Annotated in this window: 59 protein-coding genes, 1 tRNA gene, 2 pseudogenes and 2 other annotated features (1 of these 64 running past the window's edge); of the genes and pseudogenes, 42 read left to right on the top strand and 20 right to left on the bottom strand. The window is 36.7% G+C overall.

Annotated elements, in window-relative coordinates; translation table 11 throughout:
* Both B5P40_RS07065 and B5P40_RS07060 read right to left on the bottom strand, forming a co-directional pair.
* On the bottom strand, positions 1-441 hold the 5' portion of the coding sequence (locus tag B5P40_RS07065) for a YjcG family protein (RefSeq protein ID WP_002011397.1). It extends 78 nt beyond the left edge of the window; 441 of the gene's 519 nt are visible here — the first part of the coding sequence; it begins with the start codon at positions 439-441; its stop codon lies off the left edge, out of view.
* Positions 442-531: 90 nt separating this feature from the next.
* Entirely contained in the window at positions 532-1,263 is a 732-nt protein-coding gene (locus B5P40_RS07060; RefSeq protein WP_002030493.1) for an alpha/beta hydrolase, read from the bottom strand.
* Positions 1,264-1,466: 203 nt separating this feature from the next.
* Here B5P40_RS07060 and B5P40_RS07055 point away from each other — a divergent pair, with 203 nt between their 5' ends.
* The gene (locus B5P40_RS07055; RefSeq protein ID WP_002030492.1) at positions 1,467-2,378 is read left to right on the top strand and encodes a DMT family transporter; all 912 of its coding nucleotides are present in this window, start codon (positions 1,467-1,469) and stop codon (positions 2,376-2,378) included.
* 146 nt (positions 2,379-2,524) lie between these two features.
* Positions 2,525-3,100, top strand: coding sequence for a Crp/Fnr family transcriptional regulator (locus B5P40_RS07050; protein WP_113709020.1), 576 nt, complete (start codon positions 2,525-2,527; stop codon positions 3,098-3,100).
* Here the strand turns inward: B5P40_RS07050 and B5P40_RS07045 are convergent.
* Entirely contained in the window at positions 3,090-3,761 is a 672-nt protein-coding gene (locus tag B5P40_RS07045) for a DUF4386 domain-containing protein (RefSeq protein ID WP_061674953.1), read from the bottom strand. The genes B5P40_RS07050 and B5P40_RS07045 overlap by 11 nt on opposite strands.
* An 87-nt stretch (positions 3,762-3,848) precedes the next feature.
* Here B5P40_RS07045 and B5P40_RS07040 point away from each other — a divergent pair, with 87 nt between their 5' ends.
* Positions 3,849-4,244 carry a PH domain-containing protein gene (locus B5P40_RS07040; RefSeq protein WP_002186408.1) on the top strand — a complete coding sequence of 132 codons (396 nt, stop codon included), beginning with the start codon at positions 3,849-3,851 and terminating at the stop codon, positions 4,242-4,244.
* Positions 4,245-4,268: 24 nt separating this feature from the next.
* Here B5P40_RS07040 and B5P40_RS07035 read toward each other — a convergent pair whose 3' ends face one another.
* Together B5P40_RS07035 and putP are read right to left on the bottom strand one after the other, a co-directional pair.
* Entirely contained in the window at positions 4,269-4,667 is a 399-nt protein-coding gene (locus B5P40_RS07035) for an Ig-like domain-containing protein (RefSeq protein ID WP_002125992.1), read from the bottom strand.
* 158 nt (positions 4,668-4,825) lie between these two features.
* Positions 4,826-6,304: a sodium/proline symporter PutP gene (gene putP, locus B5P40_RS07030; protein ID WP_002125993.1), complete on the bottom strand. Its 1,479-nt coding sequence runs from the start codon at positions 6,302-6,304 to the stop codon at positions 4,826-4,828.
* 306 nt (positions 6,305-6,610) lie between these two features.
* Positions 6,611-6,848 (top strand) — a binding site (T-box leader).
* A 42-nt stretch (positions 6,849-6,890) separates the two neighbouring features.
* Positions 6,891-7,135: a binding site (T-box leader), on the top strand.
* Between the two features lie 51 nt (positions 7,136-7,186).
* Between putP and trpE the strand changes: the two genes are divergently transcribed.
* From trpE to B5P40_RS06965, 12 genes are all read left to right on the top strand, one after another.
* Complete coding sequence (trpE, locus tag B5P40_RS07020; protein ID WP_002125995.1) at positions 7,187-8,605, top strand: anthranilate synthase component I; 1,419 nt, start codon at positions 7,187-7,189, stop codon at positions 8,603-8,605.
* Positions 8,602-9,189, top strand: a complete 588-nt coding sequence (locus tag B5P40_RS07015; protein ID WP_002086924.1) for an anthranilate synthase component II — start codon at positions 8,602-8,604, stop codon at positions 9,187-9,189. Before trpE ends, B5P40_RS07015 begins: the two co-directional genes overlap by 4 nt.
* Positions 9,186-10,211 (top strand): anthranilate phosphoribosyltransferase, encoded by a 1,026-nt coding sequence (gene trpD / locus B5P40_RS07010; RefSeq protein WP_002125997.1) that lies wholly within the window; start codon positions 9,186-9,188, stop codon positions 10,209-10,211. The genes B5P40_RS07015 and trpD overlap by 4 nt, the downstream gene beginning before the upstream one ends.
* Before the next feature lies 1 nt (position 10,212).
* Entirely contained in the window at positions 10,213-10,974 is a 762-nt protein-coding gene (trpC, locus tag B5P40_RS07005; RefSeq protein WP_002125998.1) for an indole-3-glycerol phosphate synthase TrpC, read from the top strand.
* Positions 10,971-11,585 carry a phosphoribosylanthranilate isomerase gene (locus B5P40_RS07000; RefSeq protein WP_113709019.1) on the top strand — a complete coding sequence of 205 codons (615 nt, stop codon included), beginning with the start codon at positions 10,971-10,973 and terminating at the stop codon, positions 11,583-11,585. The genes trpC and B5P40_RS07000 overlap by 4 nt, the downstream gene beginning before the upstream one ends.
* A complete protein-coding gene (gene trpB / locus B5P40_RS06995) occupies positions 11,582-12,775 on the top strand; it encodes a tryptophan synthase subunit beta (RefSeq protein WP_002086917.1) in 1,194 nt (397 codons plus the stop codon). Before B5P40_RS07000 ends, trpB begins: the two co-directional genes overlap by 4 nt.
* A gap of 3 nt (positions 12,776-12,778) precedes the next feature.
* Positions 12,779-13,555, top strand: coding sequence for a tryptophan synthase subunit alpha (gene trpA, locus B5P40_RS06990; protein ID WP_002011422.1), 777 nt, complete (start codon positions 12,779-12,781; stop codon positions 13,553-13,555).
* A gap of 74 nt (positions 13,556-13,629) precedes the next feature.
* Positions 13,630-13,980 carry a DUF4029 domain-containing protein gene (locus B5P40_RS06985; protein ID WP_113709018.1) on the top strand — a complete coding sequence of 117 codons (351 nt, stop codon included), beginning with the start codon at positions 13,630-13,632 and terminating at the stop codon, positions 13,978-13,980.
* A 127-nt stretch (positions 13,981-14,107) separates the two neighbouring features.
* Positions 14,108-15,607 carry an L-lactate permease gene (locus B5P40_RS06980; RefSeq protein ID WP_113709017.1) on the top strand — a complete coding sequence of 500 codons (1,500 nt, stop codon included), beginning with the start codon at positions 14,108-14,110 and terminating at the stop codon, positions 15,605-15,607.
* 90 nt (positions 15,608-15,697) lie between these two features.
* On the top strand, positions 15,698-16,381 hold the full coding sequence (locus B5P40_RS06975; protein ID WP_113709016.1) for a DUF2278 family protein: 684 nt from the start codon (positions 15,698-15,700) through the stop codon (positions 16,379-16,381).
* Between the two features lie 164 nt (positions 16,382-16,545).
* On the top strand, positions 16,546-17,085 hold the full coding sequence (locus B5P40_RS06970; protein WP_002126008.1) for a sigma-70 family RNA polymerase sigma factor: 540 nt from the start codon (positions 16,546-16,548) through the stop codon (positions 17,083-17,085).
* A gap of 4 nt (positions 17,086-17,089) precedes the next feature.
* Positions 17,090-18,061 carry a DUF4179 domain-containing protein gene (locus tag B5P40_RS06965; protein WP_003188036.1) on the top strand — a complete coding sequence of 324 codons (972 nt, stop codon included), beginning with the start codon at positions 17,090-17,092 and terminating at the stop codon, positions 18,059-18,061.
* A gap of 45 nt (positions 18,062-18,106) precedes the next feature.
* On the opposite strand, the gene B5P40_RS06960 is transcribed toward B5P40_RS06965, so the two are convergent.
* Positions 18,107-18,940 carry a hypothetical protein gene (locus B5P40_RS06960; RefSeq protein ID WP_113709015.1) on the bottom strand — a complete coding sequence of 278 codons (834 nt, stop codon included), beginning with the start codon at positions 18,938-18,940 and terminating at the stop codon, positions 18,107-18,109.
* A gap of 195 nt (positions 18,941-19,135) precedes the next feature.
* Here B5P40_RS06960 and B5P40_RS06955 point away from each other — a divergent pair, with 195 nt between their 5' ends.
* Together B5P40_RS06955 and B5P40_RS06950 are read left to right on the top strand one after the other, a co-directional pair.
* Complete coding sequence (locus tag B5P40_RS06955) at positions 19,136-19,918, top strand: zinc ribbon domain-containing protein (protein WP_113709014.1); 783 nt, start codon at positions 19,136-19,138, stop codon at positions 19,916-19,918.
* A 19-nt stretch (positions 19,919-19,937) separates the two neighbouring features.
* Positions 19,938-21,170 carry a TcaA 3rd/4th domain-containing protein gene (locus tag B5P40_RS06950; RefSeq protein ID WP_113709013.1) on the top strand — a complete coding sequence of 411 codons (1,233 nt, stop codon included), beginning with the start codon at positions 19,938-19,940 and terminating at the stop codon, positions 21,168-21,170.
* Positions 21,171-21,214: 44 nt separating this feature from the next.
* Here B5P40_RS06950 and B5P40_RS06945 read toward each other — a convergent pair whose 3' ends face one another.
* Positions 21,215-21,646, bottom strand: a complete 432-nt coding sequence (locus tag B5P40_RS06945; RefSeq protein ID WP_113709012.1) for a hypothetical protein — start codon at positions 21,644-21,646, stop codon at positions 21,215-21,217.
* Positions 21,647-21,845: 199 nt separating this feature from the next.
* Between B5P40_RS06945 and B5P40_RS06940 the strand changes: the two genes are divergently transcribed.
* Both B5P40_RS06940 and B5P40_RS06935 read left to right on the top strand, forming a co-directional pair.
* The gene (locus tag B5P40_RS06940) at positions 21,846-23,180 is read left to right on the top strand and encodes an FAD-dependent oxidoreductase (RefSeq protein WP_113709011.1); all 1,335 of its coding nucleotides are present in this window, start codon (positions 21,846-21,848) and stop codon (positions 23,178-23,180) included.
* Positions 23,181-23,339: 159 nt separating this feature from the next.
* Positions 23,340-23,750: a DUF3908 family protein gene (locus B5P40_RS06935; protein ID WP_002030461.1), complete on the top strand. Its 411-nt coding sequence runs from the start codon at positions 23,340-23,342 to the stop codon at positions 23,748-23,750.
* 32 nt (positions 23,751-23,782) lie between these two features.
* Here B5P40_RS06935 and B5P40_RS06930 read toward each other — a convergent pair.
* The 6 genes and pseudogenes from B5P40_RS06930 to odhA form a co-directional block, all read right to left on the bottom strand.
* Positions 23,783-23,986 (bottom strand): annotated as a pseudogene (locus B5P40_RS06930) (SAM-dependent methyltransferase); the annotation flags it as partial.
* Positions 23,987-24,060: 74 nt separating this feature from the next.
* Positions 24,061-25,623 carry a SagB family peptide dehydrogenase gene (locus tag B5P40_RS06925; RefSeq protein WP_002126024.1) on the bottom strand — a complete coding sequence of 521 codons (1,563 nt, stop codon included), beginning with the start codon at positions 25,621-25,623 and terminating at the stop codon, positions 24,061-24,063.
* Positions 25,624-25,645: 22 nt separating this feature from the next.
* A complete protein-coding gene (locus tag B5P40_RS06920) occupies positions 25,646-27,595 on the bottom strand; it encodes a TOMM precursor leader peptide-binding protein (protein WP_113709010.1) in 1,950 nt (649 codons plus the stop codon).
* On the bottom strand, positions 27,592-29,511 hold the full coding sequence (locus B5P40_RS06915; protein ID WP_002168868.1) for a putative thiazole-containing bacteriocin maturation protein: 1,920 nt from the start codon (positions 29,509-29,511) through the stop codon (positions 27,592-27,594). The genes B5P40_RS06920 and B5P40_RS06915 overlap by 4 nt, the downstream gene beginning before the upstream one ends.
* A gap of 125 nt (positions 29,512-29,636) precedes the next feature.
* A complete protein-coding gene (gene odhB, locus B5P40_RS06910; RefSeq protein WP_002168867.1) occupies positions 29,637-30,893 on the bottom strand; it encodes a 2-oxoglutarate dehydrogenase complex dihydrolipoyllysine-residue succinyltransferase in 1,257 nt (418 codons plus the stop codon).
* Between the two features lie 129 nt (positions 30,894-31,022).
* Positions 31,023-33,890: a 2-oxoglutarate dehydrogenase E1 component gene (gene odhA / locus B5P40_RS06905; protein ID WP_002126030.1), complete on the bottom strand. Its 2,868-nt coding sequence runs from the start codon at positions 33,888-33,890 to the stop codon at positions 31,023-31,025.
* A gap of 826 nt (positions 33,891-34,716) precedes the next feature.
* Between odhA and B5P40_RS06900 the strand changes: the two genes are divergently transcribed.
* From B5P40_RS06900 to B5P40_RS06825, 16 genes and pseudogenes are all read left to right on the top strand, one after another.
* Complete coding sequence (locus B5P40_RS06900) at positions 34,717-34,926, top strand: helix-turn-helix transcriptional regulator (protein ID WP_000428506.1); 210 nt, start codon at positions 34,717-34,719, stop codon at positions 34,924-34,926.
* Positions 34,927-34,928: 2 nt separating this feature from the next.
* The gene (locus tag B5P40_RS06895) at positions 34,929-35,306 is read left to right on the top strand and encodes a hypothetical protein (RefSeq protein ID WP_060751875.1); all 378 of its coding nucleotides are present in this window, start codon (positions 34,929-34,931) and stop codon (positions 35,304-35,306) included.
* Positions 35,307-35,334: 28 nt separating this feature from the next.
* Positions 35,335-35,517, top strand: coding sequence for a DUF3976 domain-containing protein (locus tag B5P40_RS06890; protein ID WP_002011459.1), 183 nt, complete (start codon positions 35,335-35,337; stop codon positions 35,515-35,517).
* Between the two features lie 126 nt (positions 35,518-35,643).
* Positions 35,644-36,010, top strand: a pseudogene (locus B5P40_RS06885) (hypothetical protein).
* 257 nt (positions 36,011-36,267) lie between these two features.
* A complete protein-coding gene (locus B5P40_RS06880; protein WP_113709009.1) occupies positions 36,268-36,438 on the top strand; it encodes an SDR family oxidoreductase in 171 nt (56 codons plus the stop codon).
* Between the two features lie 18 nt (positions 36,439-36,456).
* Complete coding sequence (locus tag B5P40_RS06875) at positions 36,457-37,356, top strand: ABC transporter ATP-binding protein (RefSeq protein WP_113709008.1); 900 nt, start codon at positions 36,457-36,459, stop codon at positions 37,354-37,356.
* Positions 37,349-38,590, top strand: a complete 1,242-nt coding sequence (locus tag B5P40_RS06870; RefSeq protein ID WP_113709007.1) for an ABC transporter permease — start codon at positions 37,349-37,351, stop codon at positions 38,588-38,590. The genes B5P40_RS06875 and B5P40_RS06870 overlap by 8 nt, the downstream gene beginning before the upstream one ends.
* A gap of 1,085 nt (positions 38,591-39,675) precedes the next feature.
* Positions 39,676-39,924, top strand: a complete 249-nt coding sequence (locus B5P40_RS06865) for a polyprotein (protein WP_113709006.1) — start codon at positions 39,676-39,678, stop codon at positions 39,922-39,924.
* A 2,011-nt stretch (positions 39,925-41,935) separates the two neighbouring features.
* A complete protein-coding gene (locus B5P40_RS06855) occupies positions 41,936-42,766 on the top strand; it encodes a hypothetical protein (protein WP_113709005.1) in 831 nt (276 codons plus the stop codon).
* Positions 42,767-42,827: 61 nt separating this feature from the next.
* Positions 42,828-42,992: a hypothetical protein gene (locus B5P40_RS32690; protein ID WP_181462933.1), complete on the top strand. Its 165-nt coding sequence runs from the start codon at positions 42,828-42,830 to the stop codon at positions 42,990-42,992.
* A gap of 39 nt (positions 42,993-43,031) precedes the next feature.
* Entirely contained in the window at positions 43,032-43,343 is a 312-nt protein-coding gene (locus tag B5P40_RS06850) for a BRO-N domain-containing protein (RefSeq protein ID WP_113709004.1), read from the top strand.
* Positions 43,344-43,813: 470 nt separating this feature from the next.
* The gene (locus B5P40_RS06845; RefSeq protein ID WP_113709003.1) at positions 43,814-44,059 is read left to right on the top strand and encodes a hypothetical protein; all 246 of its coding nucleotides are present in this window, start codon (positions 43,814-43,816) and stop codon (positions 44,057-44,059) included.
* Between the two features lie 242 nt (positions 44,060-44,301).
* Positions 44,302-45,192, top strand: coding sequence for a phage major capsid protein (locus B5P40_RS06840; protein WP_113709002.1), 891 nt, complete (start codon positions 44,302-44,304; stop codon positions 45,190-45,192).
* A gap of 73 nt (positions 45,193-45,265) precedes the next feature.
* Complete coding sequence (locus B5P40_RS06835) at positions 45,266-45,832, top strand: hypothetical protein (RefSeq protein ID WP_113709156.1); 567 nt, start codon at positions 45,266-45,268, stop codon at positions 45,830-45,832.
* A 12-nt stretch (positions 45,833-45,844) separates the two neighbouring features.
* Positions 45,845-46,042: a hypothetical protein gene (locus B5P40_RS06830; protein ID WP_113709001.1), complete on the top strand. Its 198-nt coding sequence runs from the start codon at positions 45,845-45,847 to the stop codon at positions 46,040-46,042.
* Position 46,043: 1 nt separating this feature from the next.
* Positions 46,044-46,463 carry a hypothetical protein gene (locus B5P40_RS06825; protein WP_113709000.1) on the top strand — a complete coding sequence of 140 codons (420 nt, stop codon included), beginning with the start codon at positions 46,044-46,046 and terminating at the stop codon, positions 46,461-46,463.
* Positions 46,464-46,919: 456 nt separating this feature from the next.
* Here the strand turns inward: B5P40_RS06825 and B5P40_RS06815 are convergent, their stop codons facing one another.
* The 5 genes from B5P40_RS06815 to B5P40_RS06795 all read right to left on the bottom strand — a co-directional run bounded on the left by B5P40_RS06815 (position 46,920) and on the right by B5P40_RS06795 (position 49,937).
* Entirely contained in the window at positions 46,920-47,342 is a 423-nt protein-coding gene (locus B5P40_RS06815; RefSeq protein ID WP_113708999.1) for a hypothetical protein, read from the bottom strand.
* A gap of 47 nt (positions 47,343-47,389) precedes the next feature.
* A complete protein-coding gene (locus B5P40_RS06810; protein WP_113708998.1) occupies positions 47,390-47,692 on the bottom strand; it encodes a hypothetical protein in 303 nt (100 codons plus the stop codon).
* 142 nt (positions 47,693-47,834) lie between these two features.
* Positions 47,835-48,617: a helix-turn-helix domain-containing protein gene (locus tag B5P40_RS06805; RefSeq protein WP_113708997.1), complete on the bottom strand. Its 783-nt coding sequence runs from the start codon at positions 48,615-48,617 to the stop codon at positions 47,835-47,837.
* Positions 48,618-48,770: 153 nt separating this feature from the next.
* A complete protein-coding gene (locus tag B5P40_RS06800) occupies positions 48,771-49,691 on the bottom strand; it encodes a tyrosine-type recombinase/integrase (protein ID WP_113708996.1) in 921 nt (306 codons plus the stop codon).
* A gap of 173 nt (positions 49,692-49,864) precedes the next feature.
* A tRNA-Val gene (locus B5P40_RS06795) sits at positions 49,865-49,937 on the bottom strand.
* Positions 49,938-50,345: 408 nt separating this feature from the next.
* Between B5P40_RS06795 and B5P40_RS06790 the strand changes: the two genes are divergently transcribed.
* The 3 genes from B5P40_RS06790 to B5P40_RS32685 all read left to right on the top strand — a co-directional run bounded on the left by B5P40_RS06790 (position 50,346) and on the right by B5P40_RS32685 (position 52,481).
* Positions 50,346-51,254 carry an IS982 family transposase gene (locus tag B5P40_RS06790; protein WP_113708995.1) on the top strand — a complete coding sequence of 303 codons (909 nt, stop codon included), beginning with the start codon at positions 50,346-50,348 and terminating at the stop codon, positions 51,252-51,254.
* Between the two features lie 80 nt (positions 51,255-51,334).
* A complete protein-coding gene (locus B5P40_RS06785; RefSeq protein WP_142936356.1) occupies positions 51,335-52,072 on the top strand; it encodes a hypothetical protein in 738 nt (245 codons plus the stop codon).
* 244 nt (positions 52,073-52,316) lie between these two features.
* A complete protein-coding gene (locus tag B5P40_RS32685; protein ID WP_181462932.1) occupies positions 52,317-52,481 on the top strand; it encodes a hypothetical protein in 165 nt (54 codons plus the stop codon).
* Positions 52,482-52,633: 152 nt separating this feature from the next.
* On the opposite strand, the gene B5P40_RS06780 is transcribed toward B5P40_RS32685, so the two are convergent.
* Complete coding sequence (locus tag B5P40_RS06780; protein WP_113708993.1) at positions 52,634-53,932, bottom strand: YncE family protein; 1,299 nt, start codon at positions 53,930-53,932, stop codon at positions 52,634-52,636.
* Between the two features lie 162 nt (positions 53,933-54,094).
* Positions 54,095-54,250 carry a hypothetical protein gene (locus B5P40_RS32680; protein WP_181462931.1) on the bottom strand — a complete coding sequence of 52 codons (156 nt, stop codon included), beginning with the start codon at positions 54,248-54,250 and terminating at the stop codon, positions 54,095-54,097.
* A gap of 283 nt (positions 54,251-54,533) precedes the next feature.
* Between B5P40_RS32680 and B5P40_RS06775 the strand changes: the two genes are divergently transcribed.
* From B5P40_RS06775 to B5P40_RS06760, 4 genes are all read left to right on the top strand, one after another.
* Positions 54,534-54,761, top strand: coding sequence for a hypothetical protein (locus B5P40_RS06775; RefSeq protein WP_000251865.1), 228 nt, complete (start codon positions 54,534-54,536; stop codon positions 54,759-54,761).
* A 154-nt stretch (positions 54,762-54,915) separates the two neighbouring features.
* Positions 54,916-56,202, top strand: coding sequence for a D-alanyl-D-alanine carboxypeptidase family protein (locus B5P40_RS06770; RefSeq protein ID WP_002126097.1), 1,287 nt, complete (start codon positions 54,916-54,918; stop codon positions 56,200-56,202).
* A 196-nt stretch (positions 56,203-56,398) separates the two neighbouring features.
* Positions 56,399-56,968 (top strand): signal peptidase I SipW, encoded by a 570-nt coding sequence (gene sipW, locus B5P40_RS06765; RefSeq protein WP_113708992.1) that lies wholly within the window; start codon positions 56,399-56,401, stop codon positions 56,966-56,968.
* A gap of 66 nt (positions 56,969-57,034) precedes the next feature.
* A complete protein-coding gene (locus B5P40_RS06760) occupies positions 57,035-57,622 on the top strand; it encodes a CalY family protein (protein ID WP_000172837.1) in 588 nt (195 codons plus the stop codon).
* Positions 57,623-57,671 lie beyond the last annotated feature (49 nt).

The following is a 57,671-nucleotide window of genomic DNA, read 5'->3' as shown; positions in this document are numbered from 1 at the left end:
ACGATCGATTGGTTGCTCATAATAGAAATCTTTCATACGTAATCGACCTAATACATCAGCGTGCTCTGCGTCTGATAAGTCTTGACCGATTGTTAAATGAGGTACGAAAGAGTACTCGCGCTCTTGTGTAAAGAAACCATTATGCATTTCTTCATTTAAGAAAGTAAGTTCAGGTGTTTTTTCTACTTTAAAATAAAGAACATTATTAACAGGTGCGAATGAACCGACTTTCCCAACATGAAGGGTGAAAGGGTTCGTTTTATTTGCGATTGTATGTAACTCATTCACAATCGATTCTAATTGTTCATCTTGCGTCTCAAAGGGTGTTTTCAATGTAATATGTGGCGGAACTAATGCGTAATGCGGATCATAACGTTTACGTAATCCGTTCGCTTTATCTTGAATCATTTTTGATGGGAAAATTACAATTCCTAATTTCATGTTCCAATTCCTCCCTTTGCAAGTCTAGTTAGATTTTGAGAATAAATCTCTTTATCTATTATATCAAATTATTCTGAATACCGCTCTCTATTATTTCATTGATAGGATATGAGAAAATGCTTTTGGTAAATCTGCTTGCCAATATTTCCATGTGTGATTCCCTTCAAACTCTTCATAATGCGTGATGAAATTTCTATCTGTAAGTAGTTTATTTAACTCGCGATTCGGTTCTACGAAATCAGATACTTGTCCGTCTGTACGCTTGACAGCTGTTTCTTCGGTCCCAATTACGTGATAAAGATCTAGCGCCCCCGGATTTTTGAAATCTTTTGCTAAGTTCATGACTGTTTCATCAACAAATGGTGATTGCATAACGACCTTACCAAATGTATGCGGATACATAAGTGCGGTCATGAAGGAAACTGTACCGCCGAGAGAATCTCCAATTAAAACGCGTCCTTTACCCATTTGATATGTTGGATAATTTGCATCAATATATGGAGCAAGCTCATGAGCAAGGAAACGAATGTAAGCAGCATTCTTTACATCATTTGGGAAATATTTTTCCTTACGATCGTGTACATTTTTATATGGAATACCGACAATAATTGTGCGGTCGATTTCTTCAGTTTCACGAAGACGCTCAATTACACGGTGCGCTTTACCAAGCTGAAAATAATCTCTACCATCTTGTGCAATAACAACCGTATGCTTATGGAGAGGTGTGTAATTTACTGGTAAATAAACAAGAAGTGTAAGCTCCTCTTGAAGTGATGTACTAAAAAATGAAATTTCTTCAATTCTCCCTATTGTTTGATTCATGTATATCCCCCTAAATAAAAATTTACTGTAATGATTGTAAGAGCAACGCTTGTAGTGAAAAGGAAAGACATAATCACTAATAGGTGCCTTAATTTCTATTTTACCATAATGGTACGAAGAATCTAAAAAATTAGTATTTAAGTTGTGAAAGAAAACGGATATAATGAAGTGGGATTTTTTACAGGTGAGAGGGGAGACAGGATTTGAAACAAGAAAGATCAATCGCACTACCACTAGCAATTTCCATTATAGCAATTTCATTCGCAGCTGTTTTTGCAAAGATGTCCTCAGCACCATCTTCCGTTTTAAGTATGTATCGATTATGGATTATCGTACTTATTATGCTGCCGATCGTTTGGAAAAAACGGGAAGAGTTTAGTAGGATTCAAATAAAAGATTGGGGATTTTTAATTGGATCTGGTTTCTTTTTAGCTCTTCATTTTCTTCTATGGTTTGAATCCTTAAAGCATACGACAGTTGCTAGTTCGACGATTATTTTAGCACTTCAACCGATCGTATCTTTAGTGGGAGGTTTTTTCTTATTTAAAGAAAGAACAACCTATTCAGCAATTGCGACGATGGGAATTGCGATACTAGGCGTAATGTGTATTGGCTGGGGAGATTTAGGGCTAAGTGAGCAAGCAATTTATGGGGATATATTATCCTTTTTAAGTGTAATTGCAGTTGTCGGTTATTTATTTATCGGACAAACGACAGTAAAGAAAGTATCTCATTGGATTTATAGTTTCACTGTATTTGCCTTCGCTGGTATATTTATAGCGATTTATAACGTTATACTTCAAGTGCCATTTACAGGCTATACGAAGTGGGATTGGAGTATTTTTCTTTTACTTGCGATTGTACCGACAGTGTCACACGTCATTAATAATTGGTTATTAAATTACGTAAATGCAACAACGATTTCAATGAGTATTTTAGGAGAACCAGTTGGGGCATCTATACTAGCGTTCTTCTTACTTGGAGAAAAATTAAACGCAATGCAAATTATCGGTAGCATGCTCGTATTGTTTGGTGTATCTGTTTTCTTACTACAGCAACAAAAGCGAACAGCAAAAAATGTGGTGAACGAACCGGCTTATACACAGGAATTATAACGAGCCTATTCTAATATACGAAAAGAGAAGTTATTGGTAACTTCTCTTTTTTTTGTTCCATGCAGAAAATAAAACAGATTAATAGGGGGAATTCCCGCCATGTAGCATGAAAAAAGATAATATATAGTGGGGGAAGGAGAGACCAAATGAAAGAGATTTTAATGAAATACATGACAAATCTTACAACATTAAGTGAAGAGCAGCAGCGCATGATCGTAGAAGAATTACAAATTGAAGAGTATAAAAAAGGAACAGTGCTCTTAAGACAAGGAGATGTTCCGTCTAAATGTTATTTTGTATTAAAAGGATGCGTGAGGCAACATTGTATAGATGAATCTGGAAAAGAAGTTACATCAAATTTTTATACAGAAGAACAAGCAATCGCAAATTTCAATCATCATAAACAAGATAAATTATCCCCACATACGTTAACGTGCCTAGAAGATTGTCTAGTTGTAGTTGGCGATCTGTATAGTGAAAAGGACATGTATAAGAAATATTCACAGTTAGAAGAAATGACGCGCCAAATGATTGAATACAATTTTGGTGAAGTACAAGAAGGACTTACATTATTTATTGCATCGACACCAGAAGAGCGCTACAAATCATTATTACAAAAACGACCTCATTTAATCGATCGTGTTCCTCAATATCAATTGGCAAGTTATCTAGGTATTACGCCAGAATCATTAAGCAGAATTAAGAAACGACTCAAACAGTAGAGTTTTTTCCACCTCTAAGCAATAGCCATATACTAAATCCTAGTTCACCTGCGATCATCGGTAGTTGAAAGACAACGTTAAGAATGGAAATAATCGCATCATATTGTGAAAACATCGTATTCATTACGTTAATGATGATATAGCCGATTGCAGCAATGAGCAGTAATATACTAATAGTTTTCGGTATGTTTTTAGATTGAAAGGTTACGTATCCTAAGGTGAGAAGATGTAAGCCGAAAATGATTAATCCTACAGACCAAATGTATTCAAAAGCTTCTAGAAATAACATTGTATATGCTTCTGAATTAGCAACTGTGTTTTTTGAAAGAAGTAATACAAATATTAAATTGAATATAGCAATCCCAAGTATAGCTGTATACATAAGACGAAGACAGGCAGCTAGTAATGAGAGGCTAGTATGGATAGGTTTTAGAAAGAAATAAAGAGCCCACGAGGCGATAATATCCGTAATGAAAATGATAATCCATCCGAAAATTTCTGCTTTGAAAAGTGAACTTGAAGTTTGAATATTATGGAGTGTCGTGCTCGCATTACTTGGTACAACGAGATTTCCGTGAACAAAACCGTAAGAAAAAAATGCAGTGAATGCCATGATAAGAAGAGAAGTGCCTGCAAATAAGGCAAAATTTCGCTCAGTCATAATACGTCCTCCTATTCTAATGTTGTTTTCATTGTAATAGGGAAGAGGAGGAGATTCATTGACTTAAATCAAGGGAGAGGAAGTTTAGTGGAATTTCCATCAAAAAAAGATGTATGGTTATATCCGATTTTTTTCGTTGTCATTGGAGCGTGTTTTGCTCCCATATTTGCAGGGAGAGAATATTTTCTTTTATTTTTTACAATTCCGTTGGCTATACTGTTTAGTTGGAGTTGGTTTTCAACAAAATATATCGTTAAGGAAGAAATAATTATGATTACATCAGGTCCGGTTAAAAAGCGTATATTTATACGAGACATAAAACGAATTTCCAATACAAAAAATCCAATAGCGGCTTATGCGTTATCATTCGATCGATTAGAAATTGTTTACGGATCATATGAAACAGAGATTATTTCTCCTAAAAATAAAGAACAATTTATTAATCTTGTGAAAAGTAAAAATCCGCACATTGAAATAAAGTAAAAGAGTGGCTACGAAGCCACTCTTTTACTTTGGATTTGTCATATAAGGTTGTACATGAATGACGCATAGGTCACGAAATTTTCCTTCAGCAGTTGTAACAATTACGACTGCTCTTCCCGCACTTTGTCCAGTAATCGTCACAGTTTCACCTTTTGGATATATTGTGATGACATCAGAATTCATATTGGTCCAAATAAGTTCTTTATTCGTCGCTTGCATTGGTAAAACGGAAGCTGATAACTCAGTACTTTGCCCAGTTTTTATTTTTAACTTATTTTTTTCCATATGAACACCGATAACTGAAATAACAGAAGGAGCAATTGAAATTTTGGGTGGATTAGGTTGAATGTTTAAACGAGAAGCAGAAGTATTTGTAATAGGTGAAAATTTTCTTATGTGTTGTTGCTGGAAAGCTGCTAACATGTTGGAGTCCCCTTTCTGTATAAGTGCTAATACTAATACTATAAAGGAGTAGTGTTATGTTAAATTTAACGAAACATAAAGAATTTGTTAAATTTGAGAAGAAGATTGTCGAACTGTAATAAAAAAAGCTCTGCTGTTACGATAACAGCAAAGCTTTTTTATAGACTATGACTATGTTGTTTTTCGAAATCCTCAAATTGCTCTTCAACTTCTTTTGAAGGTTGAGTTAGTAAACTAACGATTATGATTGCTAGTAAACTAATTGTGAAACCAGGAATCATTTCATATAAGAAGTTTGTTAAGAATTTAAATTGAGTCCATATAATAACAGTCGCGGCACCAGAAATCATACCAGCAAGCGCGCCCCATTTCGTCATACGTTTCCAATATAGACTTAATAAAATAGCTGGTCCGAATGAAGAACCAAATCCAGCCCAAGCGTATCCAACAAGAGCTAAAATCGTATCATTTTGTTTAAACGCTAATGCGCACCCAACTAAGGCGATACCAAGAACAGCCATACGACCGACAAATACAAGCTCTTTATCAGAAGCAGAACGTTTAAAGAATGTATGATATAAGTCTTCTGTTACAGCACTTGAAGTAACGAGAAGCTGAGATGAGATTGTACTCATAATTGCAGCTAAAATCGCTGCTAATAAAAATCCAGTAATAAGTGGATGGAATAAAATTTTTCCAAGCTCAAGGAAAATTGTCTCTGGGTTAGATAATGTCAAATCTTGTTGTGAATAGTAGGCAATACCGATAAGACCAGTAAACATAGCTCCGACAACAGAGAAAATCATCCAGCTCATACCAATTCTTCGTGCGCTTTTAAGTTCTTTTACAGAAGAAATTGCCATAAAGCGTACGATAATATGAGGTTGTCCAACATAACCAAGGCCCCATGCGAATAAGGAAACAATTCCTAAAGTGGAGGCACCTTTAAAAATATCTAAACGTGTTGGATCTACAGATCGAATTGTATCAAATGCAGGTCCAAGTCCGTTTGCATTCATAATTGTTACGATAGGAACAAGAATAAGAGCAACTACCATAATGATTCCTTGCACGAAGTCTGTCCAACTTACAGCTAAGAAACCACCAAATAATGTGTAAGCTACAACAACGCCTGCTACAATGAATAATCCAATATGATAGTTCATACCAAATGAATTTTCAAATAATACAGCGCCTGAAACTAGTCCTGAAGCTACATAAAAAGTAAAGAAAATCATAATAACAAGTCCGGATACTAAGCGTAGCATGTGAGATTTGTCGTGGAAACGGTGTTCCAAAAATTCTGGAATAGTAATAGAGTTGTTTGCAATTTCAGAGTAGGTACGTAAGCGAGGAGCGACATAAAGCCAGTTTGCGTATGCGCCTAATGTTAGGCCGATCGCAATCCAACTACTACTTAATCCAACGCTAAACATTGCACCGGGTAATCCCATTAAAAGCCAACCACTCATATCAGATGCTCCAGCACTTAATGCTGTTACTGCGGGGCCTAGTGTACGCCCGCCAAGCATATAATCTGTTAAGTTGGACGTTCGTTTGTAGGCGAAATAGCCGATTACTAACATCCCGAGCATGTAAATAGAGATAGAAGTTAAAGTTAACATCTGCGTACTCATGTAGTTCCCCTTCCTTTTGTCATGTCTTTTGATGCGTTATGCATATTTATAATCTATCATGATTATTCAGAAAAATCCATTCAGAAATATGAATTTTCTGAAATGTAAGCGTTTTTTGACAATGTTTCGCTTTTGTAATATATGATTTTCTGACAAAAAACCTTAATTTTAATAGAGTATTTATTATATTTACATAAAAACAGGTTGTTTTGTCAATATAATATCGAACGAAGAAAAAATATTTTTTTCGAAAAAAGTATTGACTTTTTAGAAACGTGAGGAATATAATGAGTGCAACTTAAAAAAATGCAAGCGTTGATGAAGAAGAGTACACATGATGAACATGTCAGAGAGCTGATGGTTGGTGCGAATCAGTATGGAATTGATGTGGAATGGGCTTCGGAGCTTCCAAACCGAAACGAAAGAAGTAGGCTTTGGCGACATGATCTCATCGATATAAGAGACACGTATTGTTTTTGATACGGTAAAGTGCGTTACGTTTGTAACGAATTAAGGTGGCACCACGGGAGTACCCGTCCTTTCTATAGGATGAGTACTCCCTTTTTGTGTATAAAAAATTAAATATGTTAAATCGTTTAAGTAAGAAGAGTACGTATAATGGAGACGTTACAGAGAGCCGGGAATAGGTGGGAGCCCGGTGCGGTGCCATATACGGAATGGGCTTACGAGAGGTATGCTGAACAATTGTTTTCAGTAGGCAACCCGGGTTCCGCCGTTACAAGGATAAGGTATATATTTTGTACCTGAATAAAGCGGGATGCTTTTGCGTCCAACCTGAGGTGGTACCACGGTAAATTTATCGTCCTCTACATATTTCGATATGTAGGGGACTTTTTTATTTTTCAGAGTGAGGTGAAAGGCATGATGACAAAAGAGGAATTTATGAAGCAAAAAGAACAAAGAAAAACATTTTTAGTAATCGCTGAAGAAGAAGGAGATAGCATTACGCCAATTTCTTTATATAGACGTATGAAGGGAAAGAAAAAGTTTTTATTAGAAAGCTCACAGCTTCATCCAGATAAAGGGCGCTATTCTTACTTAGGGTGTAATCCATATGGAGAAGTGAAAAGCGTCGGTATAGAAGTAGAACGAACGATGTATGGGCAAACAGAAAAGTTGCAAGGTAACGTATTGCAAGTGTTAGAAGAGGTAATCGCACCATCGCTAGTAGAGAGTCCATTCCCATTTTGCGGAGGAGCAGTTGGTTATATTGGTTATGACGTCATTCGGCAGTATGAAAACATTGGAGCAGATTTACACGATCCATTAAATATTCCAGAAGTACACCTTTTACTATATCGTGAGTTTACCGTTTACGATCATTTACGCCAAAAGTTTTCATTTGTATATGTATGCAGGGAAGACGATTCAGCTTCTTATGAAGAAGTATACGAAAGATTGCAAGTATACAAAGAGGAAGTGCTAAAGGGAGAAGAAGCGGAAGTAAATGAAATACAATCAACATTATCATTCACTTCTTCCATAACGGAAAAAGAGTTTTGCGAAATGGTAGAAACGGCGAAAGAACATATACGAGCCGGGGACATATTCCAAGTCGTATTATCTCAGCGTTTGAAAAGTGAGTGTAAAGGCGATCCATTTGCACTATACCGAAAACTTCGAATTGCAAACCCGTCGCCATATATGTTTTATATCGACTTTCAAGATTACGTTGTACTCGGTTCTTCGCCGGAAAGTTTGTTATCAGTTAGAGAGGATAAAGTGATGACGAACCCAATTGCGGGTACGAGACCGAGAGGGAAAACGGAGCAGGAAGATGAGGAAATCGAAAAAGAACTGTTAGGAAATGAGAAAGAGCGGGCGGAGCATATGATGCTTGTGGACCTAGGGCGAAATGATATTGGCAGAGTAAGTGAAATTGGATCTGTGATGATAGATAAATATATGAAAGTAGAAAAATACTCTCACGTTATGCACATTGTATCTGAAGTTTACGGAACATTGAGAAAACGAATAAGTGGATTTGATGCATTAGCGTATTGTTTACCAGCGGGTACAGTATCAGGTGCTCCGAAAATTAGAGCGATGGAAATTATTAATACGTTAGAGCATGAAAAAAGAAATGTATACGCCGGAGCAGTTGGATATATTTCATTCTCAGGAAATCTTGATATGGCGCTAGCAATTCGAACGATGGTTGTAAAAGACGAGAAAGCGTACGTTCAGGCAGGAGCGGGTATCGTCTACGATTCAGACCCGGTTGCTGAATATGAAGAAACATTAAATAAAGCGAGAGCGCTTTTGGAGGTTATGAAATGATTGTACTTATCGATAATTATGATTCGTTCACATATAACTTGTATCAACTATTAGGCGAGTACGAGAAAGAAATTGTTGTCGTAAGAAATGATCAAATAACAATTGAACAATTAGAGGAGATGAAGCCGAAAGGAATTGTGCTCTCGCCAGGACCTGGGAAACCAGAAGATGCTGGAATTTGTATCGATGTTATTCGTCATTTTTATAAGAACGTTCCCATCTTAGGAATTTGCCTTGGCCATCAAGCAATCATATCCGCATTTGGAGGAGAAATTGTTAGAGCAGAGCGCATTAAACACGGAAAAACATCGCGTGTGAAACATAACGGAACGTCAATCTTTTCGTACGTAACGCAGCCGTTAACAGCAATGCGTTACCATTCACTCGTCGCAGTGCAAAATAGTTTGCCGCAGTGTTTTGACATACTTGCGACAGCGATGGATGACGGAGAAATCATGGCAGTTCGTCACAACTATTATCCGCTCTTCGGATTACAGTTTCACCCAGAATCAATTGCAACAGAAGAAGGCGGAAAGTTAATACGTGCCTTTTTAGCAGAAGTGAAAGAGGAGGAGAGAGTATGAACAGTTATCTTCGAAAATTAGTAGAGGGACAACATTTAACAGAAGAAGAAATGTATGAAGCGGGACTTCTTTTATTAAGTGACAACATATTGGAAAGTGAAGTTGCAGCTTTCTTAGTATTGCTGAAAGCGAAAGGCGAAACAGCAGAAGAAATATACGGTCTCGTTCGTGCTCTTCGCGAAAAGGCATTACCGTTTTCAAATCATATAAAAGGCGCGATGGACAATTGTGGAACGGGTGGTGACGGTGCGCAAACATTCAATATTAGTACAACATCGGCATTTGTACTTGCCGGAGCTGGTGTAAAGGTTGCGAAACATGGAAACCGCGCTGTTTCTAGTAAAACAGGAAGTGCTGATTTATTAGAAGAACTCGGTGTAAACATTAGTTGTACGCCAGGTGAAATTGACTACTTATTAGAAATTGTAGGGATTGCCTTCTTATTCGCACCAGCGATGCATCCAGCATTAAGACGCATTATGAAAATAAGAAAAGAATTAAACGTTCCGACGATCTTTAACTTAATTGGACCGTTGACGAATCCGGTTAATTTAGAAACACAATTTGTCGGTATTTATAAGCGAGATATGTTATTGCCGGTAGCGGAAGTATTGCAGAAACTTGGCAGAAAACAAGCGCTCGTCGTAAACGGAAGTGGCTTTTTAGATGAAGCATCATTACAGGGAGAAAATCATGTCGTCGTTTTAAAAGATAATGAAATAGTAGAAATGAGTATTGATCCAGAAAAGTATGGTTTTTCAAGAGTGAAAAATGAAGAAATTAGAGGTGGGAATTCAAAAGAAAATGCAAAGATTACACTCGGAGTATTAAGCGGAGAAAAGAGTGTCTATCGCGATACTGTTTTATTAAATGCAGGTCTAGCCCTTTTCGCAAATGGAAGAGCAGAAACGATTGAAGAAGGAATTACACTAGCGGCACATAGCATTGACTCTGGAAAAGCATTAGCCAAACTAAACTTATTAATTGCAGCAAGCCATGAAAAATTAGAAAGGGTGAATTAAAATGGGGACGATTTTAGACAAAATTGTAGAGCAAAAGAAAGTAGAAGTTGCGGAGTTATATGAAACATATTCACCAGTGAAAGAAAAAAGGAAAACACACTCACTTGTAAAAGCTTTAGAGCAGTTTACTGTAATAGCAGAGGTAAAGCGAGCGTCTCCATCAAAAGGTGATATTAATTTACACGTTGATGTGCCAAAACAAGTGAAAACATATGAAGAATGCGGTGCTGGAGCAGTTTCGGTTTTAACAGACGGTCAATTTTTTAAAGGGTCGTTTCACGACTTAGAAACGGCAAGAGCAGAAAGTAACATTCCGCTTTTATGTAAAGATTTTATAATCGATAAAATCCAAATTGATAGAGCGTATGAAGCAGGAGCAGATCTTATTTTATTAATTGTTGCAGCATTGTCAAAAGAGAAATTAAACGAGCTTTATAACTACGTGCTAGAAAAAGGATTAGAAGCGATTGTTGAAGTTCATGATGAACAGGAATTAGAAATTGCAATCCGATTAAATCCGCACGTTATCGGTATAAACAACCGTAATTTAAAAACATTTGAAGTAGATTTAAGCCAAACTGAAAAGCTCGGAAAACGACTGAATGAGGAAAACCTACTTTGGATTAGTGAAAGCGGCATTCATTCAAAAGAAGATATTATTCGCGTCAAACGAGCTGGTGCAAAAGGTGTATTAGTTGGAGAAGCACTTATGACATCATCTTCTATAAGTAACTTTTTCGAAGACTGTAAGGTGAACATATGAAAGTGAAAATTTGCGGCATCACTGATGTTGAAACAGCAAAACATGCTTGCGAATACGGAGCAGATGCAATTGGATTTGTTTTTGCAGAAAGTAAGCGGAAAATCACCCCAGGGCTAGCGAAAGAAATTATTGGGGAAATTCCAGTCCACGTTTTCAAGGTAGGTGTTTTCGTAAATGAATCATTAGAAGTGATCCAGAAAATTGCAGAGGAGTGCGGGTTAACGCATGTGCAACTACATGGGGATGAAGACAATCATCAAATTAGGAGATTGAATATTCCGTCTATAAAAGCAGTAGGAGTAGCTTTAGAGAAAGATATTGAATGTGCGAAAAAATACGATACAGATTATCTGTTATTTGATAGCCCGAAAGAAAAGTTCCACGGAGGAAACGGAAAGACATTCTCATGGGAGTTACTCGCACATATGCCAAACGAGTTGCGAGAGAAAACGATATTAGCTGGCGGATTAAACATCCTTAATATAGAAGAAGCAATTCGAACCGTTCAGCCATATATGATCGATGTGAGCAGCGGAGTAGAGACAGAAGGAAAGAAAGATCTAAAGAAAATAAAACAATTTATTAAAAAAGCGAAGGAGTGTTCAAAATGAACTACGCATATCCAGATGAAAAAGGTCATTACGGTATATACGGAGGACGATACGTTCCAGAAACGTTAATGCAATCCGTATTAGAATTAGAAGAAGCATATAAAGAAGCGATGCAAGATGAAGCGTTTCAAAAGGAATTAGATCATTATTTACAAACGTATGTTGGAAGAGAAACACCGCTTTATTTCGCTGAAAATATGACGAAGTATTGCGGCGGAGCAAAAATCTATTTGAAACGTGAAGATTTGAACCATACGGGAGCTCATAAAATTAACAATACAATCGGTCAGGCACTTCTTGCGGTAAGAATGGGTAAGAAGAAAGTTGTCGCTGAAACAGGAGCAGGACAACACGGAGTTGCAACAGCTACTGTATGTGCACTTTTCGGTTTAGAATGCGTCATCTTCATGGGAGAAGAAGATGTGAGACGACAAAAATTAAACGTGTTTCGAATGGAATTACTCGGAGCAAAAGTAGAAAGCGTTGCGGCAGGTAGCGGCACGTTAAAAGATGCGGTGAACGAGGCGCTTCGTTACTGGGTTTCACATGTACACGATACGCACTACATTATGGGATCAGTTCTCGGGCCACATCCATTCCCGCAAATTGTTCGTGATTTCCAAAGTGTAATTGGGAAAGAAACGAAAAAGCAATACGAAGCGTTAGAAGGGAAATTACCAGAAGCAGTCGTTGCTTGTATTGGCGGTGGTAGTAATGCAATGGGAATGTTTTATCCGTTCGTACACGATGAAGAAGTTGCTCTTTACGGTGTTGAAGCAGCTGGAAAAGGTGTTCACACAGAAAAGCACGCAGCCACTTTAACGAAAGGAAGTGTCGGTGTTTTACACGGATCGATGATGTACCTTCTGCAAAATGAAGAAGGGCAAATTCAAGAAGCGCACTCTATTTCGGCAGGGCTGGATTACCCAGGTGTTGGGCCAGAACATAGCTTGCTAAAAGATATTGGCCGCGTTTCTTATCATTCCATTACAGATGAAGAAGCGTTAGAAGCATTTCAATTATTAACGAAAAAAGAAGGGATTATCCCGGCATTAGAAAGTTCACATGCTGTTGCATACGCTTTAAAACTAGCGCCGCAAATGAAGAAAGACGAAGGACTTGTCATTTGTTTATCCGGCCGCGGTGATAAAGATGTAGAGAGTATAAAACGTTATATGGAAGAGGTGTAAAAAATGGGAGTAGAAAAAATTATAGCAGCGTTTGAAAATGGCAAGAAAGCATTTATTCCGTATGTAATGGGAGGAGATGGTGGACTTGAAAAGTTAAAAGAAAGAATTCGTTTTCTTGATGAAGCAGGAGCAAGCATCGTTGAAATCGGTATTCCGTTCTCAGATCCAGTCGCAGACGGTCCAACTATTCAAAGGGCAGGAAAAAGAGCATTAGATAGCGGTGTAACATTGAAAGGTATTTTTCAAGCATTAATAGAGGTGAGGCAAGAAGTTCAAATTCCATTTGTACTTATGACATATTTAAATCCAGTACTCGCATTCGGAAAGGAACGTTTCATTGAGAGCTGTCTTGAAGCAGGGGTGGACGGTATTATCGTTCCGGACTTACCGTATGAAGAACAAGACATTATTGCACCGCTCCTTCGCGTGGCGAATATCGCTTTAATTCCACTCGTTACCGTAACGAGCCCTATTGAACGAATTGAAAAAATTACGAGTGAATCACAAGGATTCGTCTACGCCGTTACAGTAGCGGGCGTAACGGGAGTACGTCAAAACTTTAAAGATGAGATTCGTAGTTACTTAGAAAAAGTAAAAGCACACGTCCACTTACCAGTAGTCGCAGGATTCGGTATTTCAACACGAGAGCAAATTGAAGAAATGATTACAATATGTGACGGCGTTGTCGTTGGAAGTAAAGTCATTGAGCTGTTAGAAAATGAAAAGCGAGAAGAAATTTGTGAGTTAATACATGCAGTAAAAGAAACAGAAGAGGCTTAAGTCTCTTCTGTTTCTTTTGTGTAATAAATGTTAAAATATACAGAAAATACTTATAACTTAGAGGGTGAGAAGGCATGCTAAGACGTAAACTATTATATCTTTTTTTAACTGTACCATTATACGCTTGGCTCATTAGCATGACGAAAATAGAGTTGATGGCTCTGTTTTTAGGATATATATTCATCTTTTCCCAATTAAATCGAATACAAGAGCAATCTATTTTAGAAGTATGTATATTTTCGGTTAGTATAGAACTATTTAGTATCGTTTCGATTGTATTATTAAGTGAATTATTCCAATGGATCCATTCATTTGAATTAATAAAACTTGGGAATATTGTATTGCAAGTAATATGTGCTTATATTGTGTTTGTTGTACTAGAAAAAATGATTGGACAGCAGACGGTTTTTCAGGATAAAAGATAAAATATTAGTTATTCAAAAAAGGAGCCAAGCGGCTCCTTTTTTAAATCTGTTATAAAAATAATTGAAAATCATAACATCTGTTATATAATAGTTAAAAATTGCAATTTTTACGAAAAGAGATGATAGCATGGCCATATTGTTGGCACTTATCCCGATTATGATGATTTTTATTTGTTTGTTTTTGTTTAAACAAACGTCATTAAGAGCCTCATTAATCTCTTATGCCGTTTCTGTCGGAATCGTTTTACTCTCGCCAACGTTTCAATTAGGGATAAGTGAAACTGTACACGCAACAATTAAAGGGTGGTTAATTTGTTTTATTGTCGGATACGTTTTATTTTTCGGTATTTTTTTATTTCACCTCATGAACAAAATGGGATACATCGATCAAGTAGCACGATTTCTAGAACAAGTCACGCGCGATCGATTATTGCAAATGCTTCTTATGTGTTTTGGTATTTGTCCACTTATTGAATCAGTGAGTGGATTCGGAATTGGTTTTATGGTCGCAGCACCTATTTTTCTTTCGCTCGGTTATAAACCGTTTCAAGCTGTGCTACTATCGTTTATCGGTTTACTTGCAAGTTCATGGGGCGCAATGGCAACGGGTACGATTATCGGTTCTCAGCTTATTAACATGCCGCTCACAACTCTTGGTACAAATACAGCATTATTAAGCATCCCGATTTTTGCATATTTTATCTTCCTTTCTTTATACGTTGTAGGTGGCTTTCAGGCAGTTATAGAAAAGTGGAAGGAAGGGATAGGATTCTTTCTATTATTTTCTCTTGGAATATATCTTTCTAACGCATACGTAAGTGTTGAACTAGCGGGGATATTAAGTTCTATCGTTACCATTACATTTGGTTTTTTAATCATTAAATTAAAAGGAAAAGATGAACAAAACCTTCTAACAGAGCATGCGGCGGCTACGGAGAGAGAAGTATCTATTATAAAAATTATTAGCCCTTATATATTCTTAACAGTTTGTATTTTACTTTCTCGTCTCGTTCCAGCATTACATGATTTTCTTAGGTCATATGCAGTTCTCGATTTAAAATCATATTCTTACAAACTAGAGCTACTATATTCACCAGGATTTTGGCTCGCTATGACTTGTTTATTTACAATTATTTTCTTCCGCATTCCATCTAATGTTATTAAACAATCACTCTCGCAAACGATAAGACAATGGATTCCTTTCGCTATTACAACGACGATGTTCATCGCCATTTCAGAACTAATGGGCGCATCTGGTATGCATTCATTACTCGCAAAAACAGCTGGTGAAACATTTGGGACATTTTTCGTTTTCGTTGCACCATTCATCGGCGGTATCGGCGGTTTTTTAACAGGTAGTAACGCAGGATCAAATGCGATGTTTATTAAACTCCAAATGCAAACAGCGCAAAACGTAGCACTCCCGTGGCAATATGTCACAACACTACAAAACACCGCGTCATCAGTAGCGACAATCGCTTGCCCATCACGGATTACCCTAGGTGCGTACTTATGTAATATCCCGTATCGTGAAAATGAACTATTAAAGAAGACGACGTTAATGATCTTTGGTGCGGTGTTACTTGTAGTGGTAGAGGTTATTGTTTGGTATATGTTGAGAAATTAAAAATCCTCCTAGCATAGGAGGATTTTTTTTATGATTGGATAATGTTTTAAATATGAAAAGCTTCTACTAAATGAATAGGAGATGAAATGTATGCCCCTAAAAAACTACGGCGTGTTAAAAGGTACAGTTGTACAATCTAAGATTGGAAAAGGGAAAACACCTCATTATCAAGTTCATTTACAAGGCGAAGCAGGGGTTAATTATCGTATTGCAATTAACGTGAAATCGCAAAGCTATCCGTCGGAAGTTTTATATTTTGCGAGTAACAATATTCGATCAGAGGCGATTGATATTTTACCGACATTACCGTTCGGTTTTACGGAAGTGAAAAACAATGAGCCGAAAGTGGCTTTAGATTATGTAAGAGGTAATTTATTTGATTCGAAGCAAATGATTCCTTTACCTGCTGAAAAATCGGGATCTGATAATGATTTAAATGAGAAAATAGAACATTATATAAAAAGAGCAATAGATGAGAAAGCAATTATTTATGCGTTTGGTGAAAGGTGGGGACCAGAAGAAAAGATTCCGGATTCGTATTTCCACTTTACACCTGGAAACGGTATACACGATATTCATATGAATCAAGGAAATGTAGAGAAATGGCAAGGTGATGATGGCAAATGGCAAGACGGTGGGATATTGATTCACTTTGAGAAGAAGGAAGAGTGGATTGGTATTTTTCTTGCCTTTCAGTCACAGTCATGGTGTACCGATGAAGAAGGGCACGCTCGTGTTCCGGTTGAGCATTGTGATTATAAGAGGGAGAAGTGATAAGAAGAGCTAGTTCTAAATGAACTAGCTCTTCTTATCGTGAGCGAGGTATATGGCATGGAATGGTGAGATTATGTTTGCAATATTAAAAGCAGTGATAGAGTAATCGATTTTCATTCGTATTAGAAAGTAGGTACCAATTAGCAGTACAAGGAGGTCTACGCTTGAAGATAACAGAAGAAAATGTTGTGCAACAAATTCAACAACGTAATGAAAAGAGCATTACGTTCATTATCCAAACATATGGAGGTTTACTCAGCGCTATTATTAAACGATATGTATATAGTAATCAGCAAGATTATGAAGAATGCTTAGATGATGTATTATTAGCCATTTGGTTTCATATCGATTCATTTGATTCAAGTAAAAATACGTTTAAACAATGGATAGCAGCCATTGCTAAATATCGGGCAATTGATTATCAGCGGAAAAATGCGAGAAATCAGCAACAAACTGTCTGTACAGAGATTAATGATCGTCTGTATCAAGAACAAAGAAAACAAAATGACTTCTTAGACGTACAGGAATTGCTTAGTGAGTTGTCAGCAACAGAGCGTAACATTTTTGAAAAGTATTATTTAGAAGGTGTACCGTCTCGTGAAATTGCATCCCACCTTAATGTGAAAGAGTCATGGATTCATAACAAACTGTCACGCGGACGAAAAAAGCTCAAACAGATTTTTATTTTTAAAAATGGAGTGTGAGGGCATGTCTATTTATAAAGAGTTAAATGATATTCAGTTGGACATCACAGAGTTTGAGGAGACTCCCTTAACCAAAATAGAGGAAAAGCAGTGGGAAAAACGTGTGAAAAATAAGCTACGCAAAAATAAAAAAACAAAAAAATGGTTCGGAGTCGCAGCAGCTTGCATGTTAATTGTCAGTATTATAGTGCCACTTGGACAAACATCTTTAGCAAATATGCCATTTATTGCGGGATTGATTGAAAAATATATTGATAAACAGCAACCACTTGACTATTCTCCCTATAAAACGGCTATTGGGAAAACTGCTGAAAATAAATACGGTAAACTGACGTTAAATGAGGTATTAGTGGATGACAATAAATTATTCATCAGTTCAACATTTGAGCCAGCGAAGGGTGTGAAATTTGATTATCAAACATATTTAATTCCACAGGTACGAATAAATGGGCGTGACTTTTCTAATACAAAGGATGCACAATCAATTGAAGTAAATGATTCTATGTTTACAATTTACGGTGGTATCGAGTTAAGTGAAATGCCACAAACTGATGAACTTCAAATCGAAATTACTTATGATACATTCAACAGGGATACTGTAATTGAGCAACCATGGATATTTGATATTGAAGTATCGCAAGCTCAGTTGATGAAAGAGAAGCAGACGTTTGATTTAAATGAAACAATTGTTTTATATGATGGCAATAAAGTAACTGTTAAAAAAGTAGTTTCTACGCCGATTTCCACAACGATTTATTATGATGTGACACAAAGTACAAATGAAGATATTTATTTTAAAATCGAATCAGAATCTGGGGAAGCACATACATTTAAAGAGGTGGTTATATCGAATGAAGATGGCGGTATTTCTTTTAGTAGATTTGATGGAATAAATGTAGCGGTGGGAAAATATTCACTTGTACCGTATTCGGGGAAAGAAAACAAAAAAATTGGACCACCTATTCCGATTCAATAACTTATTAAAGCTGATAAATAATTATTTAAGGAGAGAAGAGGACGTTCACAACGAACGTCCTCCTCTCATTTTATAAAACCCAAAACTAACAAGTGTAGAAATAGAAGAGAAAAGAAGCGCCACACTAGAAAATGCAATGAGATACATATTATATTTCATAACTTTGCCGATTAGTTGATTACTATCGTACTGAAAAAGTCCTGCTATTATATTGAATAAAAATAATATGATAAACATGACGATGATGCCGTCTATTGATCCTTTAATGTCTGGTTTACTTAAAGCGATATGTGCGGAAATACAAATAGCGATAAATAAAAATAACCAAAAAGAAGGGGTCAATAAATTGCTCATTGTAAACAAGCTTTTTAATAAAAAGAATGTTGATAAAAACATGTTTTGGATCATGTCTAAGTTAATAGAAGTCGATGCGATTGTTGTTTCGAGAGTTGTATTAAATAAAGAATATGACTCTGGTACGAAATAGCGCATTAAAAGTATTAATGCAGTAATACCAGAAATAATAGGACCGATGCCGATAAAAAAATTACCGATTCGTTGGTATATACTTTTTTGATTGTATTGATGTTGTACGTAACCTAAAGCTCCCTGACTTGTATCTGTCGGGAAGAACTGCGTTGCTATAATTTTATGGCGGAATACTAGACACATAATTGCATGCCCAAGTTCATGAACGGGAACACCAATCCATGCGGTTAAAAGAAAACCTTTCCTACCAAAAGCTCTCGACCAATACGTTCGTGTGAGAGATTCTAAATAACCTAATATAAACCCAATTACAATGATGACACCAATTAAAGAAAATAATTGGATCACACTTGTAAGGAGTGTTTGAAAAATCGAGTTTACAAATTCCACTGTCTTCATCCAATCTGTTAAAAATGTTATTTGCTCTGTTTCATAATAACATTATTTTTCTATATTACTAGCATACATAGTTTCGTTTAAAAGAAGGATTTCATATTCTTTTTCTTGTAGTCATGTTTTATGTACAAAGTCATATATTGAATTTGTAACACCCTATCAGGTATATGCTTAAGGAGGGATGAGAGAATGAAATGTCCGGCATGTAATACTGAAAATGCAGTGGAAGCAAGATTTTGCGGAAATTGTGGATATTCGTTAACGGAAGAAGTGGTAGCGAGTGGTGGGCAGGAAGAAGGGCAGCTATCGCGCCCGGCACGAGTAAAGGAAACTCGTCCGAATGAAACGGTAGAGCAAGTGAAACAATTTGCAAGTGGCTATTTTCAGTTCTTTAAAAATGCTTTTAAATCACCATCGGCCATTATGGAAAGTGGAAATATTGAAGTGCGAAATGGAATTGTAAGTCTTGTGCTTATTTGCTTTTTAGGAGCGTGTATTTTTTATAGAATGATGAGCGCAGCGGCGACTGTTACGAGGACATTAGTGCCAGATATAGCTAATCCTACTTTCTTTGGAGAATCTGTAATGGTCTTTTTCTTTTTATTAATTTTAACTTTATTTGTCGGATTTATTATTTTTGTAAGTGGTAAGATGATGAAATCATCTTTTTCTTTTCTTGAAGCATTCGGTATATGGGGGACGATAGCGACGCCAGCTATTGCTATACTAGTCCTTTCTTTTCTTTTTAGTTTCTTATTAATCTTTTTCTTACCAATCTTATTAGGGCTGGCTACAACGTATATGGGAATTAGTATAATTGTAGCTATATTAAAACTAGACAATGGCGGAGTAGATCCTGTTTACACACTTATTATCGCAAATGTTTTAATCGGAATTGCAACGTTTATCGTGTTTTGGTCTTACATTAAAACGATAATCCAAACCTTTATCGGGGGATTAACAGGCTTCTAACGAAAAGGTGGTTGAATGGATGAATGTATGTACAAAATGCGGAGCTCAGTATGAAGATGGAGTGCAATTTTGCCAAAACTGCGGGATGAAGAGGGAAAGTCTTGTAGTAAAGAAGAAAATGAGCGGCGGTACAAAAGTTGGCATTACACTCTTAACATTACTTGTTATAGTAATTGTTGGATTGTATTTGTATGGATCATCGTATTATAAGCAGACGGCACAAGTAGACCGGATGATTACTGTTTTACAAGAGAGGGACGGGGAGAAATTAGCCGAGATCATCAGGGCAGATGATCCAGCCGTTATTGTAAAGAGAGAGAGTTTAACGCCTCTATTTTCATATATAAAAGAAAATCCATCTTACGTGAATGAATTGAAAGAATATTTGAGGCAAGGTGAAAAACAAGGGGATGGAATAGAAAGAGCAGATTTTTCTTTAACGAAAGATGGGAAGTATTTTTTTATATTTGATCGGTATAAATTGAAAGCGAAGACGTATTATACGACGCTGCTTACAAATGAAAAAGGTACATCTTTAAAAATGAACGGAAAAGAAATTGATAAGACAAATGACAAAAAGTTTGAGAAGCAATATGGACCGTTTCTTCCAGGGACTCAAGTGTTTCAAGCGGAATATAAAAATGACTATGTAAAACTATCACGAGAGGAAAAGGTTGTACTTATAAAACAAAGTCAAAATAATGTAACGATAGATTTAACACTGCAAGGGCAATATATTACAGTTCAAACGAATGCGCCTGGTGCAACATTATACGTGAATCAAAAGCCAGTTACAGCATTGACCGGAGAAAAAATTATGTGGGGACCGATAGCGACTGATGGAAGTGCGGCGATTTATTTAGAACGAAATGGAGAAAACGGAAGGGAAACGACAAAGGTAGAAACGGTAACGGAACTGTCGGCTTATAATCTTCCATTTCAAAAGAAAAGTGTAGAAAAAACAGTTGTTTACAATGTTACTCCGCCTACGACTGGGTATGTATATAATGGTTTCATCTTCCCTGATAGTGATATTCGAAAATTAACGAGTGCGGACTTAACATATTTATCGAAAGAACAGTTGAAAATTGCTAGAAATGAAATATACGCAAGGCATGGACATATGTTTCAAACGAAAGATATGCAAGCGTATTTTTCAAAACAGTCTTGGTACAGAGAAAATCCGTATTTTACAGGAGTGTTAACTACTATTGAAGCTTATAATGTTGAACTGATCAAATCAAGAGAATAGAGTGCGTGAAAAAGGTACAGTGCATAACTGTACCCTTTTTATGGTTATTTATCTGAACCAGGATCCCTTGAGAAAAAGATGTGAAAGAGAAATGTGACTTTACTTGATCCTCCTGATGTACTAGCTTGTATATGGGATAAAGGACCAGACGTTAAAGCTGCCTCGGAATGGGGTGGTACGACTATTTTGAGCGCATTATCTGATTCTGGTGATGCAGTAACAGTTATTGTATCATCAGAAAAATTCATAATTTTAACAGAACCGACTGGAAAGATGGACTTGCCAGCATGTGATACTGAAGCGAATTGGGTGGCTTTCCAAATATCTTGCGCAAAAGTATCATCGTTAGATAACCAAGCACGAGCGCTGTATATTGTTGCATTAATGGAAAATTCTTGGTCAAGTGAGAGGGCGGGTTTCGGTTCTTTTGGTTCTTGCGGTTCCTCTGGAAGCCTAGCGAGAAGGCCAGCGCACATATATGTTTCACCTACTTTCAATAGTAACTGTTATAGCATATTAAACATCTTGTTTATAAGACACGACGGATACCTATTCATGCATAGGTTTGTGCACCAAATTTGTAGATGGAATTCTCTTTCTTTACAATGGAAGTAGGTGTTATTTCTATAAAATATGGAAATCGTAAAGAGTATGTAAAAAAGAAGGAGTGGTAAAGTGAACTATGTCATTATTGGCGGAGATGCAGCAGGTATGAGTGCAGCAATGCAAATTGTTAGAAACGATGAAACGGCAAATGTTGTAACGTTAGAAAAAGGTGAAATCTATTCATACGCTCAGTGCGGATTACCGTATGTGATTAGTGGTGTTATTGCTTCTACTGAAAAGTTAATTGCACGCGATGTAAAGACGTTTCGTGATAAATATGGAATTGATGCGAAAGTACGTCATGAAGTAACGAAAGTAGATACGGAAAAGAAAATGGTGTACGCAGAGCATACGGAGACGAAAGATGTTTTTGAATTTCCGTATGACCGTTTATTAATTGCGACTGGAGTGCGTCCTGTTATGCCAGAATGGGAAGGGCGAGATTTGCAAGGCGTTCATCTTTTAAAAACAATTCCGGATGCTGAGCGCATATTAAAAACGCTAGAAACGAATAAAGTTGAGGCTGTAACTATTATTGGCGGCGGTGCAATTGGACTAGAGATGGCAGAAACATTCGTCGAACTTGGTAAGAAAGTAAGAATGATTGAGCGAAACGATCATATTGGCACAATTTATGATGCCGATATGGCGGAATATATACATAAAGAAGCAGATAAACATAATATTGAAATTTTAACGAATGAAAATGTAAAAGCGTTTAAAGGAAAAGAAAGAGTAGAACAACTGGAGACGGATAAAGGGACGTATAAAACTGATCTCGTTTTAGTATCTGTCGGTGTACAGTCAAATACTGATTTTCTTGAGGGGACAAATATACGTAAAAACCATAAAGGTGCAATTGAAGTAAATGCTTATATGCAAACGAATGTGAAAGACGTATATGCTGCTGGTGATTGTGCAACACATTACCATGTTATAAAGGAAATTCATGACCATATCCCGCTCGGAACGACTGCGAATAAACAAGGGCGACTTGCCGGACTCAACATGGTTGATAAACGCAGAGCATTCAAAGGTACGTTAGGTACAGGCATTATTAAATTTATGAATCTGACGCTCGCAAGAACAGGCTTAAATGAAAAAGAAGCGAAAGGGCTAAACATCCCGTATAAGACGGTCAAAGTAGATTCAACAAATATGGCGGGCTATTACCCGAGTGCTTCGCCACTTCACTTGAAATTACTATATCACGCCGATACGAAACAATTATTAGGCGGTCAAGTAATTGGAGAAGAGGGCGTAGATAAACGTATTGATGTTATCGCGATGGCACTTTTCAATAAAATGTGTATTCACGATTTAGAAGATGTCGACTTAAGTTACGCACCACCATATAACAGCGTTTGGGATCCAATTCAACAAGCAGCAAGGAGAGCGGAATAGCACTTTTTTAAGTGCTATTTTTTTTGTGAAAGGGGAATAAATAAAGTTTCACTTTATTTTGAATATACCGTTCACCCTTGAAAACATAGTACGTATCGCTTATATTGTCATATAGTATTTGTTTTTTAATAAATCAATGAACGAACCAGGGGGCACAGTATGGCAATTAACATGAATACAATCGAAGAATGGATTGCTGAATCAAATGCAAGAAACGAAGAAGACTTAGGAAACGTTGTTGAAGAGATGAAAGAAGTATGTGTCGGACTTGATAACGCGACATTAATTTATACGAAAAACGTATTTTGTTTCGGTAAGAAAGTAGAAGTATTCTTCTTCTTCCAAGATCACGTCGTTATCGGAGAAGAGAAGGAAGAGTATATTGAGATTGAAAAATTAAAGTATGATGACATTACAAATAGCAACTTAAAAACAAATGACAAAAATACAACGTTAGAACTAAAGTTTTCTAACGGGAAAGCTATTAATTTAGATAGTCTAAATGATAACTACGGTACGAAAAACTGGTTATTTGCAAGACAAATTAAGAGTATTTTTAAAGTAATCTAGTAAAAAAGGCAGACCTTGAAAGGTCTGCTTTTTTACTTATTTCCTATTAAATAAAGGCAACCTCTTTCTTCATAACATTTCACGCTTGTAAATCTCGTCTCATAAAAAAGGTTTACTAATTCTTCGGTCGTCTTAAATTTATCCATATGATATTGGATTGTGAAAGTTTCAGCGACTAGTAAAAAGGATCCATTCGGTTTTAAGACGCGAAATACTTCTTTCATATCATTTTTTATATAAGAATATGTATTTATTTCGCTTTTAATAATTTAACTCCTTTAAAAAAAGCACGCCATTAATCGGCGTGCTTCTAATTATGCAAGGACCCTTTTAGCCAATTTCGCGCTCGATACGCCCCAACCGGAATTTGAATGAGTGAAGTTTCATTTCCGGCATCAATCCCGTACAACTGATCACATGAATTTGTATCAAAACTTAGTAACGGATGCCCGCCCATCCCCATAGCGGTCGCAGCTAAAACGAGTTTATGAACGAGCATGCCAGCTTCCATTTGATGAATTCGATATCCTCTATAACCTAATTTATTTTTATAGTAATCTTTATTTCCGATTACATGTAGACAAAGTGGTACTTGAAAAAGGTTTACGTTATCCATCGTCATACTGGATTGCAGAGAATAACGAAGGTCTCCGTACCGAATTGGCTGTATGGAATGTGTCCTACTGTTATAAGCGTAAGCGCCGTTTTCTATGTCTTTTACGTTATAAAAACATCCATATAGTGAGACTCGTGCGTTTTCATTTAAATATTTGCCATCAAGGTCGTTGTAATAAGGGAAGGAGAGGCTCGCTGCTTGTAGTAGAGTAGCGAGCTCGGCTGCATCCCATTTCGTTAAAATGAAGTCAGAATCAGGTGAATATCGTTTTTTACAAAGTTGTAAAAAATCATATGATAAACGTTCCACTTTAGGTAGCTGCATAGCGTGTGCACTATATTGTTGTCGTTCTTCACGGGTAAATGTTTGGAAGTGTTCTGTTGATTCAATCATAGAAGCTGCGTTTATTTTTTTTATCATCGGATATTCATCTACATATTTTGAGCGAACGAAATGCTCATGTGTTAACGGCGGGATTTGCTGCAACAAGTCATGAGAAGTAATAGTTTTATTTTCGTGATGATCATCATGAAACCAATCTGTATTCGGTTCTGTACTTAAAGGAATAACAGCATACACACTTTCTTCACCTTCTGACAGTCCAAGTAAATGATTCATTGCCCGATCTAGAAACTGAAAATATACACCATTTGTATAACCAAATTGTTTTGCGCATTCAAGTAATTGACCGATTAGAACACCACTATCTAATCCTTGCAGACGATACGAAAAGTTATTGTATTTAAAGAAGTTTTTCCAAAACATAGTGGATACAAATGCAGCACCAAAACAAGAATGTATGTTACAACGATTGCCGAGTGCTTCTGTAAGATAAGAATCAAAATTTCCTTCACGAAGTAAGATAAGACGGTGGTGCGCGGCGTCGTAATGGTAAATGCCGTCTGGATAATGATCAATTTTTAAATACATATATAATTCATTCGGATATAAAGCACCCCCAGAAGGGATGAATCTTCGAAATAGAGTCGTTGTTTTATTATTTTCTAGGTTAGTAGTAGGCTGACATAATTGTGTTAAACCAAATGAGTACCAAAGATAATGACCGATTTCCTCTAAGTTAGGTTTAGTAGAAGAATTCCGCAAAGTTAATGGGATTTCTAAAGAGAGAGGGATTACTGGTAAATTTCGATATAATTTATAAGGAAGTGGTGCGTCTTCCCAGTCAATCTCTTTATCGGACGACATAATTTCATTAATAGAAAAATGGAGATGATGTAAAAAAGTATCAGGTTGCATCAAATTTCCCCCTCACTATGAATTATGGAAACGGATGCGGATGTGGATTTAAACTTTCATTCGTTAAAGGCTCAGCCCAATATCCAAGTGTCATCGGTACGGTATACACTCTATCCAGTCCTGTAACCCGAGTGAGATGGTGACCGAACGTCATCGGTAACATGCCTGGAATAATTACTTTTACACAATGTAAGCCGTTCTTTTCTATAAGGGGGACCGTTTGATTTACAACAATTACTTCAAGTCCAGATTGATGTAACCTGTTTAAAAGTTGATGAAGATCAGATGTTAAATCCATATCAAATGATTGTAATGCATTCATTTCTTGGAACGTTTGCACTGGAGCATCATCACGTAAAAGGAAGTGAAGACGTTCTTCCGCTTCTTTCAATCCGTACAGCATACTATGATCTTCCATTTGCGAAACAAGATATGGATTTTGTAAACCGTTTTCATATTTCTCTCTTTTTTGTTCAAGCTCTTCATCTGTTATAAGTAACATGCCCGCTATTTCATGAATTGCATTTTTTACAGCTCGAATTGGTTCCATATGTGCGCCGCCAGCACAGACGAGATTCATACCATCTTGCCTTGTATTTTTCGCAATGACCCATATGCTCGGAATACCATGTTCCATCGTCGCGTTGAAAACGTATAATTCATATCCAGTAATTGTGCGTAAGCGTTCCAACATTAGTTGCAATTCAGTATCATTGGCTGAACTAAGATCGAGACGGGGAAGAGGTAATTCGGCATACCAAGTGAGCAAAAAGGCGTCACGCTCTACAATTTCTAAAATGCCGTGAAAAATTGCTTCTTCTAAACTACCACCAATTGCACATCCATTTGATGTTTCATACACGAAAGCATCTCTATGACCAAGGCTATAATAAGCGATTGATTCTGGAACTAGAAGTGGTCGGTTTTGTAATAAAGAATATCCCCATACCCAGTTTTGCTCATAATCAGGATCAAACGGCTTAAATGGAAAACTATCACGATTGTAATGTTCATTTGTATGCACACCAAGTGTGAGGGGATTCAGTGCAATATCTTCTAGCTCACGAAAACTGCCATGTACATTTGTTTTTTTTCCACGAGGCGACATACCGCAATAGCGTTCTAAACCTTCTAAAATAGCGGTTGCTTTACTAAGTGAAAATGAATGAGTCCGGCCCGCGACACCTTCATTTCCAAACAGTAACGGCATGTTTATAATGACATCAGCAAACGGTAATAGAGAATGTTGCATTTTACCGTTTAAAATACCAGTCCGGTAATCTAAATAGTCTCTCGTTAAAAATGTGTTTAGCTCATGAATGGAACGACAGCGATACGTTTCAGTACTCGTTTTCAAACTTGGTTGTAAAGAAATTTGCGCTGCATCTGCTGTATCGTCAGGCAAATTGCTGCATACCGGACAGAGAGGGTCTGGAAGAAACGAATTCCGGGTACATTGTAACGTTTGTAAGTCCAGTAAAATGAGTTCGTTTTCTAAAGAAGAATATCCATGAGCTAATATTTTCTCTGTTTCAACATGAATGAGCTGGCACATTTGTAACATTCCATTTTGGGTGGCGCGTACATCACGCCTCGTCACGTTCTCTGCTTTTAATGCATATTTTCGTTGTAGTTCCCACATTTCTTTTTGATCAAAGCCAGCTATAAACCGGCGTCCATCAGCGCAGTGGGAACATCCAGTTGTAAGAGGCTTCACGTAAGGACCGATAATACCTTCACCAAACGAAGTAAACGCGCGAAGCCACGGAATATTATTTGAGCGAAAGATAAGCTCAGCATCACGATGTACGGAAGAAGGAGACCCGTCATGTAAAACGAGAGCAAGATGAATGTTTTCAGGGAGAGCTTCTGTAATTGTATGCTGGCGGATGAGTGAATGTTGCTTACACAATTGCTCATGTACATAGTCTGTGAGTAGGCCATCTCCTATAAGTAGTATGTTTTGAGTCATTGGTCATCCTCCTTTGCAATTAATACCCCATATACACCGTCTAAGTTGTCTCTTAAAAATGACTCAATAGCTAAATCAAAAACGAATGGATACAAGTTGTTTTCCGTTAAATTTTGCAAAGCAACTTGTAAAGACTGTACGCCTGGAATTTCTTCCTCTTCTTGTATTGCTACTCTAACAGGATCCGTACTATATAAAACAATGGATGATTCCGGTAACATATTAGCTTTATAAGGAATCTCTTCATTTTGAATATGAAGGAGTGCTTGTTGCAGAGCATTTCTTAATGCGAGTGTTATATTAATATTTGCCGCACCATACCATCTATCATTAATACCGATCCAAACGACAGGAAAACCAAGTAACTCCTCACTCATTCCTACTTTAGGTATTTCATGAATTGTAGAGAGAGCATCGTAGTAAAACCTACAATGTTTATCATGAATTTCGGTTAAATAAAGCTCTGTAATCTCTTCTAGCATATGTGATTGGCGTTCATATAACTTATTATTTAAATGTTTTTGGAGTGCTCGGTATACACCTTCTGTCATCGTTTCCCCAGCACCAATACCGATATCAGTATGTTCGGGGATAAGACGATGAATCATTTCAGCTACATATGTTTCAACTCCTGTTAAACCAGCTTCGCGGCGTGCTTCATTATGAGTTAATCCACCGCAAGTTATAGTAGGAAGGGGAGAGGTAGGTCCGTCTGATAATGGATTTGCAACTTGAATATTGCACTGTGATAAAGGCAATTGGTGTAAATCTTGTTCATCCCACATGTGGAATATACCAGCTTCTTTAGAAGTTAACGTATCAAAAAAACGAAAAAGTTCAGTTGAAGTATATTGTCCGGAACGTTGGGCAAGGTTTTCTTGAAGATTTTGCACCGTATCAATTGTAAAGATTTCATCGGTTGCGAGAAGATGTTTTATGAAAGGGTGCCACTTTCCTTCAAGTGTTTCCAAGTTTAATAAAAAGAATTGAGGATTATGCTGCCTATGTGAACCTTCAGCGACATGTTTAAATAACTCAAAAACGATAACATTTGCTAACATTGCAGATGCAATTGGTGAGAAAAGTTCAGGTGGATTTTCACTTTGTAAAGTAGTTTCGTGTAGACGATGCCAAGCTGATTCCCAGCATTCTTCACGGTCTGCGGTTACGACGGGTCCAGCTAAACCAATTCTTGATAAGCAAATAGCTGGTATGAAATTTTTCTTAAACTCTCTACAAATAGTATGGATTGCTCTTAAACTTTCAATATCTCCATTTTGGGAAACGTATAAAATCCAGTCGAAAGGCTCGAATACTTCATGTAAAGGGCGATCAATTGTAATATCTATTTCTTGAATAAGTACATTGTCATCATTTGCATATGCACGTTCGCTTAGTTCGTGAATTCGATCGTAGTTTGTTTCAGCACGATCTGTAACAAGATAATGGAATGTAGGTAAACCAGATTCTAATAAAGAAGAAACTAGGGAAGTAAGCATATCGCCAGAACCAATTATAAGCACATTTGCTGCGCGGTACGTTTCGAATTTTAAAGCGCCTGAATGGGAATCAGCTTCTAAAAACTCAATTTGCGAAGCGTATCTGTCGAGTAATGCACTGTTTAATTCGTGGGGAGCATCTTGGCTTACATCACGAATGAAACCATTTTCATATAAAATCTCTCCAATTTCAAATACACGATTTTGATAGGGGAGAGGGAGACCATCGGTTATTTCTGTCAAAGAATGATTACCGTTAAACATAGGCATTAATTTCTCAATCCAGTCATAAATTCCATCACCATCCATACGGAATGAACTGGAGTTATTTCGAAAGTAAACACCCCCGTTTGAATCGGGGAGGAAGAAAGTATCCTTATTTGCTTTAAGTTTTGCATGAACTGGAAGGTTATTCATGTTTATCCCCCTTACGTTTTAGGCATACATTATTAGTCTATGTATTGTGATTTGTCCCGTATGAACATAATAAAAAAAGGCTGTAGAATGATTCATTCTACAGCCTTTAATAGATTAATAATCTATCAACCTTCTAATAATAATGATTTTGGATCTTCAAGCATATCTTTAACAGCAACAAGGAAGCTAACTGCTTCTTTACCATCAACAATACGGTGATCGTAAGATAGTGCAAGGTACATCATTGGACGGTTTTCCATACGCTCTGCATCAATTGCAACTGGACGTACTTGGATTTTATGCATCCCTAGAATACCTACTTGTGGACTATTTAGGATTGGTGTCGACATTAGAGAACCGAACACACCACCATTTGTAATTGTAAATGTACCACCTTGTAGCTCTTTTAATGAAAGTTTATTATCGCGTGCTTTCAGACCTAAATTACGAATCTCGCTTTCAATTTCAGCGAAGTTCAATTGGTTAGCATCGCGTACAACTGGAACAACTAATCCATCTGGAGCTGCTACTGCAATACCGATATCATAGAATTTTTTAATGATAAGCTCATCGCCTTGAATTTCAGCATTTAATAATGGGAACTGTTTTAATGCTGCAACAACTGCTTTTGTGAAGAATGACATAAAGCCAAGACGTACATCATGTTTTTTCTCGAAAGCATCTTTGCGTTCTTTACGTAATTCCATGATTGCACTCATATCAACTTCGTTAAATGTAGTTAACATTGCAGATGTTTGTTGAACTTCTACAAGACGTTTTGCAATTGTTTGACGGCGGCGGGACATTTTCACACGCTCAACTGGTTTTTCAAATTCAGTTTTTGCAACTGGAGCCGGACTTTGTTTTGGAGCAGCTGGTGCTTCTTTTGGCGCTGCAGCGTGAGCTTGTACATCATGTGGTCTCACACGTCCAAGTGGATCTGTGCTACGTACTTCGTTTAAATCGATTCCTAATTCACGAGCCATTTTGCGAGCAGCTGGTGATGCGATAGGACGATTTGTATTTGGTAAACCTTGCAACGCTTTATTTTGTTCAGCACTTGGAGCTGCTGCTTTCGGTGCTTCAGTAGTTTCTTGTTTTGGTTGCTCATTAGCCGGAGCAGGTGTGCTTACTTCAACCGCTGCGCCGTTTGCATCTAAAATTGCGATAGTAGCACCAACTTCAACTGTATCTCCAGGTTCGCCTAGTAACTTCGATACAATACCTGAATCCTCTGCAATGATTTCTACATTGACTTTGTCAGTCTCAAGCTCAACAACGCTGCCACCTTTCTCAACTTTGTCGCCTACGTTGATAAGCCATTGTGAAATAGTTCCTTCTGAAATAGATTCTGCAAGCTCAGGTACTTTAATTTCGATCATTTTAAATGTCCTCCCCTTATTTGCCTAACGGTGTGTTTTATCTTCTTTAATCTTCGGTAATCTCCATTTGTTAGCCTGGCTGTGGCAGACTATCTGCCACAGCCAAGCCTGAAAAACTCATTGTTACTTTCAGTTGCTGAAAACTTCAATTTCTTGTTTATCTTGACGGAAGTTGTACTTCACATCTAAAGCGTGTGCAACGATTAATTCTTGCTCAGCTTTGTGAGCGAATGGATCGCCACCAGATGGGCTAGAACGATCCGGGCGTCCAATGTAACCTGTTTTCACTTTATCCCCAGCTAGTTCGAACAGAATTGGAGCCATGTAATGCCATGCGCCCATATTACGAGGTTCTTCTTGAACCCAAATGATTTCTTCTAAGTTTTTAAAGCGTTTAATAATAGATTGAACTTTTTCAGCAGGGAATGGGTACAACTGCTCGATACGAACCATATGAACTTCATCTAGGCTGTACTCATGCTTACCACTTTCGATTTCTGCTGCTAAGTCAATTGCCATTTTACCTGTACTTAAAACAAGACGTTTTACTTTATTTGGTTTCGCACCAAGGTTTCCTTGTTCTAAAGCAGGTTGGAAACGTCCTTCACTTAACTCACTACCTGTAGAAAGTGTAAGTGGGTGACGTAATAAGCTTTTCGGCGTCATAATTACTAATGGTCGAACAGCTTCTGTTCCTAAGATAGATGCTTGACGGCGCAAGATATGGAAGTATTGTGCCGCGCTCGTTAAGTTTGCAACTGTCCAGTTGTTCTCCGCAGCTAATTGTAAGAAACGTTCTGGACGTGCACTAGAGTGTTCTGGCCCTTGACCTTCATAACCGTGTGGTAATAGAAGAACTAAACCAGATTTTTGACCCCATTTTGCTCTTCCTGCTGAAACATATTGATCAAATAATGCTTGCGCAGTATTTGAGAAGTCACCGTATTGAGCTTCCCACATCACAAGAGTTTCTGGAGCAAATACGTTGTAACCATATTCGTAACCAACAACAGCAGCTTCTGATAACGGACTGTTATGAACAGAGAATGATGCGTTAATGTTCGGTAAACGGTGTAATGGTGAATATGTTTCGTTTGTATCAGTATCGTGTAATACGATATGACGGTGCGCGAATGTACCACGCTGTGAATCTTGACCAGTTAAACGAATTGGCGTACCTTCTTGCAAAATAGAAGCGAATGCTAACGATTCAGCAAGTGCCCATTCAATTTTACCGTTCTCTTCAAGAGCATCTTTACGGCGCTCAAGAATTTTCTTCACTTTTGGATATACGTTAAAGCCTTCAGGCCAAGATAATAGTCCTTCATTAATTGCACGAAGTGATTCAATTGAAACACCAGTGTCAATCGGTTGAATTCCTTTTGCAACAACCTCTGGAACTTTAACGTGAATTGTTGCAGCACTCGTATCAGCTGGTGGCACTTGTGCGTATTCAGCCTTTAATTCCTCTTGTATAAACTGAGTAATTGTTTCAACCTCATCTGCATTCAGAACGCCAGCAGATTGTAATTGATCTGCATAAATTGCTCTTACAGTTGGGTGATTTTTAATTTTTTTGTACACTTGTGGTTGCGTAACTGCTGGATCATCCATTTCGTTATGACCATATCGGCGGTAACCGATTAAATCGATTAAGAAGTCCTTTTTGAACAGCGTACGATATTGGATCGCAAGGTTTGCAGCAGCAAGACAAGCTTCCGGATCATCAGCATTCACGTGAACAATCGGAATATCGAAACCTTTTGCAAGGTCGCTTGAATATTTAGTAGAACGAGAATCATAGCTATCAGTCGTAAAGCCGACTGCATTATTTGCGATAACATGAATAGTTCCGCCAGTTTGGTATGCATTCAATCTACTTAAGTTGAGTGTCTCAGACACAACACCTTGACCAGGGAATGCAGCATCACCATGAACTAAAATTACGAATGATTTTGTAGTATCTTGTTCTGGAAGACCAGATTTTTTACGATTCTCTTGAGCTGCACGTGCGAAACCTTCAACAACAGGGTTAACGAACTCAAGATGACTCGGATTATTTGCTAATGTAACACGAGTGCTAACCTCTTCATTACCAACGACTTGTTCTCTACCTAAATGGTATTTCACGTCGCCAGTCCAGCCAGCATTTGCCACTGCACCTTCTATTTTTGCATGTTTGAATTCTGCAAACATGTGATTATATGGCTTTTCTAATACGTGAGCGAGTACGCTTAGACGACCACGGTGAGCCATACCAATCATGACATCTTCAACGCCGCCTTTAGCACCTTCTGAAACAATTTCATCTAGTACAGGTACAAGCATATCAACGCCCTCTATTGAGAAACGTTTTTGACCAACGAATGTTTTATGCAAGAATTGCTCGAAACCTTCAACAGCAGTTAAACGTTTTAAAAGAGCAGTTCGTTTTTTATTTGATAATGGTTGACGCAATGAATTTGATTCCACCATTTGATGCAACCACGCGCGTTCTTCACTATCTTGTATATGTGAGAATTCATAAGCTAAAGATTTTGTATAAACGTCTTTTAATCTATGAATTACATCAAGCGCAGTGTGAATACCCTCTGGTGCATCTTGCCATACTGTTTTTGCTGGAATCGCTTTCAAGTCAGCATCGCTCAGTTCGTTCATTGTTTTCTCGATAAGAGATTGTCCGTTTGCAGCATCTTCCATCGGATTAATGTGAGCCAATGTATGCCCGAAAGAACGGATCTGTTCAACAAGTTGAACGACTTTAAGAATCTTTTCAATGTTCCCTGTGTTTTGAGGAGAAAAATGTGTTGCTGTGTTGTCCCCTGTTACGACATCATCTTGAAACGAAGGAGCTCCAAAAATTTCAAAAAGCTCTTGTAATTCCGGATCAACAGAACCTGCTCCAGTTACGTAAAGATCATACTGTTCAATAACATAACCAAGGTTCGGACCATGGAACTTGGCCCAAGGGTTTGTCGTTGTATTCTTCCTCGTCATTTGTTTAAACCTCCCAATGCATATAATCCTTTTTCCATACAAAAAGGTGCATTTTGCTCTTTTCAATAATTGATGAACCAATAATCAATGTAAATGTTTTTCTTTACTCTTATGTTATTACAATAATTTACATAATACCAAACACTATTACTTATCTGTTTTGTAAAAAAACATTCACAATAACTTATCACCCAAGTTAATCTTTCATGTTATAAAGTAATTTCACGGGAAAACGGGGTGGATATATTTGGTATACCTACATTAATACCTATAATTGTTGCATTTAAATATAAGTATAACTATCAGAATGTTTCGATAAAGTTTAGTTCGAATTATGTATATTGGAATAATAAGCGCTTTCATTGATATTATACAACAATATAACGGAATATAGTATAAAAAATAAAAAATTATGAATTTACCATAAACTTTATCTCGATAGTGTTAAATATCGAAAGGAAAATGAAGGATTTCTACAAAAAAAGTGGCTATACATAAAAAATGCTTCATAAACCGTTAGTTTCTATAAATATGGCGAAAAATAACGTAAAAACAATAGCGTATTTCACCCGATAAAGAGCAGAATGAAACATTTTAAAAGGATAAAACAAATATGGAGATATTAAATTTTCATAAAAACGGAGAGGAGATATAGTAACGGCTATATACATTGTTCCATGTTTCATTTCAAAATAGACGTGCTGAATTTGAAAAAGTTTCTTCTATATAAATAGAATGAAAAATAGACGAAATGAATGTAAAGGAAACTTGACGTAAAGTTTCCTTTACATATATACTCGGTATAAGGAAGGAGGGAGAAATTTCCTTGGAAAATAAAATGGTTGAATACCGAAAAAAATTTGGACTATCTCAAGAAAAATTGGCTGAGAAACTTGGAGTTTCCAGACAAACCATCATTTCAATTGAAAAGGGAAAATATGATCCATCACTTCCGTTAGCATTTGAAATAGCAAAAACATTTCAGACAACGATAGAACATGTATTTATTTATGAAGGAAAGGAAGAGGGGGAATAAAGATGAACTATTCACAAAAGTACTTCGTTATGATGGGAATTATTTTTCTATTTATGAGTGGATTTATGATATTAACAGGTATAATGACGCATTCTGCACCACCGGCTCCAACGTATACATTGCTTGCGATGATGATTATGTGTTTTTGCTTAAGTTACTTACACCCGCAATTTAAAGAAAAAGACGAGCGAATGAAGCTTATTCGTTATAAAGGGATGTTCGTGACCTTTTTTGCACTAACCGCATATTATCTTCTTTTCTCTATCGGCTTAAACTTAAAAATACTTACACTATCTGCTACTGAACTATTAAACATACTTATGGCACTTACGATGAGTACAGTTTTTATATCGTTTGTTGTTTTATCGAAAAGATATTAAGATGTAAAAGAGAAAGGAAGATTAACATATGCAAATGATGTATGCTTTTGGCATGGGGCTTGTATTATTTTTAGCGGTATTCTTATTTATTCGTAAAGACGTTCAAGGCGGGACGTTAACGAAAAGAGGATTTTATAAAATGATCGGCTGTTTAGTTGTTATGTTTATAGCGATTATCGTAATGATCGTTTTAATTAATAAAACATTATAGAACTTAAAAACGGAACCTTACTTTTGTAAGGTTTTTCTGTTTGAAAATAAAACAAAAATTACCATAAAATCCATTTGTTATCTATACTGTATATTATATAATCCAATGAAATGATAGGTATGGAGAATAGTATATGAAAAAAAAGCTATCTTCTTTATAGCAGTATGTCTACTACTTATAGCTAGTATTACTTATATAATATGTAACAAACGAGAACAAGTGCCACCTATGTTAGTATGGGAGAACCAAGAATACTACGTTACGAATGAACCTGCCAAAGCAGAAGAAGCCGGGCAAAAACTTGGAGAAGTGACGAAGAAAATTGAAGCAAGTAAAGCACCTACTAAAAATAGCTAATCTAATACATTACAAGAAAAAACAGAAGTATTCACAATGATTGAAGAAAAAAGATGATCAATCGCCTTTAATCATAAAGGAACCTTTTGGTGACGAATATAGAATCGTAAGACCGATGTTAAAACAAGTATTATAATATAAATGAAGAAACAAATTTTTAATAGAGAGTAGTGAGCGGTATGAGATGGAAAGCAGGAACTTTTGAAAAGATAGAAACGAATGATTTATCTATTGAGCAGCTTAAATGTGCCTATAAGTTATTTTAAAGTACATAACGAAAATTTTTTTAAAGAAATACTTTATGAAAAAATTAAAATATGCAAAATTGCATATTGGTTATTCTAAATCTTATGCTAACCTTATAATGAAAAATATAACATTTGTTGGTAATGAATGATTTTTGAAGGAAATAAGTTATTAAAAAAGATACCATATAGTGAAAATGTTGAAAATTCAGATTTTGCAAATGTCATTTTATTTTTAATGTCTGATAAAAGAGATGCCATAAGAGGTCAAAATATTGTGGTTGACTGGATATACAATTGTATAAATAAATCATCTTGAGAATTAAGGGTGTGGATAATGAGTTTACTAATTAAAGATTTAACAAAGAAATTTGACGAGCATGTTGCAGTGAATAATTTGAATATCGAGATACTAAAAGGTGAAATTTTTGGATTCTTGGGCGGGAATGGAGCAGGTAAAACGACTACATTTCGAATGATACTTGGCCTTTTATCGAAATCAAGCGGAACCATTTCATGGAATGGTAAGCCTATAAATTATGATGTAACGGATAAGATTGGGTATTTACCCGAAGAACGTGGGCTTTATGCGAAAATGACTGTCAAAGAACAAGTTAACTTTTTTGCAAAATTAAAGAACATGAAAAGTAAAGATGCAGAAAAAGAACTTCACTATTGGCTGGAGCGTTTTAATATTACTGAGCATCTGAACAAAAAGGTAGGAGAACTTTCAAAAGGGAATCAGCAAAAAATTCAGCTGATAACAGCGATTATACATAAGCCTGAACTCTTAATTTTAGATGAACCATTTAGTGGTTTAGATCCAGTAAATGTTGAAATGTTAAAAGAAGCTGTTCTTGATATGCAAAAACAAGGGGCGTCGATACTTTTTAGTTCACATCGTATGGAACATGTGGAAGAGTTATGCCAACACATTTGTATCATGCACAAAGGAGTACCTGTTGTTCAAGGAGACATCGCCAAAATTAAAAGTGACTTTGGTAAAAAGAATGTTGTAATCGTTGGCGATCATGACTTTGACCATTTGAAAGAAATAAAAGGTGTAGAAAGTATGAAGAAACGTAAAAATGCAGTTACTCTTAAAATTTCATATGAAGAAGTTTCGCATGTTTTATTTAAAGAAATAACGAAGTTAGGGTATGTTAAAAAGTTTGCAGTAGAAGAGCCTACATTAAATGATATCTTTATTGCGAAAGTAGGTGCGCAACATGAGTAGTTTCTGGACAATTTTTTTACAAAACTATAGATCTAAGGTGAAATCAAAATCATATTTTGCTATTACAATAATAATTTCTATGTTAATTATAGGATTGATGAATTTTGACAAGATTTATAACTATTTTGCAGGTAACGAGGACGATCAAGTTGTTGTTGTTACAGAAAAAGAAGAATTATATACAACTATTAATCAAGTGTTTAAAAATGTCGATAGTAAGATACATGTTAAGCGTAGTACGGATAAACCAAAAGCAGAATCAGGTGTTAAAAATGGTGATTATACATATGCAATCGTTGTAGAGGAATTGGATAATAAACAACTAAAGGCTATGTATATAACTGAGACAGATGTAAATCAGCAAGATGTTAGCAAGGTTCAAACTATTTTATCTCAAATACAATCTTCTAATTTCGCTCAGCAATTGAATCTATCGCAAGATGAATTAAAGGTGTTAACAACGCCAGTAGAAATACAAACCAAAACTGTTTCAGATAAGGTTAAAGATGGAGAACATACAGAGGGTGTAGGAATTTTAATTAATACCTTTATCATGCTAAATTATGTAATGATATTAATGTATGCTGCACAATTAGCTACAGATGTTGCAACAGAAAAATCTTCTCGTGTAATGGAGTTAGTTGTTTCAAGTATTTCGCCTACAAAACATTTATATGCGAAGCTCTTCTCAACATTATTGGCAGGTATTACACAAATAATAATTTGGGGCTTGGTCGCAACTGTAGGGTATAAAACAGCAATTAATGAATCGAAAAATGATATTTTAAATAGTATTGATTTAAATTCTATTGCTCCTACTCTAGTGTTTTATGGGATTCTATTCTTCACATTAGGATTCTTATTATATGGCTCATTATCTTGTCTACTCGGCTCTGTTATTAGTCGTATAGAGGAATCTTCTCAAGCTGTTATGCCGCTGACATTTATGTTAATTGCTGCTTTGTATATCGCACTTTATGGAATGTCAAATCCAAGCAGCACGGTTGTTACCATTACTAGCTATATACCTTTTTTTACTCCTATTGTTATGCTCGTACGAATTGGATTCCTCAATATCCCAGTATGGGAGATTGCGCTTGCATTAGCGATTCTATTAGCAACAATATGTATGATGATTGGTTTAACGAGTCGTGTTTACCGCGGTGGCGTATTATTATATGGTAAAGGTGCATTCAGTAATATAAAAAAGGCAATCAAGTTAGGGAAAAAATAAGATTGGCCTATTCATATTTAAATAGACTACATAGTTAATCTATGTAGTTCTTTGTTGTTACAAAATATATATAAATAAATATAAAAATTATTGTATTAGGCTATTTTTCAAAGAAAACTTTAAAAAGCTCCCAAGAAGAGAGTGAAGAATTGAGTTCTGGCGAACAACGCAGAGTGATGATTGATATAATTTATGTCTTTCTCAAGAATTGAGGAAAAGAAGTAGGGGAAAATGGTAGAAATATAATATTAGCGATTGATGAACCGGAAGTTTCACAGAATCTTACGCAATGTTTCAATCGAGATGAATATAAGTTGAAAGAAAAGGATATATTTACTGGTTTTTGAAGATATGTAGAATATTACAAGTTTAGAATCGCACTTTGCTATATCACGGTGAACGATATTACAAATAGCAGTAAATCAAATAAAATAAAGCTAGCTTAGATTGAATTTTTTTGTCTAAAATATTGACTCAAATCTAATAAGAGATTTAAAATCATAAGTTTATTTTCATATGAAAAATTAATCGTTAACCAAAAGAGAGCTATTGATCAAATCTTGAACAGTATATAAAAAATTTATTATAAAAATAATATATTGATTTGCTACATAAAGAAAGCCCCTTGACTATTAAGGGGTTTCTCATATGATCCCGACTGGCCTCGAACCAGCGACCTCCACCCTGTCAAGGGAACTTCCCAGTGGACTGTAGAGGTTTGGGATCAGTAAAACTTATATGTATCAAGGCTCTCAAGTTATTATCCTCATTGAGAACTACTTCAATTAGAGTTTCTTAAGTGAAATACTAAAGTAGTTTTAATATTTAGTCAACCCTCTTTTGCTACGACCTCCACAGTTTTAGTCTTTGAGTTAACGTTCTCAAGGGAGGTATTGTAAATGATTATTAACTAATAGATTCACTGAGACAGCAAACTAACAAGGTGTACTATTCAGACAAAACTTGTGAGTTAGTATTCGACAAAAAGAGGGTGACTAAATAGGCTAACTCAGGTGGTATTGATAGGGAAAAATTTGGGAATAAATAGAATAACTATTTATGAAAACTAAGAGGAGGAATATAAAATGTTTAAGTGGTTTAAGAAGTGGGTTAACTGGCACGATAATCTAGATCAGGCAGCTATTGAGTTTTATATCGGTGACGATAGAGTCGTTCTCATAGGTGCTGATGCAATGAACTTTATAGCTAACTTTAATAAGAAATACAAAACTCTATATGTTGAAAATAAATTAACTGGAATGAATATACGGTTCAAGGTGTACCACGTGGGTACCTACAAGAGAACAACTTATAAAGTAGCAACTGGGAGGTAGGAAACTAATGGATCCAGCTATAATGCTTCACACTAAATAGTTTCACGCACCCCTCGATGTGGTCGTTTCTCCCAAGTTATAATATCGAACAGTTATGAAAGTATAACTATCTAGCTACTTCCTCTACAGTGAACAGTCACTATCGTTCCAGTAAACCCTCCCTAGTAACACTGTATAGAATAGTGCATAATCCCTACCCTATTCCCTACGAGACCGCTATCTCCTATGTATATCTATACAGCAAGTACTCATAGATACCATACAGATAATTATACAGTCTATACCTAGGTAGGTACACTAAGAGTAGGTGGCTCTAAGGCTTAAGCCTGTTTGTGCTTCCTCTCAATGACTTCGTATAAGCTATATTATGTTAACTAGAGGACGTATACTTGTTAGATGTAACAGTGGAGAGGATGAACGAGCAGGAACGCCTATGAGCTTCTCTGTGGAGTCAGTAACTGATTTGCACCACCTCTAGGGGTGAAGTGTCTAACGGGGAAATCTGGGGCTTCTCAGGGCTATTCCTGTTGGTCACTTTCTCGTTGGCTGACTGTCAGTAGCTCCACTGGTGGTGGCGTGCTCGGGGGGTGCTCTCACAATCAGGAGGCGTAGGGGGGTGTACGTATACGCATGTAAACATATGTAGTAGAAATTTATTAGGAAAATCGACCCCCAAAGTTTTACCCCATGAGCCAGTACACCTAGAGTTTTCCACCTCAGCAGTAAATTTAAAAAGTTTTCTCCCAACATCGAGCCTTAGGGAGTTGCAAGATGCAACCACCTAACAGGACACCTACAGGGTTTTTATAAAATATTTATCTCCCAAAGTTGAACCCCTAGAGTCAGCCCCCAGTAGCAACCCCCTAAGTTTCACCTACAGAGATCGGCTATCTCAGGTATTACTCAGGGACTATGCTCAACATAGGTCGTCCTCATAAGGTATTTAAATATATTCATATATGAGATAGTAACCCCCCTAGAGTCGGCAACCTACTTGAAGTATCCGTTAAACGGAGAGTTAGTTTTACTACCTAAGTTAACTTGTGAGATGAGACAAACCCAGTAAGGTGTAGAAATTAACTCCTAAGTTACCGTATAGTCTACCTCAAGTGTTGATACATAGGAGTGAAATACACAGGATACGCCCCCTGAGGTAGTTGTTTTACTACAATATCTAAAAAGAGTTAACTCGATAGGTACCACTTGATAGAAATACCTAATTAGGAATAACCAATAGGTAATCATAGAGAAAGAAAAATAAAAAAGGTCTATAAGAGGAGTAACTCTAAGAGTATCCTATCAAGTAGTAACTATCCGATGAATCGGAAAGAATAACCCTGATAGGATAAACTAAGAGATGCCAGCTCATATAGGTATTAGGTATTAAATGATTTTAAAACAATAACTATGAGGAAGCAGCAATAGAGGTTAAGCTATCAGGTTATAATCTTCTCGTAAACGAGATAGACAAGCCTTGATAGAATAGCCTAATAGATCTCCGTCTCAGGTTTTTGTATTTATGTATTGAGAAAGTAGAATCTAATTAGGAATATCCCAGGAGGCAGCCAATCAGGCTTGTCTCTTTTTGTTATGCCTAACGAGGACGGACAAAGGAGTTTTTTCTTTTATAGTTATATAGTAGTTGGATTTCAACATCAATAGAGCTGGACTAAGTGGTTTGACTTAGGAGAGGTAGCTGAGTTGGTTTATATAAGAGTTAAGAGATAGTTCAGCCTAAAAAGTGCCTTGAGCCTTACTCTCACAAGGGATTAGCTCAAAATAACATGTGCGGTTTCATGTGCATAAATCGGCTAACATGTGCGGTTTCATGTGCATCCATTTATTGGATATACCTAGCGTACTACTAGAAAAGTTAAATAAACAAAGAATTTATACATATATCTTGTGTCTTATTTTGAAACGTAATAAAATATAAAGAGAAGGAAAGGTAACATATAATCATATCACACAGTTGACTAACTCGTCAAATACAGTTATTGGAGGTAGACAAATGATTACAATTAAGCAAGCAAAGGAAGTTTTACACGATGCAGGTTATCAAATGGGGTCACCAGCTCAGCAACAATCTAGAAAGAATTATGCTATTAAGAAAAGCGAAATGAGTGAGAAGCGGTTTGCTATGCAGGATGTTACTAATTATGAAACTATCAGAAATCAGCTAACTCAGGGACAAAAAGGAGTTCTCCTACTGTTAACAACTGCTATGAAGGTTAAGAAAGGAGGACAACTATTCAAAGGTCAGTTTGAGCGTTTAACTGTAGAGGATGTATCCAGTATGATTGACAAAAAGAGGAGACAAACTAACGATATATTAATCGAGCTGGAACAAATAGGAGCTATTTCCAAGGAGAAAGTTGGAAAGAACGTATACATTAACATTGTAGAGGATTTCTACCTCTGTGGTTTTATGGAAGAGAAAAGACCAATGGTCAAGATATTCAAGAAGAGACTACGAGAGGTAGCTGGTTTACTATCACTCAATGAGATGGGATTTCTAGCAGACATACTGGCTCATGTACATTGGACAACTCATATTATCTGTAGTAATCCTACTGAGCCTGATGTTAGCAAATTAGAAGTATGGAGAGCGAAAGATATTGTTGAGGTACTTGGCTACTCTAGAAACTTTGTTGGTGCAACTCTGAGGAAGTTTAAGCGAAATGAAATCACAATGGAGATCGGAACTATTATAGATGTCATCTGTTTGGATCCTGAATTGGTACACCGATCTGCTAAAGAAGTTACCCTGATGGATATCAAAGAGGTGGCTCGTAAGATTCACCTCTCCAGTTCTAATTATCGAAACGCAAACAAAAAGTAATCCCCTACCAATGATCCACAAGGTACACCCCACCACATTAACCCCCCAAGGAGGAAAACAAATGAGCATTTATTCAAAAGAAATAATCCTAGAGATATTATCTGAATTGAAATACTACGGTAAAAATATAAGCGAGGTAGCGTTCTCCAGAGATCGTCCCCAGTTGTTGGAAGCTATAGAATTACACTTTGGTTCTTTAAATAATGCACTTCACGAGCTGGCCTGATTAGGTTCAGCTCTTTTGTTGTCTAAGGGGGGAATATTAATGAGTAACTTAACAGTAATTCACCAACAAGAAGTTTTAGGGCAAGGCTTTAAAGTTTATGGAACTGTGGAGGATCCGTTATTTCTTGCGAAGGATGTAGCTAATTGGATTGAACACACGAACTTAACTATGATGCTGAAACAAGTAGATAGCGAAGAAAAAATAAAGCACAACTTGGGGGTAAACAATAATTATACCCAAGTTGGACATGGTGGTTTACGAGAAAACACGGAATTTTGGTTCTTAACCGAGGAAGGTATCTATGAATTACTAATGCTCTCTCGCAAGCCAATCGCCAAACAGTGGAGGTAAAAGAAGATATTAGCACGGTAGTAGCACTACTACTATATAGTAGGCAAACAAAAGAGCACACTACGGTAGTCTTACTATATATATGAACCCCACAAAAGAGGATACCGCACTGAACTACTGAGAACTTCCCGCCCCCTTAGTCTCAGTAGTTGCGTGGGGTCGTCCTCCATAGTATCCCCTTTTCATTGTACCTACTGGAGCACGGAAAACTCCAGTGGATCACCCTTTTAGCTTTGCGTAGTACTACCGAGTCTCCTTCAGAGAGAAAAATCACTTCCTCGGTAGTACTACGGAGAGTTAATCTCCATGTCCTAGATTAAATCAGACATATGTATATAACTCTCCTGGGGTTTGGTGATGGGGATCGCCTACATATGCACGCTCCACTGGTACGAGCTGGTGGAGTCTTTATTTAATTACAGATGAATAGACAAATAGATGAATAGAAAACTAGATAGGAGAGATGAAATATGCCATTAAAGTTAACTGAAAAGGAATTAGATATCAAGATTGTAATGAATGAAGCTACACGAGAGCGATACCTCAAGTACAAAGAAATCACAGGTTGCTCTAACTCGGCTTTTGCTGTGAAGGTGGGCTTTGGTAGGTGTACGATTCAGAATTGGCTTGCTGGAAAGTTCGATTTTTCTCAGCAGAGTCTAGAGCATATACAGTTCATTATTGGTAGCACTCAAGAGCAACTGAGAAGCATTTAACTCCTAGATAGCTCCAAAGTAAAACGAAAGTAGCATACACGAGTTGGGATGAACGCTGAACCTGTCAGACTAACAGGGGAGTTCTTCTGTCTCGTGGCTATTAATGAGAATACGAGCAGAGTTTTACTCCTGAGGTTTTGCTCACTCGTATTTTCATTAATAGTTTAGCCTAAACAGGCACTTACCACTATTACCATAACTAAATGATTGTCTATCTCAAAGGTAGACTGAGGAGGAAACACATGAGTGATATGATTTTGGGTCAACATCCATTACTAAAGAAGGTATTTCTAGATCACCGCTTCAAAGATTTAACAGAGAAACGCTTCATTGCTGATACACTATTTACAAAAACTACTGCTGATGCTTTAGCTATCAAGTACTTCCAAGACACTGATGCAGACGCTAGTGGGCGTTACGCTTACGAGGAAGTGCCAGAGGTTGGTGAAGGAAGTTCATACAAACGAGTTGGACTATCAGAGCAAGCAAAACTAGCTATGATTCGTAAGTATGGTCTAGAGATGGCGTTCTCTTATGAGATGCAACGCTTTGGTTCTACTGGTCAGTTTGAACGTGGCTTCCGTAAGTTATCTTCCTCGGTGGTAAATATGGTTAACTCGCTTGGTTATGATCGCATCGAGAACGCTAACGGAAGACTTGGACGCACAAAGTCAGGTGCTACTAGTGGAACAGTCGATGCTTACTGGAATAATGTAACTCTTGGAGCAGACCAAATGATTAATGACATCGTAGATGCTCAAACAGAAGGTATTAAAGCTGGCTACGAGTACGACACAATGGTAATTTCCCCTAAAACACACGCTCTCCTAGTGAAAAATAAACAAATTCGTGACGCTCTGAAAGTTAACAATACAGATATTGCTTTATTGAAAGGCTATATCGGTACACTGTTAGGGATGGATATCTTAGTTGATATCAACTTTGGAGATGACAAAGCCTTATTTGTACAGCGTGGTGCTATTGGTGATATCGCTGATGCTGATGGAGGTTTACGCTCTATGACGTACAACCAAGATGAGGACGAGACTACAATCCTACGAGTTAGCCGATTCGTAGAATGCTACATCACAGACCCAAAAGGTATCTACCTGTTACAAAACATTGAGGGTTAACAAAGACATAACTAGGGGGTAGCCATATAGGTTGCTCCCTTTCTTTGATTATAGACTAAACGAGGTGAAACATATGAATTACACAATAGAGAAATACAACGAGGTTGGCCGACTAACAGAATCATTCTCAGAAGAAGGACAAGACCTACTAAAGGATGCCGAGTTATTTTCTACTGGTACACACAGAGGGAGAACCTATACAGTCGACCATCTAGAAGCATTGGCTAGCTCGTTTAACAAAGAGGACATGATACCAATCCAGTTAGATCATAGCGAGTCGGTAAAAGATACATTGGGTTTCTTGGAGAGCGTATCTGTAGTAGGTAATAAGCTAATTGGTAAACTACGTATTGTAGAGGATTCCATTAAGCAGCGAGTACAAAAAGGGTTAGCCAAAAAGGTTTCCATCTCATTCTACACAGACAAAGAAGGCAACCCCTCACGGATTCGAGAAGTCTCTCTCGTAGCATTCCCTCAACTAAAAGGTGCTCAACTGTTCTACGAGCAGGAACAACCCCTAAAGTACAGCCCTCAAGAAGTTTACGAGGCTTTCTCGGTGACTATGGAGGCAATAGCTCAGGAAGAGAAATCCTTTAATGAAGAATACAAACAGTATGTTAAATCATTAGGAATCAAATAGGAGGTAGGCTAAATGAATAAAGTAAAGATCGTAACCCCAACAGGTGGCACTCTAGAAGTAACTATAGATGATGGTAAGCTAGCTGAATTCATGAGCTGGATCGAACGAGAGGAGTCTGACTTGTTTCCTATCTCAGTTGATACTAACAAGACAGTATACCTGACTAGTACATCTGTACTACTATTCGCAGTAACTAAGGAGGGGAACTAATATGGCTAGGCCACATAATCCAACTGGAGGGCCAAGTACCCCTGAGGGGAAAGCAAAGGCACTCAAGAATCTAACTCCAGGTAACTACATTCACGGGTTGTATCTGAAGGACTTTAAAGCAGATCTAACTGAGGAGGAAAAAGCTTGGTATAAAGAAACGTTCGAACACTACCAAGAGAAATACGAGTTGGACAAGCTAGATTTAGAAACACTTGACCTAGCTCTGATTAACCTAATTAAGGCTAGACGTAAGAATGTTAACATGGAGTATGCAGTCAATGAGAAGGTAAGTATGGCAGACTTTGAGAGTCGCTATATTAGGTTAATAGACGAGTTAGGACTATCTCGTAAGTACCGCTTGTCCAAGGGTAATATTGAGAATCCTAACACGTTTGATCCATCAATGTTATTTGATAACTAAACCATCTGAGGGGGAATGCTATATGTGTAAGTATAGATGTTATGTTAGATGGACTAGTGGAGGCAAAGGATACCTAAGTAACTTTACTACTGAGACGGATAAAGGATCTAGCTGGCTCCATAGTGATATCACAAAGAGTTATAACAACCAATTGAGATACACCATAGATGGAAAACTAATAAATGTGGAAGTAGAGGAGATAGTAGCTAATGAGAAATAACCGTAGAGAGAAACAACTGAGATGGTCACTGTGGCTTTACTTACTCGTGTATGGTCTGCTTGGGTGTCTTGTCATGTTCGTGCTCATGTAGGTATATCTAGAAAGTAAAATACCGAGATTCGCATTCTGAGGAGATTATCTTTTCCTAGTTGATACTAGCTAGGTAAGGTTAACTCTGTAGAAGTGCAATCTCGGTATTTTTGTTATCTCCGCTTATTAAGAGGAGTGTTTACTTATTAGAATTCACCTATTCTTGGATTACCTTCTTGAATAGCTTCACAGTAGCCCTCGTACTCAACTAAGAAGTCGTCCCATGCCTGTGCTAACGTGTCACCTGTAATAGTTGATCTGTCTAGTAACCTTTTGTATTCATTCTCGGTAATTGTATCTGGTACGTCGTTCAATTCAGTTACCGCTCCGATATCGTTCTCTTCGGCCATTAATAACTCCATGATTACGTCATCTAACGGATGACTTCTGTCAGGTAAGATTAGTAGTTTTACCTCTCGTAGGATATCGACCTCTGTGTGTGCGATGGATTCAATTAAGTCGATGTTTTCTTCGGTAGTTTCAGCCTCCTGTAATTTTAACTCTACTAATTTTCCTACTAGTCCGATTAACTTTTCCTCTACTTGTTTAACCTCAATAGTGTTTGTCATTTTACATATCCCCTTTAGTTTTAGTTTAGTTGTACCTGTGAGACGGCTTACTTACCGATAGTAGAAACTACCTCGGCGATAAACTTACGGTGCTTCTTCTTGAAAATCAGAGAGTTGTCTTGAGAGGCAAGTCCGATCTTACCCTTCTTATAGCCTGTTTTTGGTGTAAACTTGAAGCTGATAACTCCTCGTGTGAACAGTGATGGCTTACGAACATCCACCTTAGTAATATCCTCGAAGTAAATATCTATCGTTCTTTTACCTAGAAGTCTATTAATCATATTAGGTTTGATTGTTACTTTCTCGTTGTCTACTGTTAATTTCCCTGTTACTAATTTAACTGATTTCATTTTACATACCCCTTTAGTTTTATTTGTTTTGTTACTTCTATTTTAGCTACGTTTCAAAATAAGACACAAGATATATGTAAAAATTCTTATTTTGAAACTATCATATGGGTTATTACTTCTTGAATTAAAAGTTCTCCTCAGATTAATCTTGTAGGAAATTGAAAAATTTATTCTTCAGCTTTCTTTGCTCAACAGACATCATCTTTGCGAGAACGCCAAATAGGTAACCTTTGAAGTCTTTTCTAATCTTGTTCATCTTCAGAGCAAATACAGCTTGTTTAAACGCAGAAATCGCCACCTCAGTTGTATCAATTAAATCGGGTGCATACTTGTTTGTAGCCAATTTAACTTTCCCCCACATAGCATAGATTTCCTTAGCTGTATCAAAGAAAGGGGATACTGTTTTGATAAATTCCATTGGTACACATGAGTTAGCCAAATAAGATACATCTAACGCATCCAGCTCAATAGGTGCGCTATTACGTATCTTTAATTCTTTAGAGCTTTTAGCTTTAAGTGTAATGGCTTCTTCCCTGTGAGATGGCTCGTCAGGTTGCTCAGGAGTAGGCTCTACAGCTTCCTTACAAGATGCCAGCTCATGGTGACGCTCAAAAGGATTAATTACACAGATAAATGCTGAGTAGCCACCCTTAACAGGTTTGAATTGTTCAATGCGAGTAATGATACCTAGCTCGCTGAAACGTTTGAGGGCACGCTGAATAGTACGTTTAGAGTATCCTGTTAGATCAGCTAACGTGTTATTTTTTAAATATGAAACTCCCACGAATTTACATGAGTAGTTTGATAGCTTTAGAAGTATTACTCGCTCGCTATCTTTTAAGTTATATTCCTTAAGAGTAAAATCAATAGTTTTGTCCATCTCAGCTACTGAATCAAATGATATGTATTTTCGTAGTTCCTTCATTATAATGTTCCTCCATTTTTATAGAAGGAACACCCCTTGAGCTAGTACCAATAAGCATGATACAATAGCAAACAAGAAAGCTCCTTCGAGTTTTCCTCCAAGAGAGCCCTGTCTGGTCGCCAAACTAAGAGCAGGGTTCTCTTTTTATTTGTTTTAAATCTCAAGTGAATTAAGTGGATTAAACTTATCGTTTTGCTCTCTCAAGGCAGTTCCCCAAAGAGCAAGATACCTCTCAGTCATTCTTAAGTTGCTGTGTCTTAGCATTCTTTGAAGAGTGAAAACGTCCATACCAGCCATTAAGCAACGATGAGCAAAAGTATGACGGAAAGTATGTGCTGATAAGCGAACGTCAGTAAAGTTCATTACTTGTTTGAGTCGCTTGAACATGAGTTTGATGCTATTAGGGCTCATCTGTTTCCCTTCTCGTGTGGTAAATACGTACTCTGGGAGTTTTCCAATTTCACGTTCTATAAACACTTTGTACTCACAAAGCTCCTTTACAAGCTTGTCTGTGAGAGGGACAGTTTGTTGCTTTCGAGCTTTACCGAATAAGGTTACTGTTTGGTTTACTAAGTCCAACTCACTCCAGCGAATGTTAATAAGCTCACCAAGCCTTGAGCCAGTTCCTAAAAGGAAAACAATAATAGTGTGATCTCGATAAGCGTATAAGCTTTTATCTCTTGTTTTAAGCCTTCTGTAGTAACTCAGCATTTGCTTGATATGGTAATCTTGAAAGACCTCAATTTTTATATCCTCTTTAGCCAACTTCATTTTACGAATAGGGTTTTCTTTCTCAGTGATAATGTCCTCATGTTGTAAGTAGTTAAAGAATATCTTGAGGTGGTGAAGCTTGGTGTTTCTTGTTACTACATTGTTTTTTCTTGTTCGTTGGCAATACATGAGATAGCTCTTAACAGTTGCCTCTCGGATATCTCTTGTATCGATGAGCTCACGCTCAGAGCAGAATGCTTGGAACTCATGCATGGTAGCCATATAAGATTGAATTGTACGAGGAGACAGATTAGCGAACTCTTTTTCCTCTTTGAAATCCTTCATAGCAAACTTAAGTAGCATTTTCTTTTCAGTCCTTTCTCAGTTTTATGGAAACAAAAAAAAGAGGACTACCCCTGAGCCAGCTGATTTGCTGACTAGAAGTAGTCCTCTTTTAACTTGTGGTGTCTGATGGAGACCTCCACAGTTTTAGCTTTTGAGAATGTCCTCTCAAGCCTTGATACTATTGAGTTTTATGATCCCGACTGGCCTCGAACCAGCGACCTCCACCCTGTCAAGGTGGCGCTCTCCCTGCTGAGCTACGGGATCTTCAAAAATGCTTATGTAATAGCATCTTTAATCATTATGCTAAAGCAATTATATATAATTAACTGAAATTTTACAATATTTTTATAGTAAGTTTTTAAAGAGGGAGCATGTGCAAGTATATTAGTAGTGAATAAAGGGAGAATTAATAAGAAGAGAACTGAATAGAAAGTAGGTTTTGAATGTAGCGGTTATATTATTTTCGATATTTATCTAAAGGATTTTCGTCACTTAGATCAACAAGTAAAGGACATAAGAATAGCAAAGGTAAAGCGGCGTTAGCATGATGAAAGGTATCATTAGACATATATTACCTGTGGTGCTAGTTGATTTAGAATCTTTAAAATGATGGAAAAACATAAAAAGATTGCATATATTTAACTCAAAACGACCAAGAAATGAGTGAATGATATGCAATCTCCTAAATACACAGATAATTATACAGATACCCACACAGTTTTCAATCAAATTTTAGAAATCGTCGTTAAACTATATAAAAAATGTGTACCAACCAAAATTAAAAATCGTAAGAATGTTGATAGATTGGTCCAACCTGATACTGTGATAATTACTTGTGTTTTATGGGGGTTAATGCTTGGCTACACCAGTCAAAGAGCCACGTACCGTGCGTTACGAACCATTTTATCTTTCAGCGAATTCCCAAGCAGAACACGATACACTCGCCTTTGCGCTAGTTTAGTTTATGCTATAAAAATCATCCGTTTCTTTTTTGTGAAGCAAAAAACTAAAAACGTTACGACAGCAATTGTTGATAGTTTTCCGAGCCCTTTTTGTAAAGAAATCCGAAATCGATGGGCAAAAGTTCTGCGTTCAATCGCTGAGATTGGCTATAATTCTACCAAGGAAATGTATTATTATGGAGTTAAAATAAGCGCGGCAGTCACTGAAACTGGTTTTCCAGTAGCTTATGTGGTTAGTTCACCTAAAATCCACGATATTCAACTACTGGAAACCCTAGCTAACGAAGCTCACGTCACCCATATTCTTGGTGACAAGGGCTATATCAGTAGTTCTATTCAAGAAAAAATAGCCCAAAAGGGCGTCACAGTCACCACTCCATTACGCAAAAATATGAAAGATGCAGACAAAATCAATGATACTTTATTAGGTAAACGACGCAAAAGAATTGAAACAGTCTTTTCATCCTTAGAAAAATTAGGGGTACAAGATTTTAGAAGCCGCTCCATATTAGGATTTGAAAGTAGACTAGAAAGCATTTTGCTTGTTTATTGTCTTATGCTAAATAAGGCTAGGGAACGCTTTGGGAATACCTTGAAATACTCTTTAGGGTGCTTCTAAATCAACTAGCACCACGGGTAACTATGGAATTGCAATTAGAAAATTTACCAAGCGACAGAATTATTAAAGTGAACGGAAAAGTGGGGAAACCGTACCCTATATACAAAGACAACAATTATACCAATGATATGTTTGGTTATGGTTTAGATTTAGGAAACAAGAAAATAGACAAACCTATTGAGGCATATGAAATTCCTACAAATGAAGAAAAAGTGAAGTATCTAAAAAGATCTGTTGGGTATGCGAAGATAACAAAAGCGTACTGCTTCAAGGATTGTCACTATGTAATTTTAGAATGTGTTGGAAAAGAAGATGGTGAAATAAGTTACTCTGCCTATATTGACTTCCAAATGATCAATATAAGATATGACACAATTGAAGAAGCGATATTAGGTGTACTGGAAAACAGATTCAAAGGAGGAACGACTCCACCAGGTTTAGCTCCGATATTAGTACATGCAGCAGCTCATTGTGGAGTTTTATTAGAAATGGAGAACTTCCAATACAATGCGTTAGAGAAGAAGTTAACCGAACAAGAAAATAAAGCGAAATTAGATAAGCTAATGCAACAAGACTTATTTGGATGTGAAGTTGATGATTTGATAGTAATCGGTGAGTATGAGTATGTTATTGTAGAGATTACAACTAAGAACAATTCTAAATTGTACTATCCGTACTACAATTTCAATACCGACATCTTACCTACTAATACAATAGAGAGTGCTCTGATAAACTTGCTGGCGGATAAATACCAACCGTATAGCAATGAGGCATCACTGTTCTGTAAACGTCTATTACAGCTAGATAGGCAGGTTTAAATACATACTCTATTAATAGAGAACAGAAATGTATATCCTTATCCAATATTAAAGAGAAACCCTCTGATACGTAGTTATACAAACTTTACGTGTCGGAGGAGTTTTTTTCTCTATATACATTGAAACCATAAGTGCAATAAGGTAAGATGTACCAAACAAAAATAACTAAACATACGAATGTGAAAATAGTGTTGAAGATACGAGAGGATTTATTGGAAAGTTTCTCTAAACAGGGGTGATTATTATGATATATGCATGGGCAAGGGATAAAAAAGATAGACCGAAGCTAACACAAAGAGACTACGAGAGATTTAAAAAAATGAAGGACGAAGTAGACAAGAAAAACGAAGAACTAATAAAACTGGCAGAAGAGGTACGGAAGAAAAATAACAAACCATCCGACCAATGAATATTATTCTTAGGTTTCAGATACAGCCTAGTAGCATCATTTCCTCATATACACCTTCAAGACCCTCCCTATGAAAAATAAGGAGGGCTTTTCTTTTTTCAGGTACCAAAGACCTACGTATTCCACTAAAAACCGTTCTGTTTCACCTTATCCTAAGGGAGGACCGCAATCCCAGAAGACAATCTATCGAATTTGATTAAATCCACAACAATATTCGTTAGGCCATCAATCACTGAAACGGTTCTATCTGCAAAATTTGTATTATACACACGGTTAGTTAATGGGTTTACCGCAACTCCAACTGGTTGTTGCCCAACCTGAATTGTGACCAGCACAATGTTTTTATCCCCATCTATTACCGAAACAGTACCATCACCAAGGTTTGTAACATAAAGTCGCGGTGAAAAAGGATGAGATAGATTTATTGCAATTTGTTGAGGCGATTCTCCCACTACTATCTCGTCTAGTATTTTATGTGTAGAACCATCCACAACTCTCACACTCTTAGTTAAATTATTTACAATATAAATCTGATTATTAATAGTGTTCACCGCTAAACCAGTTGGATGACTTAAACCCAAAATAACTCCAAAAACTATATTAAGCTTCCCATCGATAACAAAAACATTTTCATTCTCGTTATTCGCAACATATATTCTATTCGTAATAGGATTAACAGCAATATCGAAAGGTCGTTTCCCAACTGGTATGGTATCAATCACTTGATTTAAAACCCCATCAATCACCGAAACAGTATCTACTCCGAAATTGGCCACGTATATTCTGTTAGTGACAGTATTAACTGCAATTGCTCCAGGTTGTACGGCAGGAATTCCTCCAGTACCCATTTGAATCACAGTGATAAGCGCATTTGTTAGAGTGTCGATTACCGAAACTGTATCCCCGTTAAAATTTGTGACATATATGCGATTCGTAACTGGATTAACCGCAATTCCAGACGGGGATGTCCCACTCAAGACTTTTGTAATAATAAGATCCGTATTGCCATCAATTACCGAAATGGGTTCACTAGCGTTATTGGGAAGGGGAGGGACATCCCCATTTGTAACATAAATTCTGTTTTTAGGAGGAGGGACCTGACACTCTATCTTTGCTTTTTTGGATATAGAAGCAGAACCTTCTTTAATTTTAGTTGAAGCAGTTATTGATATCTCAGTGGATTGCACACCGGATTTTATATCGACAACTGAGGAAAAGTTCCCCTTTTTATCAGTTGTCGCTGAGGAGATAGGATTAATTTCTGGAGAAGCGCTCTCGAACTCCACAGTAGCATTTGTAATAGGTTGTCCTCCACAAGTAACTGTCCCAGATAACTGAATAGAGCAATTTTTCGCAGGAGAAACATCGAGCGTAATCTCTGGTGTGCAAGGAGACGGGGATGGTGGTTGTTTTTGAGGTGGTATTGGAGGTTTTTTCTTAGGAATAGGCAAACAGCAAAACTCCTTTCTGAAATTGGATTTATTATATTAAATGCAATAAACAACACTAATGATAGTGTGTTTGTACGCAATGGGAAAATAATAGAGTAGTGTTATTGATTTTTGAATAAAAGATTTTGTAGTGCTGAACCCTTTCGATAATAGAATTAGACATTACCTAATAAAACTCCAATTTAATTCTGAATTAACTAGCACCACAGGTATATATTGTCTTTCGAAACAATACGGACAATCTTTTTCAAATGTCACGAGTATCGACCATACATCTTTTACTTTCCACTTCGTTTTACAATATGTACAACGCGCCATGGAGTTCCTCCTCATTTTAAGGTGTTTTCTAATATATTCTATTTGATCGTACTAAAGTCAAGTGTAGTTGGTGTGATAGAATATAAGTTGGTTTGTTTTTTTATATGGATGTATTCCGTAATTTATGACTAAATGAATGTAGTGTGAGGGTTATATAATAAGAGATTTTCATTTTTAATATGCAAATTGGCCAATATATCCTTTTTACAATTTTCAAGAAATCATGTATAAAAGAAGTACAAGATATTTATAAATATTCAGAAGTAGAGGGAGAATTATTGTAATGGTAAGAAAAACGTTCAAGATGCGCGTATCTAGAAATAGAACGATTTCGATTAATGGCTCAATTCTTGATGTGGATGTTACACATGATGAGTTTTTACAAGAGTTTGTTGAGTGGGTCGATTCTAAAGGTTGGTCGTTTATGGGGATGACAGATGAGATTACACCTGAGGAAGCTAGTCAAAATTTAATAGACTCATTGATTGATGAGAAGGATAAGAAAGAGTAATTCCTTCTTATTTTTTGTTGTATATTTATGTTCCTAATCGTAAAAGTGTGATATAGTAAAAAAAGTGAATATTCTTCCAAATTAATACAAATTACATATAGGTTGGTAGAGGTATTTTATAGAATGTGAAAGTAAAGGGAAAAGGGAGAGTCATATGGTAAATTTTAAGAAAATTTCGGTTTTTGTTATGGTTATTTGTTTATTTTTTTTGACACCTATGACGTTATATGCTGAGACGAATATTGGAGTAAATCCGGAGCAAGTGGCACCTCCACCTGCGGAAGGGCCGAATGTTTTTAGTCAGTTTGCGACTACGATTGATGCGAAAACAGGAGATATGTTGTACGACAAAAATGCACATCATCGTGCGTTCCCTGCTAGTATGACGAAAGTGTTAACGGCGATTTTACTGATGGAGCATACGAAGCCAGAGGATCAATTTACGTTTTCACAATTAGCATTAGATCAAGAGAAGAGTAATTATCAAATTGAGTTTCACCCTGGTGAGACTATTAATAGAAATACTGCACTTATGATTTTAATGGTGCTGAGTGCGAATGATGTGTCGTATGCGATTGCGGAGCGTATTGGAGGAAGTGTTGAAAACTTCGCCAATATGATGAATGAAAGGGCGAAGCAATTAGGGGCTAAAGATAGTCATTTTGTAACGCCAAATGGATTGCATGATCCAAATCATTATACGACGCCATATGATATGGCCATGATTACGAGAGGTGTGCAAAAGTATCCTGAAATTTTACAAGCGATGAATACGAAAAGAACGACGGTTACGACATCTACGCAAACAGTTTCTATTTTTAATAAGTCTACTTATTTTGAAAATCCATATAGTATGGGTGGTAAGACAGGATTTACGAATGAAGCACGCAATACGCTCGTTTTATTAAATGAGAAGGATGGTAATCGTATTATAAATGTAGTAATGGCTTCTCAAAGACCTGAAATTTATGAAGATTTGAAGCAGATGGCGGAATATTCTTTTGGGCAATTTACGAAGCAAACTGTACTAGATAAACATAGTTGGCACCAAAAGGCAAAGTATTTAAATAAAGATGTTGATTCTGAGCTGGAAAAAAGTGCAGAGCTTATGCTAAAGAAAGATGAAGGGAAAAATATAAAAACGGCTTTTCGGGTTAATTCAGTGGATAAAGAATCTTTGTATCAAAAAGGAATTCATCGCGGTGAAGTAGTTGGTGCGGTAGATATTATAAAGAATAATCAAACGATTGCGACTATAAATGTTCTTTCAAAAGAAGATGTTACTTTTGCGATGCCTAAAAAAGATACAGTTGCACCTGAAGTAAAGGAATCGAATGTGAAAGTGATAAGTGTTGGAATAGGTGCGATTTTATTATTTGGAGCGATTTTATATGTAGTGCTGCGCCGAAATAACCAAGGGATGAAATCAGAAGAAAAATAAATTGCTAGTAGACCGTGATGAGATTTTGTCACGGTCTTTTTTGTATGCATTTCAAAAATGATTTAACTAATAATTGTAAATTTTCTTATTGCATTTCCAAATCGTTCGTTATATTATTTACTTGTGTTCTTGTTAGAGAACTAAATGAATATTGTATACTTCAAATAACATAAAACAACGGAGAGGGAGAGAGACGATGAAATTAGTTTGGAAGGTGATTAGCAACGTTATCTCATTTGTTTTATTTGCGGTAATGGTTTGTTTAGCTTTTGTAGTTATTTCTTCAAAAGCGAGTGGCGGGGATCCAACAGTGATGGGATATCAATTTAAGAGCGTTCTTTCAGGATCGATGGAACCAACATTTTTAACAGGATCAATCATTGCGATAGAGCCAACGAAAGATGGTTCTAAATATAAAAAAGGTGATGTTATTACGTTTAAAGAGAAAGATGACAAAATTATCACTCACCGTATTATCGGTGTGAAAGATACAAATGGAAAAGTAATGTATGAAACAAAAGGGGATAACAACAACGGACCAGATTTAGCACCAGTACTTGCAGAGAATGTAATTGGAAAGTATGCAGATATTACAGTTCCATACGTTGGTTATGGACTGAATTATGCGAGTTCAAAAGCGGGAGCAGCATTACTTCTCATTATTCCTGGAGTCTTTTTACTTGGCTATTCCGCAATTTCTATTTTTGGCGCTATTCGTAGCATTGACGGAGAAAAGAAAGATAAAAAAGTAGAACAATCCGTCTAGTTCGTTTGGTTATACTTTCCGTTTAGGAAGTTAACAAATATATATATATATTAAGGGGATATGGACATGACTTTAAAGAAAAAATTAGGAATGGGTATCGCATCAGCAGTATTAGGAGCAGCATTAGTTGGTGGAGGAACATTTGCATTCTTTAGCGATAAAGAAGTGTCAAATAATACATTTGCGGCTGGTACGCTTGATTTATCATTAAATCCATCAACAGTTGTTAATGTATCGAATTTAAAACCTGGTGATACAATTGAAAAAGAATTTAAACTAGAAAATAAAGGCTCTTTAGATATTAAAAAGGTTCTATTAAAAACAGACTATAATGTAGAAGATACGAAGAAAGATAATAAAGATGATTTTGGTAAACATATTAAAGTAACATTCTTAAAAAATGTAGATAAGCATGAGACGATTGTGAAAGAAACTACATTAGATAAATTGAAGGGTGATACACTTACAGCAGTAAATAATGATTTAGCTGCTTGGTTCTGGGATGAAAAAGGTATTTCTGCAGGTAAATCTGATAAATTCAAAGTGAAATTTGAATTCGTTGATAATAAAAAAGACCAAAATGAATTCCAAGGCGATAAGTTACAATTAACTTGGACGTTTGATGCACAGCAAGGCGATGGTGAAACGAAATAATAATGACAACAAAAAGAGACTATCAAATGGTCTTATCCCTGTCAAGTAG

Source organism: Bacillus sp. SRB_8 (assembly GCF_003264205.1).
Lineage (GTDB): Bacteria > Bacillota > Bacilli > Bacillales > Bacillaceae_G > Bacillus_A > Bacillus_A mycoides.
The sequence above is the reverse complement of the archived record's forward strand: the minus strand, read 5'-3'. Positions and strand labels throughout refer to the sequence as shown.

Bases quoted from the DNA above. Each gene is read 5' to 3' on its own strand.
- B5P40_RS07060 (WP_002030493.1), bottom strand. From the start codon at position 1,263: ATGAATCAAACAATAGGGAGAATTGAAGAAATTTCATTTTTTAGTACA.
- B5P40_RS07050 (WP_113709020.1), top strand. From the start codon at position 2,525: ATGAAAGAGATTTTAATGAAATACATGACAAATCTTACAACATTAAGT.
- B5P40_RS07045 (WP_061674953.1), bottom strand. From the start codon at position 3,761: ATGACTGAGCGAAATTTTGCCTTATTTGCAGGCACTTCTCTTCTTATC.
- B5P40_RS07035 (WP_002125992.1), bottom strand. From the start codon at position 4,667: ATGTTAGCAGCTTTCCAGCAACAACACATAAGAAAATTTTCACCTATT.
- putP (WP_002125993.1), bottom strand. From the start codon at position 6,304: ATGAGTACGCAGATGTTAACTTTAACTTCTATCTCTATTTACATGCTC.
- trpE (WP_002125995.1), top strand. From the start codon at position 7,187: ATGATGACAAAAGAGGAATTTATGAAGCAAAAAGAACAAAGAAAAACA.
- B5P40_RS07015 (WP_002086924.1), top strand. From the start codon at position 8,602: ATGATTGTACTTATCGATAATTATGATTCGTTCACATATAACTTGTAT.
- trpD (WP_002125997.1), top strand. From the start codon at position 9,186: ATGAACAGTTATCTTCGAAAATTAGTAGAGGGACAACATTTAACAGAA.
- trpC (WP_002125998.1), top strand. From the start codon at position 10,213: ATGGGGACGATTTTAGACAAAATTGTAGAGCAAAAGAAAGTAGAAGTT.
- B5P40_RS07000 (WP_113709019.1), top strand. From the start codon at position 10,971: ATGAAAGTGAAAATTTGCGGCATCACTGATGTTGAAACAGCAAAACAT.
- trpB (WP_002086917.1), top strand. From the start codon at position 11,582: ATGAACTACGCATATCCAGATGAAAAAGGTCATTACGGTATATACGGA.
- trpA (WP_002011422.1), top strand. From the start codon at position 12,779: ATGGGAGTAGAAAAAATTATAGCAGCGTTTGAAAATGGCAAGAAAGCA.
- B5P40_RS06985 (WP_113709018.1), top strand. From the start codon at position 13,630: ATGCTAAGACGTAAACTATTATATCTTTTTTTAACTGTACCATTATAC.
- B5P40_RS06980 (WP_113709017.1), top strand. From the start codon at position 14,108: ATGGCCATATTGTTGGCACTTATCCCGATTATGATGATTTTTATTTGT.
- B5P40_RS06975 (WP_113709016.1), top strand. From the start codon at position 15,698: ATGCCCCTAAAAAACTACGGCGTGTTAAAAGGTACAGTTGTACAATCT.
- B5P40_RS06965 (WP_003188036.1), top strand. From the start codon at position 17,090: ATGTCTATTTATAAAGAGTTAAATGATATTCAGTTGGACATCACAGAG.
- B5P40_RS06955 (WP_113709014.1), top strand. From the start codon at position 19,136: ATGAAATGTCCGGCATGTAATACTGAAAATGCAGTGGAAGCAAGATTT.
- B5P40_RS06950 (WP_113709013.1), top strand. From the start codon at position 19,938: ATGAATGTATGTACAAAATGCGGAGCTCAGTATGAAGATGGAGTGCAA.
- B5P40_RS06945 (WP_113709012.1), bottom strand. From the start codon at position 21,646: ATGTGCGCTGGCCTTCTCGCTAGGCTTCCAGAGGAACCGCAAGAACCA.
- B5P40_RS06935 (WP_002030461.1), top strand. From the start codon at position 23,340: ATGGCAATTAACATGAATACAATCGAAGAATGGATTGCTGAATCAAAT.
- B5P40_RS06925 (WP_002126024.1), bottom strand. From the start codon at position 25,623: ATGCAACCTGATACTTTTTTACATCATCTCCATTTTTCTATTAATGAA.
- B5P40_RS06920 (WP_113709010.1), bottom strand. From the start codon at position 27,595: ATGACTCAAAACATACTACTTATAGGAGATGGCCTACTCACAGACTAT.
- B5P40_RS06915 (WP_002168868.1), bottom strand. From the start codon at position 29,511: ATGAATAACCTTCCAGTTCATGCAAAACTTAAAGCAAATAAGGATACT.
- odhB (WP_002168867.1), bottom strand. From the start codon at position 30,893: ATGATCGAAATTAAAGTACCTGAGCTTGCAGAATCTATTTCAGAAGGA.
- odhA (WP_002126030.1), bottom strand. From the start codon at position 33,890: ATGACGAGGAAGAATACAACGACAAACCCTTGGGCCAAGTTCCATGGT.
- B5P40_RS06895 (WP_060751875.1), top strand. From the start codon at position 34,929: ATGAACTATTCACAAAAGTACTTCGTTATGATGGGAATTATTTTTCTA.
- B5P40_RS06890 (WP_002011459.1), top strand. From the start codon at position 35,335: ATGCAAATGATGTATGCTTTTGGCATGGGGCTTGTATTATTTTTAGCG.
- B5P40_RS06880 (WP_113709009.1), top strand. From the start codon at position 36,268: ATGATTTTTGAAGGAAATAAGTTATTAAAAAAGATACCATATAGTGAA.
- B5P40_RS06875 (WP_113709008.1), top strand. From the start codon at position 36,457: ATGAGTTTACTAATTAAAGATTTAACAAAGAAATTTGACGAGCATGTT.
- B5P40_RS06870 (WP_113709007.1), top strand. From the start codon at position 37,349: ATGAGTAGTTTCTGGACAATTTTTTTACAAAACTATAGATCTAAGGTG.
- B5P40_RS06865 (WP_113709006.1), top strand. From the start codon at position 39,676: ATGTTTAAGTGGTTTAAGAAGTGGGTTAACTGGCACGATAATCTAGAT.
- B5P40_RS06855 (WP_113709005.1), top strand. From the start codon at position 41,936: ATGATTACAATTAAGCAAGCAAAGGAAGTTTTACACGATGCAGGTTAT.
- B5P40_RS32690 (WP_181462933.1), top strand. From the start codon at position 42,828: ATGAGCATTTATTCAAAAGAAATAATCCTAGAGATATTATCTGAATTG.
- B5P40_RS06850 (WP_113709004.1), top strand. From the start codon at position 43,032: ATGAGTAACTTAACAGTAATTCACCAACAAGAAGTTTTAGGGCAAGGC.
- B5P40_RS06845 (WP_113709003.1), top strand. From the start codon at position 43,814: ATGCCATTAAAGTTAACTGAAAAGGAATTAGATATCAAGATTGTAATG.
- B5P40_RS06840 (WP_113709002.1), top strand. From the start codon at position 44,302: ATGAGTGATATGATTTTGGGTCAACATCCATTACTAAAGAAGGTATTT.
- B5P40_RS06835 (WP_113709156.1), top strand. From the start codon at position 45,266: ATGAATTACACAATAGAGAAATACAACGAGGTTGGCCGACTAACAGAA.
- B5P40_RS06830 (WP_113709001.1), top strand. From the start codon at position 45,845: ATGAATAAAGTAAAGATCGTAACCCCAACAGGTGGCACTCTAGAAGTA.
- B5P40_RS06825 (WP_113709000.1), top strand. From the start codon at position 46,044: ATGGCTAGGCCACATAATCCAACTGGAGGGCCAAGTACCCCTGAGGGG.
- B5P40_RS06815 (WP_113708999.1), bottom strand. From the start codon at position 47,342: ATGACAAACACTATTGAGGTTAAACAAGTAGAGGAAAAGTTAATCGGA.
- B5P40_RS06810 (WP_113708998.1), bottom strand. From the start codon at position 47,692: ATGAAATCAGTTAAATTAGTAACAGGGAAATTAACAGTAGACAACGAG.
- B5P40_RS06805 (WP_113708997.1), bottom strand. From the start codon at position 48,617: ATGAAGGAACTACGAAAATACATATCATTTGATTCAGTAGCTGAGATG.
- B5P40_RS06800 (WP_113708996.1), bottom strand. From the start codon at position 49,691: ATGCTACTTAAGTTTGCTATGAAGGATTTCAAAGAGGAAAAAGAGTTC.
- B5P40_RS06790 (WP_113708995.1), top strand. From the start codon at position 50,346: ATGCAATCTCCTAAATACACAGATAATTATACAGATACCCACACAGTT.
- B5P40_RS32685 (WP_181462932.1), top strand. From the start codon at position 52,317: ATGATATATGCATGGGCAAGGGATAAAAAAGATAGACCGAAGCTAACA.
- B5P40_RS32680 (WP_181462931.1), bottom strand. From the start codon at position 54,250: ATGGCGCGTTGTACATATTGTAAAACGAAGTGGAAAGTAAAAGATGTA.
- B5P40_RS06775 (WP_000251865.1), top strand. From the start codon at position 54,534: ATGGTAAGAAAAACGTTCAAGATGCGCGTATCTAGAAATAGAACGATT.
- B5P40_RS06770 (WP_002126097.1), top strand. From the start codon at position 54,916: ATGGTAAATTTTAAGAAAATTTCGGTTTTTGTTATGGTTATTTGTTTA.
- sipW (WP_113708992.1), top strand. From the start codon at position 56,399: ATGAAATTAGTTTGGAAGGTGATTAGCAACGTTATCTCATTTGTTTTA.
- B5P40_RS06760 (WP_000172837.1), top strand. From the start codon at position 57,035: ATGACTTTAAAGAAAAAATTAGGAATGGGTATCGCATCAGCAGTATTA.